This is a genomic window from Cytophaga sp., from assembly GCF_051961495.1.
GTDB lineage: Bacteria > Bacteroidota > Bacteroidia > Cytophagales > Cytophagaceae > Cytophaga.
In genome coordinates this window covers 1-46,298 of sequence record NZ_JBQCDF010000218.1, presented here as the reverse complement: position 1 = coordinate 46,298, position 46,298 = coordinate 1, and the positions used below count along the sequence as shown (strand labels likewise).

The following is a 46,298-nucleotide window of genomic DNA, read 5'->3' as shown; positions in this document are numbered from 1 at the left end:
CCAACTCCCGCCACCCCCCACACAAACCCAACTCCTGACAAACACACCCAAAAAAGAAACACCGGACGATTTTAACATTGCAGTTTTACGGGCAATTTTTTCTGTTGTATATATATTGCTGCTGCCAATGGGTGGCTACCGCGATTACAGACCGTTCATACTCCGCAGAGATACCATTCTTCCGGTTTTGGTGTTGATGTATTTTTGCTGGGGCGCTTCTTCCGTATTGCTTATTAAACTGTTCAAAGGTTTAGTAAAAAGAATTTATATCTGCTTTTTAATTGGTATCTCATTCTTTTACATGAAAAAAGATACTGTACCGACATACACAAATACCTGCGAAAAAGAATACCTGCAGGAGCTGGCCATCAAATCAAAAGGTCCGGAAAAATGTATAAAACTGAAAAGAGATTGTACGGTCATTAACTGGGGATTCACCGATAGCTGTGAGCAGTCGGAGCTTCTCGGGTCGATGCTTTATTACTGGCACATCACATCCAGAAACATAGAATTTTGCCAACCCGAAGAAGAAAAAAAATAATGGCACGCGATCATGCCTGTAAACAGTTTTTGATCGCGTCGCATACATATTCAGTTTCTTCTTTTTTCATTCCCGGATAAATCGGCAGGCTTAGAACCGTTTCAGCCAACGTTTCAGTTACGGGTAAACTTCCTTTTTTGATATTTAAAAATTCGTAGGCTTTTTGCAGGTGCGGGGGTACCGGATAGTGAATACCTGTCTGCACACCGTATTTCTGCAGCTGGTCTTTCAGTTCATCTCTTCTTTCCGTACGCACCACATACTGATGATAAACATGTGTACTGTCCGGTGATGAGACCGGAAGTATCAGTTCCGGAATTTCTTTAAGCGCTTTAGAATAAATTTCAGCAATCTGTGCGCGCTCTTCGTTCCAGCGGTCCAAATGATTTAATTTGATCGACAAAATTCCCGCCTGTATTTCATCAAGGCGGGAATTGATGCCTGTTGTTTCATAAAAATATTTTTCTTCCGAACCGTAATTACCGAACATTCGGATCTGTTGTGCAAGTGTTTCGTCGTTGGTGGTTATAGCACCGCCGTCACCGTATGCGCCCAGCGGTTTCACCGGATAAAAACTTGTTGCATTCACAACTCCGAAACTTCCGGTTTTTCTTCCTTTATAAATTGCTCCGTGTGCCTGCGCATTATCTTCAATCACGTATAGATCTTTTTTTTCAGCAAGAGCAAGGATCTTATTCATCTCGCAAGGCAAACCGTATAGATGCACAGGAATAATTGCTTTGGTTCGCTCTGTAATCTTTGTTTCAATTTCTTCAGCCGTGATATTGAATGTATGCGGATCAGGTTCTGCCAATACCGGTAAGGCACCCACTTGTGTAACGGCTAACAATGTCGCAATGAAACTATTTGCGGGAACGATAACTTCGTGACCCTTTCCGACTTTTAATGCCCTCAGTGAAAGTGTAAGGGCATCGAGTCCGTTGCCTACGCCAACACAATGTCTTACGGAATGATATGCAGCATATTCTTTTTCAAATTGAGTAACACGCTCACCCAATACATACCAGGCATCGGCATGCAGTTCTTTATAAAAGGCCTGCACTTCTCTTTCGATTTCAAGATTCTGATGTGTTAATGTAAAAAAGGGAATGTGTTTCATAAATTACGCTTCATCTGTTCTTTAAATATAAATGTTTATTTCAAGAAATTAGTCAGCCTGAGGATTAACTCTCCAAGGGGTTTGAACCCTTTGGACAGTTTCTTGCTCGTCAGGAAAAATAAACGCCTTAACTTTTTAGTTAAGGCGTTTAAAAAAATTAATTGTTGAGTATAGGAATTAAAATCGGAGTGGAAGCAACTTTTACTTCTTCCCAAACCCCGAGATAATTTTTGCGCATTACTTTTTTCGGTGTTACAAAAATCATGTCTTTGTCCTGCAGGTTCTGTGATTTGCCGCCCATACTTACCTGCTGTTCCGTCGGTGTCATTTTCCCAAGACCCGGAACCTGTTTTCTACCACGGCCAAAATCAATTTCCCATTCGGTAACTTTATAGTAACAATCTTCCGGCTGGCTGGCAGCAAAGTCTGCATCAGCAATGGCTTTGATCGAAATGTTTTTTAAAGCCAAGGAAGAAATTCCGGTGCGGGCATTTACCAATTGTCCGTTTACGCGCACTTCAATCGTTGGCTTCGGAATTGCTTTTACTTTAAATGCTTCCTCTCCGATAAATTGTCCTTTGTTGTACACAGCAACTTTTGTTGTCGGAGAACTTGGTATAATATATACACGTCCTTTTGTACCGGTAGATTTAACCGTTGCACCCGTGGCTTTAAATTCCGGATTGTATTCTGCACCCAGTGCCGGCACCATGATATCTACTTTATTTCCGCAGTTAAAATACAAACCTGTCTGCGCTGCCGATTGAATCTGGATCACAGGCTTTACCACAAAATATTCTTCTGTAACGGTGTACACCGTGTCTTTGCCATCCGGTTTTTTAACTTTGATCTGTGCCGTCCATGTCTTTTTTAATAAACCTTCGGCATTGTATGCGCCACCGCTTGCAAGAAAATTATAAGCACCGATACCTTCCGGATTCACAGCCAGATTTTGTGTGCCTACCTGCATCACTGGTTGTTGCGAGGTAGATGTTGCCGCCATCATCACTTCTGCTTCATATTTCGTTCCGGCAGGAATATATTTACTCGTTGCACGTACAACCGGTTTCAGACTATTCACTTTAAAATCACCACGGCCAACGTCTGTCATATACTGCGTCATCAAGGAGCTTTCCATATTGGTAACTTTTGTTTCCAGGTCACTGATCACAGCCATGGCTGCAACCAGGGGCGTCTGCGCAAAATTCACCTGTGCAAAATCTTTATTCTTCTGGTCGGCTTTGTTTTTATAGATTGGATCATCTTTGGCATCAAGTGCAATTTTTGGAAAAGATTTTCCTGACAGTTTACTTACAAAGGCTACATATTCATTCAGTTTATTCTGCAGTTCGTATGCCTTGCCATTGGATTTATTGGTGCCAAGCATATACACTTCCACTTCGGTTTCTTCTTTCGCGCCTTTTAAATTACCTTCTTCGTCATAACCACCGGTCCGGTCTATCATTTCTGTTTTTAATTTTTCCATGTAGGTACGGATCTCCTGCGTCTTCTCGCGCAGTGTCAGTGCATTTTTTGCGAGTATAATTTCGTCACTCCGGTTGCCTCTTTCTTTTACAGCTTTCTGTATTTCAAACAAACGATCGCCGTTATAGATGGCGGCATTAGATACACCGGTTTCTATACTTTCATTCAATGCATAAAATTTTTCAATCACAGCAGAACTTACCTGCAAGGCAAGCAAGGCTGTCAGCACGAGGTACATCATACCAATCATGCGTTGTCTGGGAGTTTCTTTTCCTGATGCCATAATTCAAATCTGTTAAGTGAATAATTACTTGTTTGATTGAATAATGTGGAGGAATAAAAAAGATACATACTTCGATAAAAAAATATTTATCGAAGCATAATGTCTTTATAAATCTGTAACCAAACACAAGTGCTGCATTATGTTCTTTAATAAAATATTATGCTTATGAAAACAGTTGTTATATTTTGTTGCTGCAACGTTGGCTTGTTTCAGCTGCAAACCCATGAACCGGACCATCGGCATGCGTCAGGTATATGAGTATCCGGTTGTGTTTTCGAAACCACAAGCACCCGACTTAACAAAAATTTTATCTGTACCTGTACAGACATTTTATCTGGAGTCAAATGCTGATACCATATTCTATGGAAAAGAAGGAACCATACTTTTTATCCGTCCGGCTTGTTTAACATTGAGCGACAGTGCTGCAACAGGAAAAATAGAATTTGAACTGAAGGAGCTATATAGTAAGAAGGCGTTACTAAAAGAACGGGCGTATACGGTTTCAAACGGCAGTGTATTAGAGAGCGACGGTTCTGTTTACATCAATGCTTTTTCTGAAAACGGCGCTCCATTATATATTGCGTGTGAAGATGCCGTTAAAATACGCTTGCCAAAAGATATTCAAACAAACATGACATATTTTGAAGGCGTGAGAAACGAGGACGGAAATATGAACTGGAACCTGAGTGAGAACATCAATTCTATATATGAAGAAAGCTATACAGAATCTTTCATTGCAGAAGATGATGCGTACAAAGAAACGCAAATTCAAAAAAGTTTAAACACGTATTTTTTCTCCATCAAAAACTTCGGCTGGATCAATTGTGACCGTTTTTATGAGGATTCCCTGGAAAAAGCCAGTTTCGTGGCCACTTTTTTGGTTCCGGTGCCGGAAAAAAAATTTACAGAAGTATATAACTATATTGTATTTGATTCGTTGATGAGTGTAATTCCTTTATATAAAGATAATTCCGGACAATGGGTATGTCCGGATCTACCGGTAGGTGCCCCCGTTACCTGTATATCTATTCAGAAAACGGACACACATTTATATTATGGAATTGCAAAAACCCGGGTGGGCGATCGGGAGTCGTTCATCATTCAATTAAATGCAATTAATGAACAGGAATTGCAAAAACAATTGGATTTATCTCTTTAATGGGATAGATTTACAGGTATTTACAGAAGAATTTTATTCAAAAATGGCTTTTTCAGGCGTTTTAGAAAGAAAATTTTAATGTGTATATCGCTGTTTATGAACTGTGTCTAAATTCAAGTATCAAATTTCCTTTGATTTGTTGGATTTTAGATATAATGTGGATAAATTAGCACACTGAATTGGAAAATACTATCTATTAATTAAACAGGTTATGAAGAAAATGAATCGTGTTATCAAACATGCGGTTGTATTATTAGCAGGAGCTTCACTTCTTTTTTCGTGCAGCAAAGGGAACCCTACTAGTATGAATCCGGGAGGTTCCAGTACGACAACTGGAATGGCTTTCAATGAAGAAAATGGCTATCAGGTAGCAGATTATGCTGGTCAGCCGGAAGGTCCAAACTTAGTATACATTGAAGGCGGACGTACAGTTCTTGGTTCATTTGAAGAAGATTTAATGAAAAACGGTGACAACGTTGAAAGAACAGTTACTGTAGCATCTTTCTACATGGATGAAACAGAAATTGCCAACATTCACTGGTTAGAATATTTATTTTATGTTCAGCGTGACTCATCTCAGGAATTTTATGAGTCTGCATTGCCGGATACAACCGTATGGGCATCTGAACTTGCATACAACGATCCATACGTAGATCACTATTTCCGTTACCCAGGTTTCCGTTATTTCCCGGTGGTTGGTGTTAACTGGATCCAGGCGAACGACTACTGTGTATGGAGAACTACAGTAGTAAACAATCAGCTTGCACAAAATGCAGGTATGGAAGTTCCTGAAGGCGGTGGACGTATTCCATTGGAATCAGGTGTTGTTCTTCCAAACTACCGTTTACCATCTGAAGCTGAGTGGGAATATGCTGCTCAGGCACTTATCGGTAACCAGTGGTTAGATGAAAACCAAACACACAAGCGTTTATATCCATGGGATGGTCACGCATTACGTAACCCTTATGGAAAACAAATGGGTATGTTCCTTGCAAACTTTAAAAGAGGTCGTGGTGACTATGCCGGTATCGCTGGTAAGTTGAACGATGGTGCAATGATCACTACTTACATCTACGAATTCCCGCCAAATGATTTCGGTCTTTACTGCATGGCTGGTAACGTAAACGAATGGGTTTACGATGTTTACCGTCCGTTATCATTCCAAACATTTGATGATTTGAACCCATTACGTCGTAACGGTTTCTTAGATGAAGAAAAAGGATATGACAAAGCTGGTTTCCAGTCTTTAGTTGATGACCACGTACGTGTATACAAAGGTGGTTCTTGGAAAGACGTTGCTTACTGGATGTCTCCAGGTACAAGAAGATACATTGCTGAAGATTCAAGCACTGCAACAATCGGTTTCCGCTGTGCAATGATCCAGGCTGGTACAAACTATTAATAGATAGATTTTCATTCAAAAAAAATCCCTTCCCGATAATGTCGGGAAGGGATTTTTTTTTCTTTACATTTTCAATCCAATGTCGTTTAGTTAAGAATTAGTTTATCGAATTCAAATTACCTTAATGATACAGAAACCGTCCCATAAATGGGACGGCAATGAAAGCCGAGCCAGCATTAATATAATGCTTTGCACAGCTTTCATTACCGTTTGGCTTTAGCCAACGGTTTTAGAACAATAAAATATGCAGCCCCTTAACTAAACGACTTTATATTTTCAATCCACAACCATTGCCAGCAAGCCAACACTTACCTTTGCTGCTCCTGCTTTTTTCAATAATACACCACAGGCTTCCAGCGTAGCTCCCGTTGTTAATACATCATCAATCAGCAATACATGCTTACCCTGGATGCGGTCAATATTTTTAATCGCATATACTTCCTTCACATTCTGAAACCGTTTCGCCCGGGTGCTTTTTGCCTGGATAAATAAATTTCTTTTTCTGTACAGCACCTGTTCTTCCACCGGACATGATTCCAACACCGTTGTAAATCCCTGTGCAATTTTGGTCGCCTGGTTATATCCTCTTTTCCGCATTTTTGATTGATGGAGCGGAATTGGAATGATCACATCAATGTTTGCTTCAAGAAGCGATGCTTTTATGCGGTCTGCCCAGATAGCCGCAATTCGCGTGGCTATGTCCGGTGAATCCCCGTATTTAATCGCGTGCAGAATTTTCTGTGTTTTGTTCCGTGCATCAAACGACAGGAAAGCCCATACGAACGAAGGTCTTAATTCTATTGACAAACGGATGTATAGTGACTCGGGTGAATAATCTTCATTCACCAGTGGCAAGGTACTCAGGCAGGCGGCGCACACATCGGTCTCTCCCTGCTTCAGGCCTGATTCGCAGACAATACAATGTGGCGGATACAATACATCCGATAAACATGCGGAAAAAGACCCGATGCTTTTAAAAAGATTTTTCATAAAAAATATTCCCTTCGCTGATTGGTTCGTAAATTAGTATTTCCTTTGATAAAAAGTATATGGAATTTGAAGATCTTGATCTGAACAAAGACTGGAAGCGTTTGATGTACTTTTTTATCCGCACCACAGGTAAAAAGCCCACAACAAACACGCTGTTATTTCTTATTGGTGTAAATGAATTGGGAAAAGGTAAAAAAACTTTTTCCAAAGAAGAGAAACAAGATCTCATGCACATTGCCACCTGCAAACTGTTAAGCCTTTCCGGGTATTATGAATGGGAAGGACTGGATTCAGACGGCTGGCCGCATTATAAAATTGTTAAATCTTTACCTAAGCTTACCCTCGAAGAACAGGAAGATTTGTTGAAACTGCACATGATTGAGTATTTTGAAGAGCAGATTCAGGAAGAACGCGCGCGTGAAAATAATGCCAGGGATGTGAGCCATTTGAAACCAGTCATAAAACCCAAGCCATCTCCTTCAGCTGAAGAAGACAATACTACAAACGAATGAAAATTATTACCTATAATGTGAACGGAATCCGTTCCGCGATCACAAAAGGTTTGCTGAACTGGGCACAGGCAACCAATGCGGATGTATTGTGTTTCCAGGAAATCAAAGCAACTGCCGACCAGATTGATGCCGAAGCTTTTAAGACCATGGGTTATACTGCTTATGCTTTTCCGGCACAGAAAAAAGGCTACAGCGGCGTAGCCATATTCACCAAAGAAATTCCTAAGCATGTACAGTTTGGCTGCGGCATAGAAAAATATGATTTTGAAGGAAGGGTTATCCGGGCTGATTATTCAAACTTCTCCGTATTAAATGTCTATATGCCATCTGGCTCCAGCGGCGAAGACCGGCAGAAATTTAAATTCGAGTGGATGGATGATTTTCTGGTATATGTCTCTGAATTAAGAAAAACTTTTCCTAACTTAATTGTATGCGGTGATTATAACATCTGCCACAAAGCAATAGACATACACAATCCAAAGTCGAATGCGAAAACCTCAGGCTTCTTACCCGAAGAACGCGAGTGGATGGACAAATTCTTCGAATCCGGATTCATTGATTCCTTCAGGCATTGTAATCAGGAACCCCACCACTATACCTGGTGGAGTTACCGGGCCGGTTCAAGAAGTAAAAATCTGGGCTGGCGTATTGATTATCTTGCAGTAACAGAACCGCTGAAACCGAAAATTGTCAGGAGTGTGATTTTACCCGACGCCGTACATTCCGATCATTGCCCTGTTTTGTTAGAAATTATTAGTGAATAAAATTTGTTTCTATTCAGAATTTGGTATATTGCTTTACTAAAAAAACTAACGTTTCTTCGGCTTATTCCGTAGAAGCGAAATAAAATCGAGTACAAAAAATAATTACTTACGATACAATGAAAAAATCGTTATTACCACTTTTACTAGCAGTTCTTGTAATGGGTTCCTGCTCCAATGACAAGGACGGAAGATCTGAAAATGCTGAAGCATTAATAGAAGCCAAAGGCGGTAAATACTCTGGTGGAATTTTTAAATACAACGAAGCGGAGTTCCTTAAAAACTTATTCCCTCATAACATTACAGATGCTACTTCTTACAGAATTGCATCTCAGGTTTATGAAGGCTTGATGAAGTTTACACAAGACTCATTGCATCTGACAAACGGTTTGGCAGAAAAATATACCATTGACGAATCAAAAACAGTTTATACATTCACACTTCGCAAAGGTGTTAAGTTCCACGACAACGCTTGCTTCCCGGATGGTAAAGGCCGTGAGTTCACTGCAGAAGATGTTAAATATTGCTTCAGCCTGCTTTGTACTTCCAACCCACAGCAAAACCAGGGTTTCAGTATGTTCCAGGGTATCCTGAAAGGTGCTGATGCTTATTATGAAGCAAGTGCAGGTGGTAAAAAACCAGCGTTTGAAGTAGAAGGTATCAAGGTAATAGATAAATACACAATCGAATTCACACTTGTTGAACCAAACTCTATTTTCCTTTACAACTTAGCCCGTCCGTTCACATTCATCTTTGCTAAAGAAGCATACGAGAAATACGGACAGGAAATGCGTGTTAAAGCTGTAGGTACAGGTCCATTTGTTGTTTCAAGCATCGACGAAGGAACTTCTGTAAATTTATTAAGAAACCCGAACTACTACCTGAAAGACGAAGACGGCAACCAGTTACCATACTTAAATGGTATTGCTGTTAAATTCTTAAAAGACCGTAAAATTGAATTGATCGAATTCAAAAAAGGAAACTTCGATATGATGTACCGTCTTCCAACAGACTTCATCATTGACATCGAAGAACAATCTGTTAAGAAAACCGGGGAATACGGTCTGTATGATTTACAGAAGAACCCGGAAATGGCTGTACACTTCCTTTCTTTTGCTAACCAGGGCAAGATGTTCAGCAACGTAAATCTTCGTAAAGCAATTTCTTTCGGTATCGACAGAAAAATGATCCTTGATAAAGTTCTTGACGGTGAAGGTGACGCTCCAGGTTTCTGGGGTATTACACCGGTTAACGTTTTCCCTGAATACGATGCTAAATCAATTTCCGGTTATACATTGAACCTTGATTCTGCTAACTATTATTTAAAGAAGGCTGGCTTCAAGAGCGGTGCTGATGTTCCTAAAATCGTTCTTGAGTTAAACTCAGACGGTGGACGTAACGAAGCTGTAGCTGCTGAAGTAAGAACACAATTGAAAAACAACCTGAACATCACAATCGAAACAAATGTTGTAACGACTGCAACATTGATTGATAACATGATCGGTGGTAAATCAGATTTATTCAGAGTAGGCTGGATCGCAGATTATCCTAGTCCGGAAAACTTCTTATGGTACCTATACGGTAAAAACGTTCCTGCAAATGCATCAACTTCATCTTATCCAAACATGGCTCGTTACAAAAACAGCAAATTTGATGAGTTGTACGAGAAAGGTCTTAAATCACAAACAACTCAGGAAGCGTATAAATATTTCCTAGAAGCTGAAAAAGTTGCCATGACTGAAGCTCCAATCGTAGTTCTTTGGTACGATGAAGCATACAGATTAATGCAGCCAACAGTTAAAAACTTCCCGAACAACGCAATGCAATACAGAGATTTCACATCCGTTTATTTAACTCCGTCTAAAAACGAAGCAAAATAACAGCTGAGAAACTTCGTTAGAAGTAAGTACTGATATTTATAAAACCCGTAATAATTTCTTCAGAGAAATTTTACGGGTTTTTTCTCATACATTTAATCCGTTTGTTTACTACTGGATATTAAAATGATACATGGTAATACATACAATGAACTATTAGCCAACCTCAGGCAATACAAGAAGAAGTATTACCTGAACCGATTGCTTCGTGGCTCATTAATAACCGTCGGACTTATATCAACGGTCTTTTTGGCTCTTGCTTTAACAGAACACTTCGGCCGGTTCAACAGCTTTGTACGCTTATCTTTTTTACTGCTGCTGGCTTCGAGTACTGTCTACACCTTAGGCAGCTGGATCGTTACTCCCATCATTAAATTATTTCATCTGGATAAAGCCCTTTCCAACGAAGAGGCTTCCAAACAAATCGGCGCATTCTTCCCTGAAATAAGCGATAAGCTTATCAATACCCTGCAACTGCAAAACAGTAATAACGCTGCTGCCAATGATCTCATCTCGGCAAGCATCCGGCAAAAGACAAAAGAGCTGAATATGTTCACTTTTTCAGGCGCAATTGATTTGTCTGAAAACCGTAAATATTTAAGGTATGCATTGCCACCTATATTTCTTATAATCATATTATTAATTGTTATACCAACTTTATTAACAGAGAGTGCAAACCGTATAATCAAATATAATAGCCAATTTTTGGTTCCGGCGCCGTTTCAGTTCAACGTTTTGAATAAAAACTTTTCGGTTTACAAAAATCAGGACCTGGAAATTTCGCTCGAATTGACAGGCAATGAAATTCCCGAGCAATGTTATATTTTGGTTCACGGCCAACGCTACAAACTCAGGAAAAAATCCGAAGGTGTTTTCAGTTACGATTTCAAAAATGTACAGCGCAACGAAGACTTCCGTTTTGAAGCTGCCGGATTTTTGTCTCAGGAATACGAACTGGAGGTAAGTGTCAAGCCCGATATTTTAGGCCTGGATATCGTTCTGGAATTTCCTGCCTATATAAAAAAACAATCAGAGTCGATTAAAAACGGTGGCAACCTCACCGTTCCTGAAGGAACCGTTGCCACGTGGAACATTGAGACGATCCATACAGATCAACTTGATGTGGCTTTTGAAAGCGAAAAAAATAAACTGGTTCAGAATGAAAAATCCGGTGACCGGTTCAGCTTCAGAAAGATGCTTAAAAACGACGACAAATATTCGATTCAAATTAACCGGAACAAAGGTGCTGAAATTTTGCCCATCCAATATGCAGTGCATGTAGTTAAAGATCAGTATCCTAACATTCTGGTCGAAGAATTCCGTGATTCAACCTTGCTGGAAGAAATTCAGTTTGGTGGTTCATTATCAGATGATTATGGAATTAACCGCTTACTGATTCAATATGCTGTCAAGGACAAAAACAAGAAGGTTATTCAGAAAGGAACGAAGAATATCCCTATCGATCGTGGAACACCAAACCAAACGTTTTACAGCACGTGGAACATCGATTCCATAAAGATTGCTCCGGGGCAGGAATTGGAATATTATCTGGAAGTGTTTGACAATGATGGAGTAAACGGTTCAAAAAGTACAAAATCAACCTTATTCTCCTGGAAAATACCAAGCAAGGAAGAAGTAGAACAAGAGCTTAAAACAAGCTCAAGTTCAGCCTCAGAACAATTCCAGGACATTGCTGAGCAGGCCAAGCAGTTACAAAAAGAAATGCAGCAGCTGGAAGAACGCACCAAAACCAAAAAACAACTTTCATGGCAGGACAAACAAGCGATGGAAGAAATGGTCAAAAAACATCAGGCACTTGAAAAGGAACTGCAGCAGTTAAAAGAAAACTTAAATAAACTTCAGGAAAAGCAAGACAAATTTGACCCTGCCTCACAGGAGTTGGCTGAGAAAATGAAACAGCTGGAAAAGCTCATGAATGAATTGCTGGATGAAGAAACGAAAAAACTGATGGATGAACTGGAGAAATTGCTCCAGGAAAATGCCAAAAAAGAGGATATAGACAAAACCATGAAGGACTTATCGAATAAAGATAAGTTCCTGGAAAAGGAGATAGAACGGAATCTGGAAATATTCAAACAGATGCAGTTTGACCGGGCGCTGGAAAACAATATCCAAAAACTGGATGAGCTTGCTAAAAAGCAGGAAGAACTTTCTGAAAAAACCATGGAGCAGAAAGGGTCCAAAGAAGAATTACTAAAAGAACAGGAAGAGTTAAATAAAGAGTTTGATAAGCTGCAGGAGGACATGAAGCAGCTCGATGAGCTGAACAAGGAACTGGAAGATAAAAAACCGCTTGAAAACCTGGAGCAGGAAAAGCAGGAGATTGACCAGGAGATGCAGAAAAGCAGCGAGCAATTGGGTGGAGGCCAGAATAAAAAGGCTGGTTCGTCTCAAAAGAATGCTTCAGATAAGATGAAACAGATGTCGGCCAAGATGCAGGAAATGAAAGCCAACATGGCAGCTGCGCAGGCGGAGGAAAACATGAAAGATTTGCGTCAGATTCTGGATAACCTGCTACATGTATCTTTTGACCAGGAAGCCCTGATGAAGGAATTCCGTAAGGTACAGCAGACCGATCCGCGTTATATTACCCTTGGGCAACAGCAGTTAAAGCTGAAGGACGACAGTAAGATTATCAAGGACAGCTTATATGCGTTGGCGAAACGAGTTCCGCAGATTGAGGCGTTTGTAACGAAAGAAGTATTGGCCATGAACCAACACATGGATGCTGCCGTACAACACATCAAAGAGCGTCGTCCGGATCTGGCTGCTTCTGATGAGCAGTACGCGATGACGTCGATGAACAACCTTGCCTTGATGCTGAATGAAGTATTAAAACAGATGCAGCAACAGATGGCCAGCAGTCAGCCGAAGATGGGCAATGCGCAATGCAACAAACCAAAGCCGGGCTCTACGGGTAAGCCTAAGCCGGGTAACATGAGTCAGATGCAGCAGCAGCTAAGCCAAAAGATTGAGCAATTAAAGAAAAGCGGATTAAGCGGAAAGAGTTTGTCTGAAGAACTGGCGAAGCTTGCTGCCGAACAGGAGATGCTGCGTAAGTCGCTGCAGGAAATGGAACAGATGATGAAAGAACAAGGCGGTAATCCAAGCAATGAAATTAAGAAACTGAGTGAGATGATGGAACAGACAGAGCGAGATCTGGTGAACAAAAATATCACCAATGAAACGATTATGCGTCAGCGTGAGATCCAGACCCGATTACTGGAAGCGGAGAAATCAATGCGGGAAAGAGATTGGGATAATAAACGGGAATCTAAAACAGCAGACCAGAAGCCAAATGATTATCCGCCGTCGCTGGAGAAATACCTGAAAGCAAAAGAAAAACAATTAGAACTGATTAAAACAATTCCTCCTTCTTATACGCCTTATTTCAAAGAAGAAATAGACGATTATTTTAAAACACTGGAGTGACGTGAATAAAATAAACCGGTTAAGATTATACTTATTTTAGTTGAGCTTAGACTTTATTTTGTTATTAATTATCAATGAAATAACTTGCATTAATTTTAAAGAACACATGGAATCCTTGCGCATACAGATCCCTTCATTAGTAGAAAACATTCGCATCGTTGAAAGTTTTATTGATAATGTTAAAGATACATTTGAGATAGATGACGATATCTATGGTAACATCATGGTTGCTATTACCGAATCGGTTAATAATGCAATCCGTCATGGCAACAACGAAGACGCGAAAAAAAATGTAACGTTAACGGCATCCTGCACAGAAAACGTATTGGTGTTTACTGTTGAAGATGAAGGTCCGGGTTTTAATCCTGATACATTGCCGGACCCAACGGCTCCTGAGAATCTTGAGAAAGTTGGCGGACGTGGAATCTTCCTGATGAAACATTTAGCTGATGAAGTTAAGTTTTCAAACGAAGGGCGTAAAGTTGAGCTAACATTTTTCAATAACTAGTTTTGAAAGAAGAATCCATAAAATTCTTTACTGAAGATACCTCATACCAGTTGAGGCAACGCAGCGAGATTCGCACCTGGTTAAAAAGCATTGCAAAAAAGGAGAAGTATTCAATTCTTGAACTCAATTACATTTTTTGTTCAGACGAATATCTTCTTCAAATGAATAGAGATTTTTTAGACCACGATTACTATACAGACATCATAACCTTTGATAACAGTGAAATTCCCGGAAAGATTGAAGGAGATATTTTTATCAGTATAGACCGTGTAAAGGACAACGCACAACAACAAAAAACAAGTCTGAAAGATGAACTGCATCGTGTACTGGTACATGGCCTGCTGCATTTAACTGGATATAAAGATAAAACCAGTAAGGAACAGGAAATCATGCGGAAAAAAGAAGACTCGTCTCTATCTTTGCGCAGGTTCTGAATAAAGGGTTTATTTACCCCAAAGCAGCCTGTTATTCCTTAAGAATTTATACTTAATCATCGGTACACATTAGATACAATGCAGATGTTCCACGTGGAACGCAGGGAGATAATTAAATCAGAAAGGAATTAAGATTAAGACAGAATTGTTGAATGAAAGTTTGAATAAGTGTCGAGAAAAAACCAATCAGGTGTCAGGCTTACTTCCCAACCGAAAGAATCACAAACTGAGGCTTTACAATAGAACCCATGTTCCACGTGAAACAGGTTCTGAGACTAAAGACTTGAACGACTCAGCAAGAACGTTCCACGTGGAACAATTACTATTTGATGTTTTAAAATAAGGATAATAAGAACGTTCTTCGAAAATACTGTTGCTTCAGAATGGGCGAAGTCTATATGTAATGTTCCACGTGGAACACAGCATTCAAAAGGCTTTCTCAGAAAAAGTGAAAAATAAAGAATGTTCCACGTGAAACATAAAAAGGGTATCAAAAAGGTTAAAGGCCAATTTAGCGATATTTGGATTAACGTTCCACGTGGAACAATTAAGATAAAACAAACAGATAACAGATTAGGATATGTTTCCTGAATACGATGTAATAGTTGTTGGCGCCGGACATGCAGGTTGTGAAGCTGCTGCTGCTGCTGCAAACATGGGATCGAAAGTATTGCTTGCAACCATGAATATGCAGACTATCGCCCAGATGAGTTGCAATCCAGCTATGGGTGGTGTAGCAAAAGGACAGATAGTACGTGAAATAGATGCCTTGGGCGGTTTATCCGGAATCGTATCAGACAAATCCATGATACAATTCCGTATGCTGAACCGTTCTAAAGGTCCTGCGATGTGGAGTCCGCGTACACAGAACGACCGACATATGTTTGCCTGGGAGTGGCGCATGCAACTGGAAGCGCTACCTAATGTAGACTTCTGGCAGGAGATGGTATCGGGCCTATTGGTGAAAGATGGTAAGGTATGCGGCGTACGTACAGGTTTAGGTATAGAAATTCGTTGTAAATCGGTTGTACTGACTAATGGGACTTTTTTAAATGGTATTATTCATATTGGAGAGAAACGCTTAGGCGGTGGTAGAACAGGCGAGAAGGCTGCAACAGGTATTACCGAACAATTAATCGAGCTAGGTTTTGAAAGCGGAAGAATGAAGACCGGGACTCCACCCAGGGTTGATGGAAGAAGTCTGAATTATGCCGTTATGGAAGAACAGCAGGGAGATGAGAATCCTTCCAAATTCTCTTATTCAAAAGAAACAAGTCCGCTTACAATACAACGTTCCTGCCACATCACTTATACTAACCAGGCAGTACATGAAACTTTGAAAGAAGGCTTTGATCGTTCACCAATGTTTACCGGAAGAATCAAAGGCCTTGGACCCAGATATTGCCCATCGGTAGAAGATAAGATCAATCGTTTTGCTGATAAAGAGAGACACCAGATCTTTGTTGAACCGGAAGGCTGGAATACCGTCGAAGTGTATGTAAATGGTTTCTCTACTTCTTTACCTGAAGATGTTCAGTACAAAGCACTGACTAAAATAGCAGGATTTGAGAACGCTAAAATGTTCCGTCCGGGTTATGCGATCGAATACGATTTCTTCCCGCCAACACAATTGCAATTAAGCCTTGAAACACGGCTTGTAAAGAACTTATTCTTTGCCGGACAGATAAACGGAACAACCGGGTACGAAGAAGCCGCCTGCCAGGGATTAATGGCTGGAATCAATGCACATAAGTCTGCCAGGGAAGAGGAACACCTGATCTTAAAACGTTCCGAAGCTTATATCGGGGTATTGATCGATGACCTTGTAAATAAAGGTACTGAAGAACCATACCGTATGTTTACCTCAAGAGCAGAGTACCGCATCCTGTTAAGACAGGATAACGCCGATCTTCGTCTTACACCCATTGGTTATAAAATCGGCTTGGCGAAGGAACAACGTTACCAGGATATGCTGCAGAAAAAATTCCAGAGCGAGAAGCTTGTTGAAGAAATTAAGAATACCAAAATACAGCCTGATACTGCTAACCCGATCCTGGAAGAAAAAGGTTCAGCTCCTGTTAGGGAAAAAGTAACCTTATACAATCTGCTTAAGAGACCTAATATGGAAATAGAAGGTTTTGCAGGAAAGGTAAGTGAAATAGGAGAAATGCTGAAACCCTATACACAGGAAGAAATTGAACAGGCTATGATCGAAGTAAAATACAGAGATTATATCGACAAGGAAGAACAAATGGCTCAGAAGATGACCCAGCTTGAAAACCTTGCCCTTAATCCGGATTTCGATTATAAAAAAATACAGGCCTTGTCTTTAGAAGCAAGGGAAAAACTAAGCAGAATAAAACCAGCAACCCTGGGACAAGCTTCCAGGATCAGTGGAGTGAATCCTTCAGATATTTCGATATTAATGATCTACATGGGTCGATAAAATAATAATATGTCAGTACAAATTACCAAATGCAATTACTGTGAATGCGATGACCTGACATCCATTCTGAAAGTTACCGATCACAGTGTTTCGAAAGAACCTTTTGAATTATTAGAATGCTTTTGCTGCGGATTGATTCATACCAATCCCCAGCCTGCAGAAACCGAGATCGGCAGATACTATCAGTCTGATGCCTACGTTTCACATACAGATACCAAAAAAGGATTCATTAATAGTTTATACCATATAGCCCGTAAATGGACCCTTGTTAAAAAAAGTAATCTGATTAAAGAGTACCATATAAAAACCTCCCTGCTTGATATTGGTTGCGGCACCGGATACTTTGCAGAATTCATGGCAGAAAAAGGATTCCAGGTAGATGTACTTGAACCGGATGCTGAAGCTGCTAAACAAGCAGAACAGAAACTAAATAAGAAGCCTTACAATTCTTTAAATGAAGTTAACGGCAAGTATAAAGTAATAACCATGTGGCATGTCTTTGAACATGTACATGATATCAATAAAACATTTGAAAGCTTAAACAATCTGTTAGATAAAGACGGTATCCTGGTTATAGCAGTACCGAATCCCGAATCTCCGGATGCTCAGCTTTACCAGGCAAATTGGGCTGCTTATGATGTACCACGCCATTTATACCATTATAAAAAAAGTGTCATCAAGCAGATTGCGAACAGGTATGATATGAAAGTGAATAAGATTGTACCAATGAAGCTGGATAGCTATTACATTAGTATGCTGAGCGAAAAATATAAAAATGGATCGATTGTAAAAGCATTCTGGAATGGATTTATTTCAAATGTAAAAGCAGGAGCAAACAATACCTCAAGTCTCATTTACATAATCGAAAGAAAATAATGGTAAAGATTTATTTACTGCTTTTTAGTTGTTTCCTTTTTGCCGGGTGCGCAAATATCGTAAACCCAACCGGCGGACCTCGTGATACCGAAGCACCTAAGGTGTTATTTTCTTACCCGAAAAACGGACAAACCAATTATAAAGGAAATTCCATTGTTCTGAATCTGAATGAAGAAATTGCCGACAATCAACTCAGCAATAAAATTCTGGTAAGTCCAACCATTGAAGGAAGGTATACTGTAAAGATAAAAAAGGGGATGGTCAAATTAAGCTGGACAGATACCCTTAAAGAAAACACAACTTATACCTTCAATTTTGTAGAAGGTATAAAAGATCTTACTGAAGGCAATACTGTCAAATCCTATAGCGTAACCTTTTCTACCGGGCCCGACTTAGATTCCAATACTTTTTTAGCTTCTATAAAACAAAACGGATCAGCATCGGCTGCTGATCAGAAAATATTACTTTTCGAAAAAACAGATAGCGTACAAAAACTGCTCAACAAAAAACCTGAATATGTCGGAATTATAGATTCAGGAAAAGTAAAAATGACATACTTAAAAGAAAAAGAGTATACAGTAATTGCTCTTCAAGACAATAATAAAAATAATAAGTGGGATAAAAATGAGGCAGTAGACATTAAAAATTTAACTATAAAAAATATAGTAAAAAACGAATTCAATGTACAACCAACCATACTTGACTCAACAAAATTAATTTCTGTAAATGCCCAAAATAAAATAATCAATTTAATATTTACCAAAGGGTTACAGAAAATTTCTGTAAAAGATTCAAACGGCAAATATTTACTCACAAAAGAATCACCACGCAAATATTATATACAGAATGAATATAATTTAACAGATAGTATAAAAATACAAATTGAATTTGTTGATTCTATGGGTATAAGTGGTCAATTTGAAAAACTTACAAAATTTAAAAATATTGATTTACAAAAAGATAAGGATTCAATTATAAACATCAGAAATACCAACAAAAAATACCTTTTAAGCCCAAAATTTGATTCAATACAATTTTCAACAGATAAAATCTTTAAAGATGTACAACCGGTAATTATTGCACCAAAAAATGTAAGCTATACACTGACAAATAATTACACTAATTTTACATTAAAATTTACCGGGCAGAAAGAACTGGATTCTATTAAAATAAACATTCCGAATAAATCACTTTCATCTATATATAATGAATATAATAAAGAATTCAACCAGGTATTAGTAACAGGTGAAGAAAAAGAATTCGGTAACCTTCATTTTGAGTTAAAAACATTAAGTACAAACTACATTGCTTACCTTGAAAATGAACAACATGAGATTATTTATACAAGTAAAAATAAACCGGTAAATATTCTAAAGAATCTTATTCCAGGAACTTATACATTGTTTGTGCATATTGATGAAAACAATGATGGCGTTTGGAATGCTTATGATCCAATCAACAATATTGCTGCAGAACCTATCTACTATTTTAAAGAACCACTTGTAATACGGGCAAACTGGGATTTAGAAGATATACAAATGATATTTTAAACATATATTATTAACATTCTGTAGATAAGCATATTTACTATTTTACTGAATAAAAATTATCCATATATAACGTGTGAATAAGAGTATAATTAACCACAAAAGATGGTATTGTGTTGTGCACTCAAAAACTGGAAAGTGAATAAAATGGAAAATGAAAAAACAATGTTGACAGCTGTGAATATCCACAGGAAGAATGAACAAGAAGTTCTATGTTGATATCGCTGTATATATATATTTGAGTACTTTTTATAGTTGTTACTTAAAATATAAAATTCTTATCTTCTGATACTTATCATATGGATAAACTGTTATTAATGTGTATATCGAATATTCTTACTGTGAACTGAAGATAGACAAGTGTGAATTTAAAAACTTATAAACGAATCCACAGCCTTAATAATAAAGACTAAAAAAATTTAAATTTTTTATTTTATAAAAGTTATAATAGAGAAATGAAGTATAAACTAATTGTCCTTTTTGTAATTTTTAATTTTTCTTTCGGGGCATTTTCCCAGACAGATTATTTTAAGCTTGGGAAAGAGTACTATAATAATGGGGATTATGAAAAAGCTGCCGCGACTTATTCGGAAGTTATTAAAAAAGAGGAAAACCTGCCGAAGGTATACGATACCTACCTGGCAACTTTATACCAGCTGAAAAATTATACCGAAGCCGAAAAGATTATTAAGAAAATGATAAAAATGACGGCTCCGGATAATTATACTTACCGCATTGATTATTGTTTGTTTTATAAACAAGAGGGATTAACAGACAAAGCAGAAAAGGAATTTTCATCTTTCGTTTCGGAAATACAGAAGAATTCCACTGCTGTTGATATATCAGGTGCATATCTTATAAAAATCGGCGCGAATGTGTGGGCGAAACAATTATACCTGCAGGCCAGAAAAAATTTCGACCGCTACGCGTATTGTTTTCAGCTGGCAACAATTTACAACCGACTTGGCCAAACGGAGAATATGTTTGACGAGCTGCTGAATTACCTGAGTGTGAATCCGGGTTCCCTGGAGGAAATTCAAAATACCTTTCAGAATGAATTGGAAACGGACGAGCAGTTTGCGCTTTTCGAAACAAAGGTATACGAACGCATCAGCAAGGATCCGGATCAGATTATTTATAACCAGCTTTTGCTTTGGCTGAACCTGCAGCGCAAAAATTTCGGCAAGGCTTTCACCCAGGCCAAAGCCATTGACAAAAGAAACCGCCAGGCCGGAACAACTATTCTTGAAGTTGGAAACATTGCTTTGGAAAATAAAGATTATGAAGCCGCGGCAACCTGTTATCAGTATGTAGCGGATAATTATAAAGAGAGTTTTAATTACAGCATCGCCCGCAGACTTTTAATCCAGACACGTGAAGAGCAGATCAAAAATACATTCCCCGTAGATAAACAGAAAATTTCAGGATTGATCAACGATTACAACCAGTTGCTGAAAGAAAACGGCCGCACAACCTACACGCTCGAAAGTTTACGAAACATGGCATTACTGAATGCATTTTATCTGGACAAGCGCGACACGGCATTGATCATTTTAAAATCGCTCATCGATAATCCGTATACAGAAAACCGCTTACGCGGTAAAGCTAAAATCGACATGGGCGATATTTATCTGCTCAACGGCGAACCTTGGGAATCCACATTATTGTACAGTCAGGTGGAAAAGGATTTCAAAGAAGATCCGCTGGGCCACGAAGCAAAATTGAGAAACGCTAAACTGTATTATTATAAAGGTGAATTTGCATTGGCGCAGGAACAACTTGATGTATTGAAGCTGGCGACCACACGAGAAATCTCGAACGATGCCATACAAATGAGTGTATTTATCACAGAAAATTCCGGACTCGATTCAACAACCGATGCCTTGAAAGATTACAGCGCCATTGAATTGCTGATCTTCCAGCGTAATTATACAGACGCGCTTACTGCCTGCGCGGATTTACTGAAGCATTATCCGCACCATGATTTAACAGATGATGTGTATTGGCTTGAAGCAACAATCTTACGGAAGACCGGAAAACCAAACGAAGCACTGGAGGCGCTGCAAAAAATTTCGACCGGCTACGCCGAAGATCTTTTGGGCGATGACGCTTTGTTTACCGAGGCACAGATCTATGAATATGATCTGAAAAATCCGGAAAAGGCCATGCAGCTCTACCAGGATTTTCTGGTGAAGTATACCAACAGCGTATATGTTGTGGAAGTGCGCAAACGTTACCGGATCCTGAGAGGAGATAAAATTTAAAAACCTTCGTTTTTAAATAGTGGAAATATGACATCCCGATCTTAAATTGTAAAATCATGCGCCCCGCGATATCCACAATTTTTGTCAACAAATGTTTGTATACGGAAATGCATGTAAAATCTTTTGGATGCAAAATTTTATAAATCATCAACTATGTTGTTTTATAAAGAGTATACTTTCACATCGGCGTACGCTAAAGAAGAGCTACTGCAAATAGTGAAGCAGATGAAAAAATCTTCTGATAAAAGAATATGGCAATTTGATGGGAGAATACAAAAAAACACATTTACAATTGCGCCTATTTTTTATTCAGGTCATGAATACAGACAACGGCCGGAACTGCATGGCAATATTGTTCAAGAGTCAACAACAGAAAGTACGGTATTTCTGCAGGTAAGAATTTCCAGTTCATATAAAATGCTCTTTATGCGATGCTGTTATTAAATTCTATTATTTGGATTTATATGGTTTATGATCGGAAAAATATTCCATTAAATTTTTTTGATCTAAGGATTTTTCATCCTATAGGCGGACTTATTTTCCTTAGCATGTTACTGGTTGATTTTTATCAGAACGGAAATAGAGCGGTTAACATATTAATTGATAAATTGAAATTACGACAGATATAATTTTCACTTATTAAAAACTTTAAAATCTATTTTTAACAAGATTCACAAAATTGTTCCATGTATAGATACAGCATCTGCGATCCATTGAATCCAAAGGTGATAGAAATGGGAGAGATCAGAAAGGATAAAGTCTGGAATCTTTTTATAAATTTTCCCTGGAAAGAATATTATGATAAAATGATGGCGTCTACATATCAAAATATTCACTATTCCCCTTCACTTGAAATAGAGAATAAAGAGAACGGCACCGCGATTACTTTATCTCTGGTTAATATGGAACATGGTCTGGAGTTTTATATTTTTTATTTAAGACCTAAAAAAGTTTCCAGATTCTTCGGACTCATAAAATATACACGTACTTGTTTGACGGATAAAATAGACCAGACAGAAAAAGATGCACAGGATGCTATTCAGGCTTTGTTGAAAGAAGATTTAAAAACACTGGAAGAAAGATGGGGTTGAATACAATGCACGGAAAAACAAAACAAGTTTTCACAAACCTGCTGCGTATAAAACCGGAATTGTATTCCTGGCCATTTATGATTTCACTGTTTTTACTGTTCGTAAATGATTTCATTTTAAAGGCTGCCTTTCCAAATACACTTACCGGCAAACTCTCAGATTTTTGTGGCTTGTATGCATTCGCTTTTTTCTTTTCAAAAATATTTCCGGAGAATAAAAAATTCGCTGTGCATCTGATTACAGCGGTGTTGTTTATTATATGGAAAAGTCCGCTGTCGCAGCCGTTCATCACTCTTTTTTCAACCTATTTTTTCACGATCGATCGTGTTGTAGATTATACAGATCTCTGGGCGTTGTTCGTTCTGCCGCTCTCTTATTTTACTCCTGCAAAACCCTTTGATAGATTCTATAAAACTATTGGTCTCTCGCTTATCGCATTGATCGCGTTTACAGCTACATCTCAGCCTCGCCCGCGATTTCATTTTTTTGAGCCACAGTATATATTGTTAAGAAACACAAAACATGTTATGTCGCTTTCTGAATCAGGAAAAAGTAGAAGTATAGAAATAGATTCGTTGCTTTTGTTTCAGATAGAACAAATTGGCCTGGATAAGTATCCCAGGTTATATGATGACTTTCAACAAAAGAGTTTATTAGAAAATTTAGAGAAAAGTATTGTATCACCACAGGATTTATACACCAAACCAATAACGCTGCAGCATCAGGAAGATTCATGCCTGGAAAAATTATCCTTTTTAAACGGCCGTCTGCATGGCGCATATACCCGGTACATCAATCAGCAGGCGATTGTTTCCGGGTTTTATAAAAACGGAATTCCGGATTCAGTCTGGACATATTATACCTATGCAGGTTTGCTGGATCAGCAGGACATTTATGAAAATGGGGAGAAAGTAAAACACATGGAATATTCCGACGGTGAGCATACATCCAACAGCTACGTGACAACCAGGCAAAATAAAAAAACAATTGCGATTATTATTTTTGGAACGATGTGTCTGGTATTACTATTGGCTTCCTATCACTTGTGGAGACAATATAAAAAAGCGATACGAAGCGTCCGAATCGTTGAACGGATTATCTATCCGATCATATTACCCATTTTTGTTTTTATTATAACATTTTTGCTGCTGGGATTACTCCCGGGTTCAGATATGTTAGGTGCGATAGGGATTCAGGGTTTGTCATTGATCATTGGCTGTCCTGTTTTTTTCATCATTTATTTTGCTATTGATAAACACAGCATCTATACATTTCTGCTGTGGATGTTGATATACATTCTTTTGATTATGCTGCTACACGATTTCAATTTTTTAAACAACCTGAAAGATGTAAGTATGATCGAGTAATTTTGAAGTATCGAAAATCATTCGATCTTATTATGAACCATTGTTAAAAAAGAAATCCCCGCTTTCATTTTTTGCGGCAAACCACCGACATTTACATACCAGCTAAATTTTTTAATACATAAATGAAATACAATCCTGCTATCCACAACCGCAGATCTGTGCGGTTAAAGGGATACAATTACGCACAACAAGGCGCCTATTTTATTACCATCTGCTGCCACAACAAAAACCGTTTGTTTGGTGAAATCATAAACGGGGAAATGATATTGAATGCCAACGGCAACATCGCATACAACGAATGGTTGAAAACATCCGAAATTCGCCCGAATGTGGAATTGGATGTTTTTGTCCCGATAGCTATCGGGATGCCCAATCATATGCACGGAATTATTATTATCAAACATGATGATAATCGTACATCAAATCCATCAGATCAATGTAGGGGCGTATTGCATACGCCCATTTCAAAATCACATCCGTCCGAAAATTTTGATGGCGTATCGCATCCATTCACATCCGCCCCAAATTTATCGCACGAATGTAGGGCGTATGCAATATGCCCCGATTGATAACGCACAAATGTGAAAATAAACCGGATGCATTAAATACGTCGGATTTATCCAAAAAACATTCGTCCGTTAACCAACAGGGCGTATGCAATACGCCCCTACGGGAAAATACATTCCGGTCGCCGTCGGAAACGGTGGGGGCCATGGTACGGGATACAAATCAGCGGTGACAAAACAAATGAACCAATTGAATGCAGGAAAACATGATCAATCATCCATTGTATGGCAGCGCAGTTATTATGAACACATCATCCGGAATCCACAATCCTATCAAAACATTGCAGATTATATTATGAACAATCCGGCCAAATGGAACGCTGATGCATTTCATACCATATGACATACAATTATTAATCGGTACATTTACAACGAAAAAATTCCCGCTACGCGACTAATCTTAATCATGCTGCTTACTGCCGAACAACGCGCCATCATACATTCCACCGGAGATATAAAAATCAATGCCGTGGCTGGTTCGGGGAAAACCACAACCATTATTGAATATGCCAAAGCGCGGCCGGCGACAAGTAAAATTCTTTACCTGGCGTTTAACAAATCGGTGAAGCTCGAAGCGCAGAAAAAATTTTCAGACCTGGGTCTGCATAATGTAAAAGTTGAAACCGCACATTCGCTCGCGTACCGCGAGATTGTGTTCAGGCATAACTACCGCGTAAAAGCAAATGGCTATAAGACGCATGAAATTGTACAGATTTTAGGTCTGCAAAATAACGGCGACAAACATGCCGAATATGTGGCAGCCAACCACATCAATAAGTTCATCGCGTATTTCTGCAACAGTGATAAACAAAAAGTACAGGACCTGAATTACCGCGAAGTGGTCTTTGACCAGGAAGCAAAAGAATTTGTTTCTGTAGCATATGAATACATAGAAAAAAATACCCGGTTGTTTCTGGCGAAGATGGATAAAGGCGAGATCGAAATCACACACGATTTCTATCTCAAGAAATTTCAACTATCCAATCCGCGTTTGTATTTCGATTATATTTTATTTGATGAAGGTCAGGACGCATCGCCGGCCATGCTGGATATTTTTTTCAAACAACCCGCTACCAAAGTGATTGTCGGTGATACACACCAGCAGATCTACGGCTGGCGCTTCGCGGTGAATTCGCTGGAGAAAGCAAATTTCAAAACCCATCATTTATCAACGAGTTTCCGCTTTGGAGCAGACATAGCAAAGCTTGCCCTGGATGTATTGAACTGGAAAAATCTTGTAACCGAAGAACAGCAGTTTGCCATTGAAGGCAAGGGCGATACAAATAACAATAAAGTAAAAGCCATTATTGCCCGCACCAATTTAGATCTGCTGCTGAAAGCGATTGAATATGTGGTTGAAAAGAAACAGGTAAAACATATTTACTTCGAAGGGAATATTCATTCTTATACCTATGCCGATGAAGGCACGTCTTTATACGATGTGTTGAATCTGTATAATAAAAAGCCGGCACTGATTCGTGATCCGCTGATTGCACAGATGAAAAGCATCGACGAGCTGGAAGAGTACATCGAAAAAACGGAAGACGTGCAGCTGGCTATGATGATCGAAATTGTAAAAGAATACGGCAGCGACATTCCCAATATTCTGAACACGATCAAAGAAAAACATGTAGGTAACGATGAAAAGGAAAAAGCGGAAATGATTTTTTCAACCGTGCACCGTTGCAAGGGAATGGAATACGATTCGATACAGATCGTGAATGATTTTATCACGCAGGAAAAAATTGAAAAGCAAATCAAAGGTACCCGCACCGATGAACAAATCAATATTGCGCGGCTGAATGAAGAAATCAATCTGTTGTATGTGGCGGTAACGCGTACAAAAAATCTCATTCATATTCCGGAAACATTACTACCGGCAAATGCAACCCGTTCGGCGCAAATCCAGGTGCTGCGTGTATTGCCGGAAGAGGAGGAGCGGAGAGCTGTTGCGAAATCTAAAACCAAAACGCCAAAGGAAACGATTGGTTATCCGAAAGAGAAATCGTATTCGATGGACGAAGTTCGGGATAAAAATAAAGATGCCTACCGACCGTGGACACATGCGCTGGATCAGGAACTGGCGCGTATGTATTTACAGGGAATCAGTCTGGGAGATATGGCCAAACATTTTGGCCGCACCCGCGGAGCCGTAGGCGCACGAATTAAAAAGCTGGAGCTGGAATATATTTACAGGAATTAATTTCTATAAAGTGGAAACTGTTTTTCACCGATGGAATTTATCCGTACCAGTCTTTTTACTCGCGCCAGTCTTCAGACTGGTGTGTACCATTCCGCAGTCTTTGACTGCATTATAAAAATCACCAGTCTCGTTTCGCTAAGACTGGCGCCAGAAAAAACCGATGCCATCCTTTAAAAGGATGGCATCGGTCGATATATTAGGTGTAACAGAATTTTAATACGGCTGGTTTATTTTTTCCATATCCGTAATTTCATCATTGAAATCGTTTTCAATAAAACTGATTGGTGGATTCGGGAACTGAATAATTTCTTTCATTGTCAAGCCCCAGGGCTTCCAGTAGTTTGCAAGTACCTGTCCGTACATGTTATCGTCCCAGTAATCAAACAGCGGACTCCCATCTTTTGTAACCAGCGGATTTGATTCAACGAGCACTTTGTCTCCTGTTAAAGAAACATTGTACGTGGCATAGCTCGTCAATAAATAATTTGCGTAAATAAATCTTCCGCACAATTCTTCAAACTGAATCGGGTGTAATGTTTTACTGCCGATTCTGTCTGTAAGCTCATCGAATTTTTTACCGACTGCACCATTATCCTGCATGCAGGCAACAATGCCAAAGTCATTCATTGATAAAGAAAAATTCAGGTTGTTGGTTTCGTCTCTGTAATTAAAAAGATCGTTGGAATATTTTACTTTGAATACGCGGATGCTCCATGGCTTTAAGCCTGTAAATTCCATTGGTACAACAAGTGATTGCAACATCCAGTGTAATTTTTGAAAACGTGCCTTCAGAAAAGGAGATAGTCTTAAAGGTTCTCCAAGACGCGCCAGTTTTTGCTGCGAAATGCGCAGGTCCTCAAACAACACACCAATCATAAGCTTCGCCATCCACTGGAACAAACGTTCTTCCGGAATTTTTATCACTTCCTCATAGCCAGCGGTAAATGCCTTTTCGATTTCAGTATCAAGGATTGCCATTTGTTCAGTAACATTTGAAGCGTAAGGTACCTTTAGATTTTTATACTGAACGCTGGCGCCTTCGTCCAGCATCTTGAATGTTTTGTCGCTCAGGTTATACCGGTTCAGAACCCATTCCGGAAAAACAGAAACCGGTTCAGTAGCGGTAAGTAAGGTTTGTCCGGTTAAAAAACAGGTATGCATATCAAAATGCATTTCTTCGAAAGGATTGTATAATTGAATGGCCATGCTTCAAAATTAATACTATAAAAATGGAATTCCTATGTAGCGGAGGCTTTTGCAGGACTTCACAATTCTTCGGAACAGGAAGTTCCGAATTTCCTCGCGCCAGTCTTCAGGTCACCGCTGCGAAGGCGTGCACTATTCCGCAGTATTTGACTGCATTTTTATATAGACACAGCTCTTCGGAATTTGTATTCGCCGCGACGAACCGTTCCATTAAAATTGGTGCAAGAAATTTTATTTTGATGGAATGAATGTAAATTGCATACTATACGTTACCTGAAATTAATTAACAGAAAATCAGTGCATGAAAATTGTCCGGGAGTTCTATTTAGAATGCATTCTTATTTTACTTTTACTGATCACCATTCAGCAATGCATCGGATTTCCGGAGAGAACCATTTTTTCAGACGGTGAAGGCTATTACGAATATTTGCCGGCAACGTTCATTCATCATGATATAAACAGAAGAAATAAAAACGTAACAGAATATCCCGGTCAGTACGAACGCATAAACAACCTTGGTAATTACATTGATTACGAAGCGTATAAAGTTAATAAATATCAGGTTGGAACGGCGGTGCTGCAAACGCCATTTTTTCTGTATGCATATAGCACTACACAATTAAACAACACCCGTGAAGATGGCTACCAGCAATCTTTTCACAATGCCATGCGCGTCTCTGCTTTTTTCTATTTATTCCTGGGCCTCTACTTCTTTAAAAAATTTTTGGAACTGTATGAAATAAAAAAGCCGCTGATACTGCTTTCGCAATTCTTATTAATTTTCTCAACATCTATTATCAACTACATAAATGTTGAAGCGGCTTTCAGCCATGTATACTCACTATTTGCCGTTACAGTATTTCTGTATCTCGTAAAATCATTTTACATACAAAAACGAACATGTGATCTTTTACTGGCAGCAGCATGTTTTGGTTTGATTCTTTTGATCCGGCAGGTAAACGGACTTATATTATTCAGTCTGCCTTTTCTGGCAGGCAGCTGGGCGAATTTTAAAGATACCACCATTGCGCTGGTCCGTAAACCACTGTTGCTGGTTTATGCCGTCTTGATCATATTCGCGGTCTTTTTTATTCAATGTTATTACTGGTACTTGCAGACCGGCGCTTTTTTTATTTACTCCTACGGCGAAGAAGCATTTAATTTTTTGACACCACGTTTTATAAAAATTCTGTTTAGTTACAGGAAGGGGTTGTTTGTATATACACCTGTTCTTTTTATTTGTTTGGCTGGTGTCTTTTACTTTTTAAAAGAGAAAAAACAGTATCTGTTTTTTACCTGGCTTTTCTTTTTTACAATCATAACTTTCGTATTTTCTTCCTGGTGGTCCTGGGTTTACGGTTGTAGTTATGGCATGCGTGTATACATCGAGTTTTATCCGTTTTTCTTATTACCCTTTGTGTTGATGCTTCAGAAGGTTTCGTTGCCGGTAAAAATTACAATGATTACGCTGGCATTGATAACCGTACCGATCAATATCATTCAAACCTACCAGTATAAGAATTACATCCTGCATTGGATTGATATGAACAAGGAAGACTACTGGAAAATATTTTTGAAAACAGATAAACGTTACGAAGGCATTCTTTTTCAAAATAAAATTGATACTTCTTATGCAGTAGTAAAAGAAATAAGAATTCCGGATCAGCAGATGCAGGCTTATTCAAGCGGAGAGTTTTACCGGATATCATCAACTGAAATTCCGGACTTTGATAAGACAGCCTACATACAGGTTATGATTGATAATGCATATCAGGAGGCAGATTCTTCATCAGTGATTCTTACAATCAACGACACGCTGGAGAAAAAGAATTATTTTTGGGTACAGAAAAATCTGATCCATTTTGCCAAAGGCAAATTCAATACACAGCAAACAGGTTATTATAATTTTGAAACGGAAGCAATGGAACTTCCCCGCAAGCCTTTAATGATCGGTCTTGAAATGCGAACCTCAGATCGACCGGTAAAGTTGAAAAATATCCGGATACTTTTCTACAGAAAAATCAAAGATTAAAAACAAGAATATTTCTTGTTCCAATCTTCAGACTGCTGTGTATAATTTGCAGTGTTTGATTGCATTTCAAATAGACTAACCAGCAAGACTGGAAGAATAAAATCACCCGTCTCGTTGCGCTAAGACTGGTGTCAGAAAAGATTTTTGCGATGTTACAAATCATATGGTTTTTTTTCGCGTTATCAATTTATGATATACGAAAATAGATATAAGTGTAATCAGCCAGAAATAAAATGTGAAACCAAGAAAGTAAACAGCGAAATATATCAACCAGACTGTCAGATGATCCAGCTTTTGGATCGTGCTCATATCTGCAGCATATTTTTCAATAAAAATCCAGTCGTCGATAAACAGATATACCCAATAAATTATTGTAAACAACAGTGCAGCATATTTATAAAATGCGAATGCTTTTTTGAGTGATGTCTTCATGCTTCCGGTGTTTTGTTTCAGATAAAATTAATACGTATAATCGGTACGCAGGATCATAAATTCCGTCCGCCGGTTTTGCTGGTGCTCAGCTTCAGTCTTTGCATGTACAATCACAGGCTTGCTGGCATTATAACCTTTGGCTGAAAGTCTGTTTGCATCTACACCTTTTGAAATCAGATAAGCAACAATTGCTGCAGCTCTTTTGGCAGTAAGGTTTCTTGAATAAGCAGCAGAGCCGCGTTCGTCAGAGTGATTACCGACCTCAATCTGCAACCGCTTATTTTTATTCAGAAAAACAGTCAGGCTGTCTAAAAAAGGCAGGCTCTCCGGAAGGATTGAAAAAGAATCGTAACCGAAAAGAATGCTTTTTCTTAAAACAGCACCTTTGACAAAAGCAGAATCCTGCAGTGTGAAAAAAGACTGCGCGTGTGAAGAAAACAAACTGCTTACAAGAAGGATTAATGCAAAAAGGTATTTCATCGCTTAACTTCTTTTTATTAATGCTAACGGTTTAAATATCGATAAAATAATTGTTACCAGACAATTCTCCCACAGAATTCCTTGTCTTGCCCGTAAATCAGTTATAAAAACGTTATAAAAAAACCGGCGCTGAATTCAGCGCCGGTTTTTTTACCTGGTCGGGAAGCTTATTGTTCCGAGTAGTAAATCTTATCTTTCTGAAGATACAAGGCATCAATTTTCTTTTGAATTTTTGCTACCTTTTTAGATTGTTTTTCTGTCAGCTGCGGCTCATCGTAGTCGTAATATTCTTCTTCATAAACAGGCTCCGCATAGGCAGAATCAACAGCGTAAGCGGCAGTTGTATCATAAACAACAGCAGCAGTGCTATCCACTGCATAAGCATAATCATCGTACGTAGAAATATAGTCCAGGTATTTGTCCACTTCATCTATGTGATCAATGTCGCCAAACTTCCATTGGTTGTTTACAAAAACAACATCGTCCATGTTGATTTTATAATATTTTGTACCATGCTTGATGAATAAATTTGCATTGTCAAGTACATAAAAAGGTGCACGTCTGTCGTATTCCAGATCATAGTAGAAATCAACGAATTCAATATTGTTTATATTGATGGTATCCTCCTGGATCCATTTTTGAATGGCTGAGAAATTCTCTGTAAGCTGCTCATTCATTTTATCGTGAATCTTAGTCAAATCACCGAACTCCTGTTTGAAGTCGGTCTTTTTTTCTTCTGATAAATACGGGTTGGCAAGACAGGTTTTTAGTATCCAGTCAAAGTCCGCATCCGACATTTCAAATGTTTTAATATAAAGGTCCTTGTTGTTTTTCTTTATTGTCTCTACAAACAATTTTGAAAAACCTGCCGGATCGGGCGGCGCTACGGTAACCAGAGAAGAAAAAATGAAACAGGTCAGGCCTGATACAAAAACGATAAAAGATGTTTTGATCATAAAGATTTCAGGGGTTTATTTAGTTAAAAGTAATCATTGTTTTTAATAAGATGGAAGGAAAGAGCATTTTATTCTTCCTTGTAAAGAATCTTAACCTGCTCAAGATACAAGGCATCGATTTTCTTCTGGATCCTGTTGGCCTTTTTAGATTGTTTTTCTGTAAGCGGCGGCAATTCAGTGTGCCAATCATAATTAGCAACCGAATCAGCATATAACGTGTCGGCGACAATAACTGCTGAAGCTGTATCGTAAGTAATTTCTTCAGATCTAATGCCTATATCAAATGGAAAGGATGCACTATAAAACGAAGATTTTTGGTTTGGATCAACCTTGACGATTTTTTTAACTTTTCCTACTTTCCATTGGTTGTTTATGAAAATGACTATGTCAAAAATGATTTTGTAATATTTTGTTTCGTGTTTGATCAATAAATTGGTGTCATGCAAAATATAAACCGGAGCTTCTTTTTGAATGCCCAGGTTATAATAAAAGTCTATAAATTCTATTGCATCCAGCTGAATGGAATCGGAAAGAGTCCATGTCTGTATACGATTGAAACTTGTTGTAAGACGTTCATTTTGATCAGTCCAAAACCAGGTTAAGTCTTTTGACTTTTCCCGGACATCTTCTTTGTCTTTTTCGGTTAAATATGGATTTTTCAAACATGTATCTACCATCCATTTTACATCGGCTTCTGTGAATCCAAATGTTTTCATGAAAAGCTCTTTGTCATTTTTCTTTATGGTCCCAACAAACAATTTTGAAAAGACATCCGGATCCGGCGGCGGCTCAACAGAAACGGCCGAGGAGAAAAGCAGACAGCTAAAGCCCGACAATAAAAGGATGAATAAAGATCTGACCATAAATGCGGAAAATATTTCGAGAATGATATATTAAAAAGGAGCGGAGGAATGATGTTACTATTGCTGTTTGTAAATGATTTTATCGCGTTGTTCATACAAGGCATCAATTTTCTTTTGAATCTTAGCCGCTTTTTTAGCTTGCTTATCTGTTAATGCGAAGCCAGCATTGTGATCATAGGCGGGATCAACAGTTATCGTGGTATCATATACAACGGTATCGACAGCCGCATTGTCAGGTTCTGCTGTATAATCATCGTCCATGGCATTGTAAATGGAGTTAAGGTCCTTGTCAACTTCCTCGATAGAGCTTCCATGTATTTCACCATATTTCCAGTGACCATTCAAAAAGACAATTTTATTGATATTTATTTTGTAAAACCGGGTTCCGTGTTTAAGATACATGCTTGACCTGTCAATGGTATAAAAAGGGTAACGTTTTTCTAATTCCAGTTTATAAAAGAAATTTACCAGTTTAAGATTATTGACATTAATGCTATCGCGCTTGATCCATTCCTGGATATAGGAAAAATTTTCTCTCAGCTGCGTAGTCAGTTTATCTTTAATTCCGGATTTCTGACTGAGTTCATACTGTGTGCTTGCTTTTTGATTTTCGGTTATATACGAAGAGGCAAGACAAGTTTGTGTCATCCATTCCAGGTCTGCATCTGAAACTTCAAATGTCTTTACATAAAGCTCCACATCATTTTTCTTTATTGTTTCAAGAAAAAATTTTAAAAAATCATCCGGGTCTGGTGGTGCTACCGAAACAGAAGAAGAAAAAATCAAACAGCCGGACAGGGATAAGAAAAGGATAAAAAAAGACTTAATCATAAAAGAAGGGGTTTACCGGATAAAAATAATTATTCTGTTTGCAACTTCCTGCTAAAAAGGATAAAACATTTAGGTATTTTTCTGCGTTCGATCTTTGGGCTTTGCGGGGAAGGTATCGAGATCAGATAACCGGCAAAGCAAATACCCCTGAACCTGAACGATGAATAAAGCAAAGAGTATTTACTGGGCAGATATCACAGCATTGGTCTTTTTTACTATACTGACCTGTGTGGCTATTGCAACAAAACAAATAACCATTTTTTATGTCATCTATGTTTTCTGGTGGGATGAAATCATCAAGACCTTATCCGATCTGTTCAGGTACGTTTTCAGAAAGAAGGAAATAAAAGACCGCCTGACATATAAGGAAAAAATCCGCATGCGATTTTTCATGCTTTCACTCTATGTAGTATTTATTGTGGTATGCTTTGGCTTTGTCATTGAATGGGGCAATACAGATGCCATAGCTAAAAATGCACAGGTACTTTTATTCAGAAATATTTATTTCAATATAAGTTTACTTTCGTTTATCGGCAGAGAAATGTATGTGTACAGTTACAGGGGCATACAGGAGAATGAACTTGTCCGCACTATGATGTCGAACGGAATCATCACCCTGCATGTGTCCATTATTCTGGGGATCCTGTTGTGGGCTGTAGCAACCAGGCGCCTCGGGTCTTTACCTGTTTCGCTCGAAGCCTACAGTACCATGCTGGCAATTGTTCCCTTTCTGATAATTAAGTTTCTTTTCGATTGGTCGGCGATCAGGTCACGCAGCAAGGCATCATCAGCCAGAAATAGTATTGATAAACAATTTCAATAAAATTATAGGAGGGGTCTAATCGTGATTTGATTTAATATGAACTGTAGGAGCGGGTCCAGTTCAGGGCGTACCAAATAATAAACAGCGTAGTGGCAATTTCAATGCTTGCAAAGAAGATATAATACGATGTTGGTCCGATAAACAATGTGGCAATCATGGCAATTGTTTTTATAGAAGCGGCAACAATGTTAGCAATACGGTTTGCCTTGTGCGGTAATATTCTCGACAATAATACCATCGCAATTGGAATTTCCATCAGGATAGCGCCTGCAAGTAAAAAATTTTCTGATATAACCATTCCGTTTACAGTACCATTCAGGTATTGCTTCAATAAAGAACCATCCATCAGCCCTATTACATCACAATACAAATAATTCAGTGTTACAAAGATCCATAAGGTAGACAGAATAAGTTTTCTGGATGAAGCTGCTGCTGCCATAAAAACAAAATTTAAAATATGAGTAAAAGTACCAAAGCTATTAATTACCCTAAGGTAAAAAATTTTTGATTCCAATTTATACGAAAGACTCTAAAATTTAAATGACAGGTCTATAGCAACCAGGGTCAACGTTGCAGGCATTTTCAGGTCTGCCGGTCCTCCCGCTCTTTCAGGTAATTCTCAATCAGTTCTTCAACATAGGTGAAAACAAAAAGCACAATGATGAAAATAAAAATACTGCTTATCGTTTCAAAAGTATTTTTGCTAACCATCATTTTATCTCTTTTGTTGGCAAGCCCCCAGAGGTTTTTAACACTTTTTACAACAATAAAATTTTGCAGAACTTTATACACAATAAACGCGCAGATAGCGGCCACACCATTGGCAATCATTTCCATGACAACCTGCTTGCTGTTGATCTTCGGAAAAGGAGTCTTCTTTAAAGATCGTAAAAAGCTATCTCGTTCGTGTTCAAAATTCATGAGTAGACATATAAGGTTAAAATTGTATTATTCAGACAGCTAAAATAATGATTTATAACTTGTTTTCGATATAAAAGGCGGAAACGAAATATTGACCGGAAGAACTGTATTTATATTTTTTGTAGCGTTGATTAGGGTTGGGACATTGAAAAAATGCATATTTCTCTATATAACCTCTTGAAATCTACGTAACTTTAACACTAAGATTGCAATAACTGAATATTATGGGAAGAGCATACGAACTTCGAAAAGGAAGAAGAGCAAAAAGATTTGACCGCATGGCAAAAGCCTTTACACGTTTAGGTAAAGAAATTGCCATGGCTACCAAACAAGGTGGTGGAAATTTAGAAACCAACGCACGTTTACGTACTGCTGTAAATAACGCGAAAGGATTGAACATGCCGAAAGACAGAATTGATGCAGCGATCAAAAGAGCTCTTGGCAAAGACGAATCAGACTACGAAGAAGTAGTATTTGAAGGTTATGGTCCTTATGGAATTGCGATTGTGGTGGAGTGTGCTACCGACAACAATACACGTACGGTGGCAAACGTTCGTTCATATTTTACACGTTCGGGCGGAACGCTTGGTAAAACAGGCTCGCTGGAATTTTTGTTTGAACGCAAAGGCGTTATTAAAATTGATGGTACCGGCCTGGATCCGGAAGAGCTGGAACTTGAGCTGATTGATTTTGGTGCGGAAGAAATTGTGAAAGACGAAAATGAAATTTTCATTTATACAGCTTTCGTTGATTTCGGTACCATGCAGAAAGAACTGGAACAAAGAAATATTACTGTTATCAGCGCTGAAACAGAGCGTATCCCCAATACAACAACGACACTGACAGCAGAGCAGCAGGAAGAAATTTACAAATTGCTTGAAAAATTTGAAGAAGATGATGATGTGCAGGCTGTGTTCCACAACATGGCTGAAACAGAATAATTCATCTGCAACAAACCGAAACCCCGGCGGTATTTTGGCCGTACAACTGATAATAAAAAAGCTCTCTTTAAATTAATAAGAGAGCTTTTTTATTATCGGCTCACATATATGTGGTGAAACAACTATTAAAAATTGTCTTAACAAGTTCATATAAAATACGGGGGTATGAAAACATGTATAGCAGTAATCGGTTTGTTTGTTTCGTTTGGTTTGTTTGGCCAGCAACAGAATTGCCAGCAATTTAAAAACGGTAAATTTAAAATCATCGGCGACCAGGGACAGGAATATATTATTGTCCGCAAAGGCAACCGGCAGACAGAATACGACACCAGGGAAAAGACAAAAGTTGAACTGGTTGTAACATGGATTGATTCATGTACCTATACGCTGCAGTTGAAACAAGATGTTTCTAAACCATCTCAAAGTACTTTTCCCCCGGAAATGGTGCTTACCGTAGTGATCCTGGAAACCAAAGAAAATTCGTATATACAACGCACCTCCTCAAATTTGTTTGAAACAACCCTGGAGGGAGAAGTGTACAGGATCAAATAAACGGAAACCGATTTTTTGATTATATGAATAAAGACCTGTTGTTATTTATACTGTATTTAATTCCGGTATTGTGGACAGCAGTCATTGACCAGGAAAGATTAATATACAGAAAGGTTTTTTTAAAACACCTTGCCATTGCTTTACTGCTGCTGGCAATCGGAACACTGCCGGAAATAATTGAGTGGAGAGAAAAGAAAAGCCTGAGCTATTTCGGCTCACAGATGTTATTTATATTTTTAATGCTCTACCTCATTATAACCAGCATATATGCACGACTGGGCAAGCCTACTCCTGAGTTTACAGAGATGACGGAAAATATAAATGATAAACTTGCATCCGGAACATTGTATATAGGAATGATTTCATTGCCGTTTTTAATTGACAGTTTTATTGTGCAGCAACTGCATGATTATTTTTTCACGCGTTAATGCTATTTGCCTGTAAAGTCATTGGCAAATTGTTATTGAACCCAATTTGATTGATTGAAACTGCAATCAGACAGATACGGTTTACGGTTGTCAGGCAGTAAGGCATGATGACCACATACACATTCAATTGAAATAAATAATTAAGCAGGCGGAAAATGAAATACCATACATGTGTGATTGCCTGACAAACGCTAAAAAACTGACAGGAATCAAAAAAGATTGCTTTAAACGGAATCAAAAGAAAAAAGTTTCGCGATTAAAATCATGATTAAAAAAACAAGTGTTGCCGGTTTTTTTGCAGAAATACAAAAATTGTGAAAGCAAAAACTGTTTGTTTAATTCATGAATCTTTACTAAACTTGATGAGTTAACCTTAAAAATGTTTTTTAACTAACCAAAACTTACTTTATGAAAAAAGTTATTATTGCAGTATCATTATTAGCAGCAGCGCTTGTTTCTAATGCACAGGACGTATCTGTAACTACTGTTACACCAGACCCAGCTGCAAAACAATACAAGCCGGTACAAGGTGACGTATTAGCTGAACTTGGTTTATTTGGCGGAGATTTCGTAAACCTTCCGACAAGTACATTCGGTACTCCACAATTAAAATTCCGTTATTTTTTACAGGATCAAATAGCTCTTCGTGCTGGTGTTAACCTTTCTCAGCATGTTGAAACTACAAAAATTGATGGCGGTGCAGCAGGTACAGGTTCTCAGAAAAACATGACTTCAATCTGGGGTATCAACGCAGGTCTTGAAAAACACTTCACTGGTACTGGCAGACTTTCTACTTATGTAGGTGCTGATCTTTCTCTTCAGCTTATGGGTGCTTCCGGTAAAAGAGAAAACACTGCAGATGGATCTACTTTTACAGACGGCGAATCTGAAACAAGAAAAGGATATAACTTCAACGGTGATAATTCTTCATTCGGTTTTGGCTTACGTGCTGTAACTGGTGCTGATTACTACTTCGTAGATAAAGTATACCTTGGTGCTGAATTCGGCTGGGGCTTCATGGCTATGAGAGACGGCAAAACAAAAACTGAAGTTACAACTGGTGGAGTAACACAACCTGAAGTTACAACAAAATCTACTGGCGGTACTTTTGACTTGATGCCATCATTAACTGCTGGTGTTCGTATTGGTTACAGATTCTAATATCTATACACCTTACATAAAAAATCCCATCATGCGAATAGCGTGATGGGATTTTTCTTTTTATTGAAAATTTATTGGAAAGTATTTTAGTGCGGAGCAAGCATTCATATCTAATCCAGATAAATACTATTTTTTCAAAAAGGATAAAAATAAATTCATGCATTTAGTATCACAAAAGGGCTGGAGAAATTATGACCCCAGCGGGGGCAAATAGTTATAGTCAAAAAATGGTTATATGTTGTGCTATACCTAAACGACCCCAAAGGGGTCGATGTGAGAAACAATTTTCAATTGATAATTTTCTACAATCAAGGCTGAAAAAGGATTCAAGGGAAATTAAAATCAAATCCCTGCGTTGATCGTTAAACGGTTTTGCGAATGCATAATCATGGCAAATCAAATCTCAGCGGTTTACGGTATTATGATTTCGTTATATGACTTTAATTACGCTAATTCATTTCCTCAAAAAAAAAGAAAGGCTTATATTAGTATGTCGGCAATTCATGTTTACTAAAAGATCTTTCAGCATGTTGATTAGTAAATCATTTTTTGAGCATAAACGATTAAGAATACAATAATGAAAAAAATTAAAGACGGAGCATTTTACCTGGGGATCGTAGGAGCATTTTCAATAGTGATGTATTGGATTGTGGTAATAGGTGCCGGCCTTGAAAAGGACAGGAACATTATCATACGCCAAAGCGATAATAACCAATGGCAGGAATTTATAGCGGCGATGCAGCACAACCTGCAGCACCCGCTGGCAATACTTTTGGCTCAGATTGTAACAATCATTGTTATAGCACGCCTGTTAGGCTGGGTGTGTAAGAAAATAGGGCAGCCAAGTGTGATCGGTGAAATTACCGCCGGCATCATCCTTGGTCCGTCCCTGATCGGCATGTATTTCCCTGAATTCTCAGAAGCATTGTTCCCGGCAAAATCATTACCCAACCTGCAGTTCTTAAGTCAGATCGGTTTGATCCTGTTCATGTTCATCATTGGTATGGAACTGGACCTGAAAGTTTTAAGAAATAAAGCGCACGAAGCGGTTGTGATCAGCCATGCAAGTATGATCTTTCCTTTCGCGCTGGGGATGATTCTCGCCTATTACACCTATCATTCTTTTGCGCCGGAAGGCATCCAGTTTTTGTCGTTTGCGCTTTTCATGGGTATCGCCATGAGCGTTACAGCGTTTCCGGTACTTGCACGGATTGTACAGGAGCGGGGCATACACAAGACCCGGCTTGGTACGGTTGTAATCACCTGTGCAGCCGCAGATGATCTTACAGCCTGGTGTGTGCTGGCAGCAGTAATTGCTATTGTTAAGGCAGGCTCATTTGTTAGTGCATTTTATATCATAGCCTTATCCTTCATGTATGTATTGGGGATGATCTTTGTTATCAAGCCCTTTTTAAAACGTGTAGGCGACCTGCACGGAACCCGTGAGAATTTAAGCAAACCGATTGTAGCAATCTTCCTGCTTATCCTGCTGTTATCGGCGTATGCAACCGAAGTGATTGGTATTCATGCCTTATTCGGCGCCTTTATGGCCGGCACCATGATGCCGGAGAATACACGCTTCCGCAGTATATTCATTGAGAAAGTAGAAGATGTTGCGCTGGTTTTATTATTACCCCTGTTTTTTGTGTTTACAGGCCTGCGCACACAGATCGGCTTACTGAATGATCCATACCTGTGGAAGATTACGGGACTGATTATTCTGGTTGCTGTAGCAGGAAAATTTATCGGCAGTGCATTGGCAGCAAAATTTGTAGGACAAAGCTGGAAAAACAGTCTTACCATTGGCGCGCTGATGAACACCCGCGGCCTGATGGAACTGGTTGTGCTGAATATCGGCTACGACCTGGGCGTGCTCACACCGGAAGTATTTACCATGATGGTGATTATGGCCCTGGTAACAACCGTCATGACCGGACCGGCCCTTACTTTTATAAACTATGCATTTAAAACCAAAGTAAAAGAAATTCCGGTAGAAGTTAAAGATGTCAGCAAATACAAGATCCTGCTTTCCTTTGTTACTCCCGAATCCGGCAAGACCTTATTGAAACTTGCCAATGGTTTAACAAAAAAATCAGCCAATCAGTCTTCGTTAACAGCCATGCACCTTTCACCAACCAATGAATTGCATCACTACAATACGGAAGAATACGAAAAGGAAATCTTCAAACCTATTATCGAAGAATCACAGCAGCTGAACCAGGAAGTAACAACATTATTCAAAGCAGCCAGTGATATTAATATTGAAACGGCTGATGTAGCCAACAAAGGTAATTACGACCTGTTGTTGTTTGGCCTGGGAGAATCCATTTTCCAGGGCAGCTTACTGGGCAAAGTGATTGGCTTTACAACCCGTATCATTAACCCTGAAAAGTTATTGAATACGGTGACAGGGAAAGAAAAACTATTCGACAATTCACCTTTTGACGAAAGCACTAAGTTGATATTGGCTAAAACGCAAGTGCCGGTTGGTATTGTGATTGATAAAAATCTTGAAAAGATTGAACGTGTTTTTATTCCGGTGTTTGAAGCGCAGGATGTAGCGCTGATCAACTATGCACAAAAACTGATTCAGAACAGTGGCGCGCATGTGGTTATACTGGATGCTTCCGGACAAATAAAAAACAACATTGCAGCGATAGAAAAAATCAGAATGATTCAGCAAAGTACACCAAACCATATTGTGCTGCAAAACGAACGGGTGATCGAAAAAACATTCTTACAACACCAGGATGTGATGATCATTAGCTTAAACAGCTGGAAAAAACTGGTCGATACAAAAAGTGTATGGTTGACCGATATCCCGTCAACACTGATCATTGCTGAGAAAACAGAAAAATAAAACGCAAAGAAATATTTTAGATTTCAAAAACCGATTGCCAGCAGCGACCGGTTTTTTTGTGAACGACCATCACATCCTAATAGGAGAGGTGCTTGACATCCACCTTCTAAATAAGTAATTTAACTAAACATCACAGGCAGCATTATGGCAGGTAATTATTTAGAAAGCGCACGCAAACAGTTTGAGTATTATAAATTACTGGGGGATAAAACATTTGCACAACTAAGCGATGAACAGCTGTACTGGCAATACAATGCAGACAGCAACAGCGTAGCTATTATTGTGAAACATCTTTGGGGCAATATGCTATCGCGGTGGACAGACTTTCTTACCACCGATGGGGAGAAAGAATGGCGCAACCGCGATGCGGAATTTGAAACGGAAAATAAAAGCCGGGCTGCGCTGCTGGCAAAGTGGAACGAGGGCTGGAACTGTTTGTTTAATGCATTAAATCAATTAAGTGAAGAAGATCTGGAGAAGATCATTTATATCCGCAACCAGGGTCATACCGTGATGGAAGCGATCAACAGACAGTTGGCACACTACCCGTACCATGTAGGACAAATTGTTTTTTTAGGCAAGATGCTGTGCGGAGAAAAGTGGCAGTCACTATCCATTCCCAAAGGAAACTCTGCAACCTATAATGCAGAAAAATTTTCGCAGGAAAAAGGCCGGCAGCATTTTACCGATGAGTATATTAAAAAGCCGGATGAGGAAAACAAAATCAATTAAATAAGATATGAAAAAACATTTTTTGATATTACTGATCACTCTGTTCATGGTGCATACAGCTGGTGCAGCAATGAAGCCATTTTCAGAATACATCGGCAAACCAGGCTCCTCTATAAAAGCCGATATAAGCATAGCTATTGAATACCGGTATGATACATTAACAACACAATTTTTTATCTGCAGCTTTAAATACCTTAACGTATTTGCATTCAATGATACCATTTTTAAAATAGTCGCGTTCGACGACGGCTCTCTATTTGATGAGCCCTGTACCCTTGACACAACTTATGAAGACAAGGTGTTGCTGCAAAAGTTCGAAAAATACTTTACAGAAAGATATCAGGTAAAACCGGATTATTCAACAGCACCCGTAGGAATCTTCGGACTGAAACAAGACTTCGGCTGGGCCTGTCCACCGCACGGTGGGCCAACGCCTTTATGTGCACGATATTTTACACTTTCAGATAAAGCCAATTATTCCCCGGCAGCAGTTAAACGTCAGCTGTTAAACTTTGACCCGAATGAACGCCTGGTTGGGTTATTGCTCTATGACAAAAAGCCAATAGAAGAGCTGGCATCGCTTGCTGAGATTGTGCGTTCTGATCCATTTGAATTTAGATATTGTTATGGCTGCGGAAACATCGTATACCCAAAAACTGCAAAGCAAATAAGTGCTATGATGAAGAATTTGAAGAAATGAGTTACGAATTCCAGATTTCCCAGGCTTTCTCTGCCTGGCCAATCAGCATAGGTAAACCGTTCATCACATGCGCACCCCGCTCGCGACCCTTTTTCATAAACACCGTTTCTTCGGGATTGTATACCAGGTCGTACAGATAATGTTTATCTGTTAAATATTCATACGGAATTGCCGGAAAGGAATCCACATCGGGATACATACCCAGCGGCGAAGTATTGATGATGATGCTGTATTTGGCCATCAGTTTCGCATTCAGTTCATCATAGCTTAAAATATTTTCGCCTTTTGTACGCGATACATATTTATATGGAATACCTAAATCGCGAAGTGCAGTAACCACAGCCTTTGCCGCGCCGCCGGTGCCAAGCACCAACGCTTTATGATCCGTATTTTTAGAAATAAATTCTTCCAGGGAATTTTTGAAACCATAGTAATCGGAATTATAACCGATCAGTTTGCCATCATCCATCACACGGATCACATTTACAGCACCGATTTCTTTTGCTGCAGGATCAAGCTCGTTTAAAAAAGGAATGATCTCCTGCTTATAAGGTATGGTTACGTTAAAGCCGCGCAGATTGGCGTCGGAGCGTAGCAAAGCAGAAAACTCCTGAATGGTATCTAATGGAAAGTTTTCATAGATACAGTCTTGAATACCTTCCCGCTGAAATTTTTCGGTAAAGTATTTTTTTGAAAAAGAATGCGACAGACGATAACCGATTAAACCGTATGTTTTCATTTTTACTCAGACTGTATGCGTAAATGAAAAAGCCCTTTCGATCGGAAAGGGCTTGTAATGATTCTGCTGCTTTTATACTGCAGCTTTTTTGTTTCGAAAATACTCTACTATGATTGGAAGTATAGAAATGAATATGATTCCCAATATAGCTTTGTCGATATTCTTTTTAACAATCTCGAATTCACCTAGGAAATATCCCGCCAGTGTTAATCCTACCACCCACACAATACCGCCAACGATGTTATAAGTAATAAAGCGGGAGTAGTTCATTTTACTGATACCTGCCACAAATGGAGCAAACGTACGGACGATTGGTACGAAGCGCGCCATGATGATGGTTTTGCCGCCGTGTTTTTCATAAAAAGCCTGGGCTGTATTCAGATGTTCTTTCTTCAGTAACTTCATAAAGAAGTTTTTTGGCTCATCAGTGAAAATTTTAGGACCGATAAACTTTCCGATATGATAATTAACGGTGTCACCTAAAACCGCCCCGACAATAAGTATTGCCATTAACAGCCATAGATTCAAACTACCTTGAGCCACAATCATGCCTGCCACAAACAACAATGAATCACCGGGAAGGAAAGGAGTAACAACCAACCCTGTTTCAGCAAAGATTACAAGAAATAAGATGATGTATACTAGTGTGCCGTAATCTGCAACCAATACAGGCAACTTGTCGCCTATATGCAGTAGCCAGTCAAGAATAAACTTAATAAATTCCATTTCCTGCTACAACTTGTCGATGAAATGGTGGAACGTATCGCTGCGCAAACCTAAGCGTACGGTTTCAAGAGGAATCAATTCATTTGGAGCAATGTTTCCTAAGTTCACATTTGCGCCGCATAATTTTACGAAGAATACCTGCTGTTCTTTCTGAGGAGCCTCCCAGATGATTTTATCTACCGGTACAGCACTTAAAATATCTTCTACCAGACCTGAACGGACTTCACCGGTTGAACGGAACAAACCAACGTTACCCGCTTCGCGTGCTTCGCCGATTACTTTCCATGAACCTGCTTCAAGTTCCGTATTCATCAATTTGATCCATTTGGAAGGAGGAATGATCTTTTCAGCATCTTTAGAGCCTACTTCAGACAGCACCGTTACCTGAGTGGCAAGCTTGGAAATGTATTCGCATTTTTCATCGTGGGCCAATTCAATAGAGCCGTCAGAAACTTCCGCATGTACTAAACCATATTTATCCAAAAGCTTTCTGTAATCGTCGAACTGATTTCGCACAATGAATGCTTCAAATAATGTACCGCCAAGATAACAAGGGATTCCAGCAGATTTGTAAAGGGCTAATTTTTCTTTAAATGTTGGTGTAACATAAGAGGTAGCCCAGCCAAGTTTTACGATATCAATGTAGTCGCTTGAAACAGAAAGCATGTCTTCCACTTCGCGGCAACTTAATCCTTTATCCATCACCATTGTAAAACCAGACTCGCGTGGTTTAGTCGTTCTCTCAGGAACCTTTGAAAGGGTAAAATTTTGGTACATTTTTATTTATTTCTGTATTGATCTATAATTCTGAATAATGCCTTTTGGGTTTCCAATTTAGGAAAAAACTCAAACAACACCGTATGCTTGTCGAAGTTCAAAGTTAATGCATTTTCTAGATAATTAAATGCTTCTTTGTATCTACCTGCTGTAATTAAATAGGCAACAGCCCTATAATATAAGTCGGCATTGCCAGGCATTTCATCAATTCCGGCATTAATCAGGTCAATGGCTTTGTCCAGATCTCCGCTTTCGTAGTGTACAAACGACCAGTTTTTCCAGATTTCAGGGTTCGAAGGCTCTAATACACAGGCTTCTTCAAATGCTTCCAGACTGGAAATAATATTTCCGGTCTTATATTCGGCATTTGCTTTTGCCAGCCAATATTCGGCATTTGCCTCATCCAGCTTCAGGGCTCTTTTGAAGAAATGAATGGATTCATAAGATTTATCCTGCGCTTCCAGACATTTTCCGATGCCGTAATAAGCTTCATGGAAATAGGCATCTGCCTTCGATGCTTTTCTGTAAAACTCTATAGCTTTGGGTAATTGACCCAAATGTTCGTAGCAAAAACCAATGTTGTAGAATACGTCCGCGGTTTTATCCTCCATGTCCATGGTCTGGAAGAAAAACTCCAATGCTTTTTCGTATTCGTTTTTATAGACATAACATTCGCCGATATTATAATAAGCGGAAGAATATTTGTCATTGATCGCAATTACAAATTCATAGGCGTCAAGCGCGTCGTCCAGCTTTTCCTGTTTGAAATAGGAAACACCCAAACAGAACCAGGCGAAATGTGAATAGGGATCAAGCTCAATCAGTTGTTTGAAGAATTCAACGCTTTCATCCAAACGGTCAAGCACTTCCAAACTGTAGGAAAGCTCGTAGATGGCATCTTCGTGTTTTGGGTTCAGCAGGATCGCTTCTTTCAGGTGTCTGATGGAATCTTCAAAGTTACCCATGTCCTGGTAGATCACACCCATGTGGTAATGGATCTCGTCTTTTTCTTCGGCGCGGTCCATGATTTCCTGCAGCAGTTCAATGGCTCCTTCAAAGTCGTCCTGCTGGGCCATGATGTTGGCCCGGAGCAATTGAATATCTGTATCGTTTGGCTGATAAAGCTGTGCGGTATCGAGTATCTCAAGCGCTTCTTCAAACTGGGTCATCTGCATCAGCACCTGCACCTTGAGCAGCATGATCTCAACAGAGTATGGATGCTGTTCCATCGCTATGTCGCATGCTCTGTGGGC

At 39.0% G+C, this 46,298-nt stretch carries 41 protein-coding genes and 1 pseudogene; 27 read left to right on the top strand and 15 right to left on the bottom strand.

Annotated features, from left to right (window positions below; translation table 11 throughout):
• Positions 1-541: hypothetical protein (locus ACTHJT_RS12100; protein ID WP_440238508.1), on the top strand; the 541-nt coding region annotated here is incomplete at its 5' end.
• A gap of 10 nt (positions 542-551) precedes the next feature.
• Here the strand turns inward: ACTHJT_RS12100 and ACTHJT_RS12095 are convergent.
• A complete protein-coding gene (locus ACTHJT_RS12095) occupies positions 552-1,661 on the bottom strand; it encodes a DegT/DnrJ/EryC1/StrS family aminotransferase (RefSeq protein WP_440238506.1) in 1,110 nt (369 codons plus the stop codon).
• Positions 1,662-1,818: 157 nt separating this feature from the next.
• A complete protein-coding gene (gene gldM / locus ACTHJT_RS12090) occupies positions 1,819-3,429 on the bottom strand; it encodes a gliding motility protein GldM (protein ID WP_440238504.1) in 1,611 nt (536 codons plus the stop codon).
• Positions 3,430-3,652: 223 nt separating this feature from the next.
• On the opposite strand from gldM, the gene ACTHJT_RS12085 reads away from it, so the two are divergent.
• Both ACTHJT_RS12085 and gldJ read left to right on the top strand, forming a co-directional pair.
• Positions 3,653-4,588: a hypothetical protein gene (locus tag ACTHJT_RS12085; RefSeq protein WP_440238502.1), complete on the top strand. Its 936-nt coding sequence runs from the start codon at positions 3,653-3,655 to the stop codon at positions 4,586-4,588.
• 211 nt (positions 4,589-4,799) lie between these two features.
• The gene (gene gldJ, locus ACTHJT_RS12080) at positions 4,800-5,990 is read left to right on the top strand and encodes a gliding motility lipoprotein GldJ (protein ID WP_440238500.1); all 1,191 of its coding nucleotides are present in this window, start codon (positions 4,800-4,802) and stop codon (positions 5,988-5,990) included.
• Positions 5,991-6,266: 276 nt separating this feature from the next.
• Here the strand turns inward: gldJ and ACTHJT_RS12075 are convergent, their stop codons facing one another.
• Positions 6,267-6,980, bottom strand: coding sequence for a ComF family protein (locus ACTHJT_RS12075; RefSeq protein ID WP_440238498.1), 714 nt, complete (start codon positions 6,978-6,980; stop codon positions 6,267-6,269).
• Between the two features lie 59 nt (positions 6,981-7,039).
• On the opposite strand from ACTHJT_RS12075, the gene ACTHJT_RS12070 reads away from it, so the two are divergent.
• The 15 genes and pseudogenes from ACTHJT_RS12070 to ACTHJT_RS12000 all read left to right on the top strand — a co-directional run bounded on the left by ACTHJT_RS12070 (position 7,040) and on the right by ACTHJT_RS12000 (position 26,885).
• Positions 7,040-7,492: a hypothetical protein gene (locus ACTHJT_RS12070; RefSeq protein ID WP_440238496.1), complete on the top strand. Its 453-nt coding sequence runs from the start codon at positions 7,040-7,042 to the stop codon at positions 7,490-7,492.
• Positions 7,489-8,256 carry an exodeoxyribonuclease III gene (locus tag ACTHJT_RS12065; protein ID WP_440238494.1) on the top strand — a complete coding sequence of 256 codons (768 nt, stop codon included), beginning with the start codon at positions 7,489-7,491 and terminating at the stop codon, positions 8,254-8,256. Before ACTHJT_RS12070 ends, ACTHJT_RS12065 begins: the two co-directional genes overlap by 4 nt.
• Positions 8,257-8,372: 116 nt before the next feature.
• Positions 8,373-10,133 carry an ABC transporter substrate-binding protein gene (locus tag ACTHJT_RS12060; protein ID WP_440238492.1) on the top strand — a complete coding sequence of 587 codons (1,761 nt, stop codon included), beginning with the start codon at positions 8,373-8,375 and terminating at the stop codon, positions 10,131-10,133.
• A gap of 123 nt (positions 10,134-10,256) precedes the next feature.
• Positions 10,257-11,717, top strand: a pseudogene (locus tag ACTHJT_RS12055) (DUF4175 family protein); the annotation flags it as partial.
• Between the two features lie 1,972 nt (positions 11,718-13,689).
• On the top strand, positions 13,690-14,091 hold the full coding sequence (locus ACTHJT_RS12050; RefSeq protein ID WP_440238490.1) for an ATP-binding protein: 402 nt from the start codon (positions 13,690-13,692) through the stop codon (positions 14,089-14,091).
• A gap of 2 nt (positions 14,092-14,093) precedes the next feature.
• Positions 14,094-14,525, top strand: a complete 432-nt coding sequence (ybeY, locus tag ACTHJT_RS12045; protein WP_440238488.1) for an rRNA maturation RNase YbeY — start codon at positions 14,094-14,096, stop codon at positions 14,523-14,525.
• 580 nt (positions 14,526-15,105) lie between these two features.
• Positions 15,106-16,971 carry a tRNA uridine-5-carboxymethylaminomethyl(34) synthesis enzyme MnmG gene (gene mnmG, locus ACTHJT_RS12040; protein ID WP_440238486.1) on the top strand — a complete coding sequence of 622 codons (1,866 nt, stop codon included), beginning with the start codon at positions 15,106-15,108 and terminating at the stop codon, positions 16,969-16,971.
• Between the two features lie 9 nt (positions 16,972-16,980).
• Positions 16,981-17,847, top strand: a complete 867-nt coding sequence (locus ACTHJT_RS12035) for a class I SAM-dependent methyltransferase (RefSeq protein ID WP_440238484.1) — start codon at positions 16,981-16,983, stop codon at positions 17,845-17,847.
• On the top strand, positions 17,847-19,397 hold the full coding sequence (locus ACTHJT_RS12030) for an Ig-like domain-containing protein (RefSeq protein WP_440238482.1): 1,551 nt from the start codon (positions 17,847-17,849) through the stop codon (positions 19,395-19,397). Before ACTHJT_RS12035 ends, ACTHJT_RS12030 begins: the two co-directional genes overlap by 1 nt.
• A gap of 452 nt (positions 19,398-19,849) precedes the next feature.
• Complete coding sequence (locus tag ACTHJT_RS12025; protein ID WP_440238480.1) at positions 19,850-21,658, top strand: tetratricopeptide repeat protein; 1,809 nt, start codon at positions 19,850-19,852, stop codon at positions 21,656-21,658.
• A 686-nt stretch (positions 21,659-22,344) separates the two neighbouring features.
• Positions 22,345-22,749, top strand: a complete 405-nt coding sequence (locus ACTHJT_RS12020) for a hypothetical protein (RefSeq protein WP_440238478.1) — start codon at positions 22,345-22,347, stop codon at positions 22,747-22,749.
• Positions 22,740-24,116 (top strand): toxin-antitoxin system YwqK family antitoxin, encoded by a 1,377-nt coding sequence (locus ACTHJT_RS12015; RefSeq protein WP_440238476.1) that lies wholly within the window; start codon positions 22,740-22,742, stop codon positions 24,114-24,116. Before ACTHJT_RS12020 ends, ACTHJT_RS12015 begins: the two co-directional genes overlap by 10 nt.
• Positions 24,117-24,238: 122 nt before the next feature.
• The gene (locus ACTHJT_RS12010) at positions 24,239-24,685 is read left to right on the top strand and encodes a hypothetical protein (RefSeq protein ID WP_440238474.1); all 447 of its coding nucleotides are present in this window, start codon (positions 24,239-24,241) and stop codon (positions 24,683-24,685) included.
• An 85-nt stretch (positions 24,686-24,770) separates the two neighbouring features.
• Positions 24,771-25,025: a hypothetical protein gene (locus tag ACTHJT_RS12005; RefSeq protein WP_440238472.1), complete on the top strand. Its 255-nt coding sequence runs from the start codon at positions 24,771-24,773 to the stop codon at positions 25,023-25,025.
• 63 nt (positions 25,026-25,088) lie between these two features.
• Positions 25,089-26,885 carry a UvrD-helicase domain-containing protein gene (locus ACTHJT_RS12000; protein WP_440238470.1) on the top strand — a complete coding sequence of 599 codons (1,797 nt, stop codon included), beginning with the start codon at positions 25,089-25,091 and terminating at the stop codon, positions 26,883-26,885.
• Positions 26,886-27,098: 213 nt separating this feature from the next.
• Here the strand turns inward: ACTHJT_RS12000 and ACTHJT_RS11995 are convergent, their stop codons facing one another.
• Positions 27,099-28,091 (bottom strand): hypothetical protein, encoded by a 993-nt coding sequence (locus ACTHJT_RS11995; protein ID WP_440238468.1) that lies wholly within the window; start codon positions 28,089-28,091, stop codon positions 27,099-27,101.
• Between the two features lie 301 nt (positions 28,092-28,392).
• On the opposite strand from ACTHJT_RS11995, the gene ACTHJT_RS11990 reads away from it, so the two are divergent.
• Complete coding sequence (locus ACTHJT_RS11990; protein ID WP_440238466.1) at positions 28,393-30,123, top strand: hypothetical protein; 1,731 nt, start codon at positions 28,393-28,395, stop codon at positions 30,121-30,123.
• A 159-nt stretch (positions 30,124-30,282) separates the two neighbouring features.
• On the opposite strand, the gene ACTHJT_RS11985 is transcribed toward ACTHJT_RS11990, so the two are convergent.
• The 5 genes from ACTHJT_RS11985 to ACTHJT_RS11965 form a co-directional block, all read right to left on the bottom strand.
• The gene (locus ACTHJT_RS11985; protein ID WP_440238464.1) at positions 30,283-30,555 is read right to left on the bottom strand and encodes a hypothetical protein; all 273 of its coding nucleotides are present in this window, start codon (positions 30,553-30,555) and stop codon (positions 30,283-30,285) included.
• Positions 30,556-30,582: 27 nt separating this feature from the next.
• Entirely contained in the window at positions 30,583-31,035 is a 453-nt protein-coding gene (locus ACTHJT_RS11980) for an OmpA family protein (RefSeq protein WP_440238462.1), read from the bottom strand.
• A gap of 167 nt (positions 31,036-31,202) precedes the next feature.
• The gene (locus ACTHJT_RS11975; protein ID WP_440238460.1) at positions 31,203-31,991 is read right to left on the bottom strand and encodes a hypothetical protein; all 789 of its coding nucleotides are present in this window, start codon (positions 31,989-31,991) and stop codon (positions 31,203-31,205) included.
• 68 nt (positions 31,992-32,059) lie between these two features.
• Positions 32,060-32,854 (bottom strand): hypothetical protein, encoded by a 795-nt coding sequence (locus ACTHJT_RS11970; RefSeq protein ID WP_440238458.1) that lies wholly within the window; start codon positions 32,852-32,854, stop codon positions 32,060-32,062.
• Between the two features lie 57 nt (positions 32,855-32,911).
• Positions 32,912-33,685, bottom strand: coding sequence for a hypothetical protein (locus ACTHJT_RS11965; protein WP_440238456.1), 774 nt, complete (start codon positions 33,683-33,685; stop codon positions 32,912-32,914).
• Between the two features lie 160 nt (positions 33,686-33,845).
• Between ACTHJT_RS11965 and ACTHJT_RS11960 the strand changes: the two genes are divergently transcribed.
• Positions 33,846-34,508 carry a DUF6498-containing protein gene (locus ACTHJT_RS11960; RefSeq protein ID WP_440238454.1) on the top strand — a complete coding sequence of 221 codons (663 nt, stop codon included), beginning with the start codon at positions 33,846-33,848 and terminating at the stop codon, positions 34,506-34,508.
• A 31-nt stretch (positions 34,509-34,539) separates the two neighbouring features.
• Here the strand turns inward: ACTHJT_RS11960 and ACTHJT_RS11955 are convergent, their stop codons facing one another.
• Together ACTHJT_RS11955 and ACTHJT_RS11950 are read right to left on the bottom strand one after the other, a co-directional pair.
• Positions 34,540-34,947 carry a DUF6326 family protein gene (locus ACTHJT_RS11955; RefSeq protein ID WP_440238452.1) on the bottom strand — a complete coding sequence of 136 codons (408 nt, stop codon included), beginning with the start codon at positions 34,945-34,947 and terminating at the stop codon, positions 34,540-34,542.
• Positions 34,948-35,090: 143 nt separating this feature from the next.
• Entirely contained in the window at positions 35,091-35,429 is a 339-nt protein-coding gene (locus ACTHJT_RS11950; RefSeq protein WP_440238450.1) for a hypothetical protein, read from the bottom strand.
• Between the two features lie 224 nt (positions 35,430-35,653).
• Here ACTHJT_RS11950 and ACTHJT_RS11945 point away from each other — a divergent pair, with 224 nt between their 5' ends.
• The 7 genes from ACTHJT_RS11945 to ACTHJT_RS11915 all read left to right on the top strand — a co-directional run bounded on the left by ACTHJT_RS11945 (position 35,654) and on the right by ACTHJT_RS11915 (position 42,803).
• A complete protein-coding gene (locus tag ACTHJT_RS11945) occupies positions 35,654-36,370 on the top strand; it encodes a YebC/PmpR family DNA-binding transcriptional regulator (RefSeq protein ID WP_440238448.1) in 717 nt (238 codons plus the stop codon).
• Between the two features lie 165 nt (positions 36,371-36,535).
• Positions 36,536-36,922 (top strand): hypothetical protein, encoded by a 387-nt coding sequence (locus ACTHJT_RS11940; protein WP_440238446.1) that lies wholly within the window; start codon positions 36,536-36,538, stop codon positions 36,920-36,922.
• A gap of 23 nt (positions 36,923-36,945) precedes the next feature.
• Positions 36,946-37,350: a hypothetical protein gene (locus ACTHJT_RS11935; RefSeq protein ID WP_440238444.1), complete on the top strand. Its 405-nt coding sequence runs from the start codon at positions 36,946-36,948 to the stop codon at positions 37,348-37,350.
• 408 nt (positions 37,351-37,758) lie between these two features.
• The gene (locus tag ACTHJT_RS11930) at positions 37,759-38,511 is read left to right on the top strand and encodes a hypothetical protein (RefSeq protein WP_440238442.1); all 753 of its coding nucleotides are present in this window, start codon (positions 37,759-37,761) and stop codon (positions 38,509-38,511) included.
• Positions 38,512-39,088: 577 nt separating this feature from the next.
• Entirely contained in the window at positions 39,089-41,371 is a 2,283-nt protein-coding gene (locus ACTHJT_RS11925; protein WP_440238440.1) for a cation:proton antiporter, read from the top strand.
• 144 nt (positions 41,372-41,515) lie between these two features.
• Positions 41,516-42,103 carry a DUF1572 domain-containing protein gene (locus ACTHJT_RS11920; protein WP_440238438.1) on the top strand — a complete coding sequence of 196 codons (588 nt, stop codon included), beginning with the start codon at positions 41,516-41,518 and terminating at the stop codon, positions 42,101-42,103.
• Between the two features lie 7 nt (positions 42,104-42,110).
• Entirely contained in the window at positions 42,111-42,803 is a 693-nt protein-coding gene (locus ACTHJT_RS11915) for a hypothetical protein (RefSeq protein WP_440238436.1), read from the top strand.
• A gap of 1 nt (position 42,804) precedes the next feature.
• Here the strand turns inward: ACTHJT_RS11915 and ACTHJT_RS11910 are convergent, their stop codons facing one another.
• The 4 genes from ACTHJT_RS11910 to ACTHJT_RS11895 all read right to left on the bottom strand — a co-directional run.
• Positions 42,805-43,542: a shikimate dehydrogenase family protein gene (locus ACTHJT_RS11910; RefSeq protein ID WP_440238434.1), complete on the bottom strand. Its 738-nt coding sequence runs from the start codon at positions 43,540-43,542 to the stop codon at positions 42,805-42,807.
• Between the two features lie 72 nt (positions 43,543-43,614).
• Positions 43,615-44,268, bottom strand: a complete 654-nt coding sequence (locus tag ACTHJT_RS11905) for a DedA family protein (RefSeq protein ID WP_440238432.1) — start codon at positions 44,266-44,268, stop codon at positions 43,615-43,617.
• Between the two features lie 6 nt (positions 44,269-44,274).
• A complete protein-coding gene (locus ACTHJT_RS11900; RefSeq protein WP_440238430.1) occupies positions 44,275-45,045 on the bottom strand; it encodes a phosphosulfolactate synthase in 771 nt (256 codons plus the stop codon).
• A gap of 2 nt (positions 45,046-45,047) precedes the next feature.
• The coding region (locus ACTHJT_RS11895) for a tetratricopeptide repeat protein (protein ID WP_440238428.1) at positions 45,048-46,298 on the bottom strand (1,251 nt) is incomplete at its 5' end.

What these genes read in the sequence shown, in the direction of transcription:
- ACTHJT_RS12095 (WP_440238506.1), bottom strand. Translation starts at nt 1,661, where the DNA reads ATGAAACACATTCCCTTTTTTACATTAACACATCAGAATCTTGAAATC.
- gldM (WP_440238504.1), bottom strand. Translation starts at nt 3,429, where the DNA reads ATGGCATCAGGAAAAGAAACTCCCAGACAACGCATGATTGGTATGATG.
- ACTHJT_RS12085 (WP_440238502.1), top strand. Translation starts at nt 3,653, where the DNA reads ATGAACCGGACCATCGGCATGCGTCAGGTATATGAGTATCCGGTTGTG.
- gldJ (WP_440238500.1), top strand. Translation starts at nt 4,800, where the DNA reads ATGAAGAAAATGAATCGTGTTATCAAACATGCGGTTGTATTATTAGCA.
- ACTHJT_RS12075 (WP_440238498.1), bottom strand. Translation starts at nt 6,980, where the DNA reads ATGAAAAATCTTTTTAAAAGCATCGGGTCTTTTTCCGCATGTTTATCG.
- ACTHJT_RS12070 (WP_440238496.1), top strand. Translation starts at nt 7,040, where the DNA reads ATGGAATTTGAAGATCTTGATCTGAACAAAGACTGGAAGCGTTTGATG.
- ACTHJT_RS12065 (WP_440238494.1), top strand. Translation starts at nt 7,489, where the DNA reads ATGAAAATTATTACCTATAATGTGAACGGAATCCGTTCCGCGATCACA.
- ACTHJT_RS12060 (WP_440238492.1), top strand. Translation starts at nt 8,373, where the DNA reads ATGAAAAAATCGTTATTACCACTTTTACTAGCAGTTCTTGTAATGGGT.
- ACTHJT_RS12050 (WP_440238490.1), top strand. Translation starts at nt 13,690, where the DNA reads ATGGAATCCTTGCGCATACAGATCCCTTCATTAGTAGAAAACATTCGC.
- mnmG (WP_440238486.1), top strand. Translation starts at nt 15,106, where the DNA reads ATGTTTCCTGAATACGATGTAATAGTTGTTGGCGCCGGACATGCAGGT.
- ACTHJT_RS12035 (WP_440238484.1), top strand. Translation starts at nt 16,981, where the DNA reads ATGTCAGTACAAATTACCAAATGCAATTACTGTGAATGCGATGACCTG.
- ACTHJT_RS12030 (WP_440238482.1), top strand. Translation starts at nt 17,847, where the DNA reads ATGGTAAAGATTTATTTACTGCTTTTTAGTTGTTTCCTTTTTGCCGGG.
- ACTHJT_RS12025 (WP_440238480.1), top strand. Translation starts at nt 19,850, where the DNA reads ATGAAGTATAAACTAATTGTCCTTTTTGTAATTTTTAATTTTTCTTTC.
- ACTHJT_RS12020 (WP_440238478.1), top strand. Translation starts at nt 22,345, where the DNA reads ATGTATAGATACAGCATCTGCGATCCATTGAATCCAAAGGTGATAGAA.
- ACTHJT_RS12015 (WP_440238476.1), top strand. Translation starts at nt 22,740, where the DNA reads ATGGGGTTGAATACAATGCACGGAAAAACAAAACAAGTTTTCACAAAC.
- ACTHJT_RS12010 (WP_440238474.1), top strand. Translation starts at nt 24,239, where the DNA reads ATGAAATACAATCCTGCTATCCACAACCGCAGATCTGTGCGGTTAAAG.
- ACTHJT_RS12005 (WP_440238472.1), top strand. Translation starts at nt 24,771, where the DNA reads ATGCAATACGCCCCTACGGGAAAATACATTCCGGTCGCCGTCGGAAAC.
- ACTHJT_RS12000 (WP_440238470.1), top strand. Translation starts at nt 25,089, where the DNA reads ATGCTGCTTACTGCCGAACAACGCGCCATCATACATTCCACCGGAGAT.
- ACTHJT_RS11995 (WP_440238468.1), bottom strand. Translation starts at nt 28,091, where the DNA reads ATGGCCATTCAATTATACAATCCTTTCGAAGAAATGCATTTTGATATG.
- ACTHJT_RS11990 (WP_440238466.1), top strand. Translation starts at nt 28,393, where the DNA reads ATGAAAATTGTCCGGGAGTTCTATTTAGAATGCATTCTTATTTTACTT.
- ACTHJT_RS11985 (WP_440238464.1), bottom strand. Translation starts at nt 30,555, where the DNA reads ATGAAGACATCACTCAAAAAAGCATTCGCATTTTATAAATATGCTGCA.
- ACTHJT_RS11980 (WP_440238462.1), bottom strand. Translation starts at nt 31,035, where the DNA reads ATGAAATACCTTTTTGCATTAATCCTTCTTGTAAGCAGTTTGTTTTCT.
- ACTHJT_RS11975 (WP_440238460.1), bottom strand. Translation starts at nt 31,991, where the DNA reads ATGATCAAAACATCTTTTATCGTTTTTGTATCAGGCCTGACCTGTTTC.
- ACTHJT_RS11970 (WP_440238458.1), bottom strand. Translation starts at nt 32,854, where the DNA reads ATGGTCAGATCTTTATTCATCCTTTTATTGTCGGGCTTTAGCTGTCTG.
- ACTHJT_RS11965 (WP_440238456.1), bottom strand. Translation starts at nt 33,685, where the DNA reads ATGATTAAGTCTTTTTTTATCCTTTTCTTATCCCTGTCCGGCTGTTTG.
- ACTHJT_RS11960 (WP_440238454.1), top strand. Translation starts at nt 33,846, where the DNA reads ATGAATAAAGCAAAGAGTATTTACTGGGCAGATATCACAGCATTGGTC.
- ACTHJT_RS11955 (WP_440238452.1), bottom strand. Translation starts at nt 34,947, where the DNA reads ATGGCAGCAGCAGCTTCATCCAGAAAACTTATTCTGTCTACCTTATGG.
- ACTHJT_RS11950 (WP_440238450.1), bottom strand. Translation starts at nt 35,429, where the DNA reads ATGAATTTTGAACACGAACGAGATAGCTTTTTACGATCTTTAAAGAAG.
- ACTHJT_RS11945 (WP_440238448.1), top strand. Translation starts at nt 35,654, where the DNA reads ATGGGAAGAGCATACGAACTTCGAAAAGGAAGAAGAGCAAAAAGATTT.
- ACTHJT_RS11940 (WP_440238446.1), top strand. Translation starts at nt 36,536, where the DNA reads ATGAAAACATGTATAGCAGTAATCGGTTTGTTTGTTTCGTTTGGTTTG.
- ACTHJT_RS11935 (WP_440238444.1), top strand. Translation starts at nt 36,946, where the DNA reads ATGAATAAAGACCTGTTGTTATTTATACTGTATTTAATTCCGGTATTG.
- ACTHJT_RS11930 (WP_440238442.1), top strand. Translation starts at nt 37,759, where the DNA reads ATGAAAAAAGTTATTATTGCAGTATCATTATTAGCAGCAGCGCTTGTT.
- ACTHJT_RS11925 (WP_440238440.1), top strand. Translation starts at nt 39,089, where the DNA reads ATGAAAAAAATTAAAGACGGAGCATTTTACCTGGGGATCGTAGGAGCA.
- ACTHJT_RS11920 (WP_440238438.1), top strand. Translation starts at nt 41,516, where the DNA reads ATGGCAGGTAATTATTTAGAAAGCGCACGCAAACAGTTTGAGTATTAT.
- ACTHJT_RS11915 (WP_440238436.1), top strand. Translation starts at nt 42,111, where the DNA reads ATGAAAAAACATTTTTTGATATTACTGATCACTCTGTTCATGGTGCAT.
- ACTHJT_RS11910 (WP_440238434.1), bottom strand. Translation starts at nt 43,542, where the DNA reads ATGAAAACATACGGTTTAATCGGTTATCGTCTGTCGCATTCTTTTTCA.
- ACTHJT_RS11905 (WP_440238432.1), bottom strand. Translation starts at nt 44,268, where the DNA reads ATGGAATTTATTAAGTTTATTCTTGACTGGCTACTGCATATAGGCGAC.
- ACTHJT_RS11900 (WP_440238430.1), bottom strand. Translation starts at nt 45,045, where the DNA reads ATGTACCAAAATTTTACCCTTTCAAAGGTTCCTGAGAGAACGACTAAA.